The organism is Niabella sp. CPT15-335-S11 (assembly GCF_058792415.1).
Window position 1 is genome coordinate 1 of record NZ_JBYTEI010000003.1, and the last position, 57,671, is coordinate 57,671.

At 44.7% G+C, this 57,671-nt stretch carries 37 protein-coding genes and 1 tRNA gene (1 of these 38 running past the window's edge); 15 read left to right on the top strand and 23 right to left on the bottom strand.

Annotated features, from left to right (window positions below):
• From AC3WS5_RS11130 to AC3WS5_RS11140, 3 genes are all read right to left on the bottom strand, one after another.
• Window positions 1-2,887 (bottom strand): DVUA0089 family protein (locus tag AC3WS5_RS11130; RefSeq protein WP_492467454.1); only part of this gene is annotated, 2,887 nt, incomplete at its 3' end.
• 55 nt (window positions 2,888-2,942) lie between these two features.
• Window positions 2,943-3,284 (bottom strand): hypothetical protein, encoded by a 342-nt coding sequence (locus AC3WS5_RS11135; RefSeq protein ID WP_492467455.1) that lies wholly within the window; start codon window positions 3,282-3,284, stop codon window positions 2,943-2,945.
• An 86-nt stretch (window positions 3,285-3,370) separates the two neighbouring features.
• Window positions 3,371-6,355: an RHS repeat domain-containing protein gene (locus AC3WS5_RS11140; protein ID WP_492467456.1), complete on the bottom strand. Its 2,985-nt coding sequence runs from the start codon at window positions 6,353-6,355 to the stop codon at window positions 3,371-3,373.
• A gap of 337 nt (window positions 6,356-6,692) precedes the next feature.
• Between AC3WS5_RS11140 and AC3WS5_RS11145 the strand changes: the two genes are divergently transcribed.
• The 6 genes from AC3WS5_RS11145 (at window position 6,693) to AC3WS5_RS11170 (ending at window position 10,905) form a co-directional block, all read left to right on the top strand.
• Window positions 6,693-6,923 (top strand): response regulator transcription factor, encoded by a 231-nt coding sequence (locus tag AC3WS5_RS11145; RefSeq protein ID WP_492467770.1) that lies wholly within the window; start codon window positions 6,693-6,695, stop codon window positions 6,921-6,923.
• Between the two features lie 95 nt (window positions 6,924-7,018).
• On the top strand, window positions 7,019-7,549 hold the full coding sequence (locus AC3WS5_RS11150) for a toxin-antitoxin system YwqK family antitoxin (RefSeq protein ID WP_492467457.1): 531 nt from the start codon (window positions 7,019-7,021) through the stop codon (window positions 7,547-7,549).
• Between the two features lie 8 nt (window positions 7,550-7,557).
• The gene (locus AC3WS5_RS11155; RefSeq protein WP_492467458.1) at window positions 7,558-8,838 is read left to right on the top strand and encodes a hypothetical protein; all 1,281 of its coding nucleotides are present in this window, start codon (window positions 7,558-7,560) and stop codon (window positions 8,836-8,838) included.
• Entirely contained in the window at window positions 8,820-9,221 is a 402-nt protein-coding gene (locus AC3WS5_RS11160; protein ID WP_492467459.1) for a hypothetical protein, read from the top strand. Before AC3WS5_RS11155 ends, AC3WS5_RS11160 begins: the two co-directional genes overlap by 19 nt.
• Complete coding sequence (locus AC3WS5_RS11165; protein WP_492467460.1) at window positions 9,218-9,733, top strand: PulJ/GspJ family protein; 516 nt, start codon at window positions 9,218-9,220, stop codon at window positions 9,731-9,733. The genes AC3WS5_RS11160 and AC3WS5_RS11165 overlap by 4 nt, the downstream gene beginning before the upstream one ends.
• Window positions 9,730-10,905: a type II secretion system F family protein gene (locus AC3WS5_RS11170; protein ID WP_492467461.1), complete on the top strand. Its 1,176-nt coding sequence runs from the start codon at window positions 9,730-9,732 to the stop codon at window positions 10,903-10,905. The genes AC3WS5_RS11165 and AC3WS5_RS11170 overlap by 4 nt, the downstream gene beginning before the upstream one ends.
• Window positions 10,906-10,954: 49 nt before the next feature.
• On the opposite strand, the gene AC3WS5_RS11175 is transcribed toward AC3WS5_RS11170, so the two are convergent.
• The 8 genes from AC3WS5_RS11175 to dcd all read right to left on the bottom strand — a co-directional run bounded on the left by AC3WS5_RS11175 (window position 10,955) and on the right by dcd (window position 27,470).
• Complete coding sequence (locus AC3WS5_RS11175) at window positions 10,955-13,699, bottom strand: glycoside hydrolase family 2 TIM barrel-domain containing protein (RefSeq protein ID WP_492467462.1); 2,745 nt, start codon at window positions 13,697-13,699, stop codon at window positions 10,955-10,957.
• A gap of 336 nt (window positions 13,700-14,035) precedes the next feature.
• Window positions 14,036-15,394 (bottom strand): glucoamylase family protein, encoded by a 1,359-nt coding sequence (locus tag AC3WS5_RS11180; RefSeq protein WP_492467463.1) that lies wholly within the window; start codon window positions 15,392-15,394, stop codon window positions 14,036-14,038.
• Window positions 15,395-15,432: 38 nt separating this feature from the next.
• A complete protein-coding gene (locus tag AC3WS5_RS11185; RefSeq protein ID WP_492467464.1) occupies window positions 15,433-17,316 on the bottom strand; it encodes a RagB/SusD family nutrient uptake outer membrane protein in 1,884 nt (627 codons plus the stop codon).
• Window positions 17,317-17,330: 14 nt separating this feature from the next.
• Entirely contained in the window at window positions 17,331-20,375 is a 3,045-nt protein-coding gene (locus AC3WS5_RS11190; RefSeq protein WP_492467465.1) for a SusC/RagA family TonB-linked outer membrane protein, read from the bottom strand.
• Window positions 20,376-20,502: 127 nt separating this feature from the next.
• Window positions 20,503-22,176, bottom strand: a complete 1,674-nt coding sequence (locus AC3WS5_RS11195) for a BACON domain-containing protein (protein WP_492467466.1) — start codon at window positions 22,174-22,176, stop codon at window positions 20,503-20,505.
• Window positions 22,177-22,568: 392 nt separating this feature from the next.
• On the bottom strand, window positions 22,569-25,400 hold the full coding sequence (locus tag AC3WS5_RS11200; RefSeq protein WP_492467467.1) for a ligand-binding sensor domain-containing protein: 2,832 nt from the start codon (window positions 25,398-25,400) through the stop codon (window positions 22,569-22,571).
• A 79-nt stretch (window positions 25,401-25,479) separates the two neighbouring features.
• Entirely contained in the window at window positions 25,480-26,814 is a 1,335-nt protein-coding gene (locus tag AC3WS5_RS11205; RefSeq protein ID WP_492467468.1) for an alpha-L-fucosidase, read from the bottom strand.
• Window positions 26,815-26,933: 119 nt separating this feature from the next.
• A complete protein-coding gene (gene dcd / locus AC3WS5_RS11210) occupies window positions 26,934-27,470 on the bottom strand; it encodes a dCTP deaminase (protein WP_492467469.1) in 537 nt (178 codons plus the stop codon).
• Between the two features lie 197 nt (window positions 27,471-27,667).
• Here dcd and AC3WS5_RS11215 point away from each other — a divergent pair, with 197 nt between their 5' ends.
• Both AC3WS5_RS11215 and AC3WS5_RS11220 read left to right on the top strand, forming a co-directional pair.
• The gene (locus tag AC3WS5_RS11215; RefSeq protein WP_492467470.1) at window positions 27,668-28,282 is read left to right on the top strand and encodes a 4'-phosphopantetheinyl transferase family protein; all 615 of its coding nucleotides are present in this window, start codon (window positions 27,668-27,670) and stop codon (window positions 28,280-28,282) included.
• A 62-nt stretch (window positions 28,283-28,344) separates the two neighbouring features.
• The gene (locus AC3WS5_RS11220) at window positions 28,345-28,983 is read left to right on the top strand and encodes a hypothetical protein (RefSeq protein WP_492467471.1); all 639 of its coding nucleotides are present in this window, start codon (window positions 28,345-28,347) and stop codon (window positions 28,981-28,983) included.
• Between the two features lie 143 nt (window positions 28,984-29,126).
• On the opposite strand, the gene AC3WS5_RS11225 is transcribed toward AC3WS5_RS11220, so the two are convergent.
• The 3 genes from AC3WS5_RS11225 to AC3WS5_RS11235 form a co-directional block, all read right to left on the bottom strand.
• A complete protein-coding gene (locus tag AC3WS5_RS11225; RefSeq protein ID WP_492467472.1) occupies window positions 29,127-29,546 on the bottom strand; it encodes an SH3 domain-containing protein in 420 nt (139 codons plus the stop codon).
• A 23-nt stretch (window positions 29,547-29,569) separates the two neighbouring features.
• Window positions 29,570-30,043: a BON domain-containing protein gene (locus AC3WS5_RS11230; protein WP_492467473.1), complete on the bottom strand. Its 474-nt coding sequence runs from the start codon at window positions 30,041-30,043 to the stop codon at window positions 29,570-29,572.
• Window positions 30,044-30,217: 174 nt separating this feature from the next.
• Window positions 30,218-32,191 carry an ABC-F family ATP-binding cassette domain-containing protein gene (locus AC3WS5_RS11235; RefSeq protein WP_492467474.1) on the bottom strand — a complete coding sequence of 658 codons (1,974 nt, stop codon included), beginning with the start codon at window positions 32,189-32,191 and terminating at the stop codon, window positions 30,218-30,220.
• An 11-nt stretch (window positions 32,192-32,202) separates the two neighbouring features.
• Here AC3WS5_RS11235 and AC3WS5_RS11240 point away from each other — a divergent pair, with 11 nt between their 5' ends.
• Together AC3WS5_RS11240 and AC3WS5_RS11245 are read left to right on the top strand one after the other, a co-directional pair.
• The gene (locus AC3WS5_RS11240) at window positions 32,203-32,901 is read left to right on the top strand and encodes a DUF3347 domain-containing protein (protein ID WP_492467475.1); all 699 of its coding nucleotides are present in this window, start codon (window positions 32,203-32,205) and stop codon (window positions 32,899-32,901) included.
• An 8-nt stretch (window positions 32,902-32,909) separates the two neighbouring features.
• Window positions 32,910-32,982, top strand: a tRNA-Lys gene (locus tag AC3WS5_RS11245).
• Window positions 32,983-33,149: 167 nt separating this feature from the next.
• On the opposite strand, the gene AC3WS5_RS11250 is transcribed toward AC3WS5_RS11245, so the two are convergent.
• Window positions 33,150-33,734 (bottom strand): sigma-70 family RNA polymerase sigma factor, encoded by a 585-nt coding sequence (locus AC3WS5_RS11250; RefSeq protein ID WP_492467476.1) that lies wholly within the window; start codon window positions 33,732-33,734, stop codon window positions 33,150-33,152.
• Between the two features lie 213 nt (window positions 33,735-33,947).
• Here AC3WS5_RS11250 and AC3WS5_RS11255 point away from each other — a divergent pair, with 213 nt between their 5' ends.
• Both AC3WS5_RS11255 and AC3WS5_RS11260 read left to right on the top strand, forming a co-directional pair.
• Entirely contained in the window at window positions 33,948-37,070 is a 3,123-nt protein-coding gene (locus AC3WS5_RS11255; RefSeq protein WP_492467477.1) for a ligand-binding sensor domain-containing protein, read from the top strand.
• A 12-nt stretch (window positions 37,071-37,082) separates the two neighbouring features.
• Window positions 37,083-37,859, top strand: a complete 777-nt coding sequence (locus AC3WS5_RS11260) for a response regulator transcription factor (RefSeq protein ID WP_492467478.1) — start codon at window positions 37,083-37,085, stop codon at window positions 37,857-37,859.
• Window positions 37,860-37,870: 11 nt separating this feature from the next.
• Here the strand turns inward: AC3WS5_RS11260 and AC3WS5_RS11265 are convergent, their stop codons facing one another.
• Genes AC3WS5_RS11265 through AC3WS5_RS11290 form a run of 6 tightly spaced genes read right to left on the bottom strand, consistent with a single transcriptional unit; the run spans window position 37,871 to window position 49,152 of the window.
• On the bottom strand, window positions 37,871-40,912 hold the full coding sequence (locus tag AC3WS5_RS11265) for a SusC/RagA family TonB-linked outer membrane protein (protein WP_492467479.1): 3,042 nt from the start codon (window positions 40,910-40,912) through the stop codon (window positions 37,871-37,873).
• A gap of 55 nt (window positions 40,913-40,967) precedes the next feature.
• Complete coding sequence (locus AC3WS5_RS11270; protein WP_492467480.1) at window positions 40,968-42,698, bottom strand: RagB/SusD family nutrient uptake outer membrane protein; 1,731 nt, start codon at window positions 42,696-42,698, stop codon at window positions 40,968-40,970.
• 27 nt (window positions 42,699-42,725) lie between these two features.
• A complete protein-coding gene (locus tag AC3WS5_RS11275) occupies window positions 42,726-45,851 on the bottom strand; it encodes a SusC/RagA family TonB-linked outer membrane protein (protein WP_492467481.1) in 3,126 nt (1,041 codons plus the stop codon).
• 10 nt (window positions 45,852-45,861) lie between these two features.
• Window positions 45,862-46,869, bottom strand: a complete 1,008-nt coding sequence (locus AC3WS5_RS11280) for a DUF4961 domain-containing protein (protein ID WP_492467482.1) — start codon at window positions 46,867-46,869, stop codon at window positions 45,862-45,864.
• A gap of 25 nt (window positions 46,870-46,894) precedes the next feature.
• Entirely contained in the window at window positions 46,895-47,338 is a 444-nt protein-coding gene (locus tag AC3WS5_RS11285) for a DUF5004 domain-containing protein (RefSeq protein ID WP_492467483.1), read from the bottom strand.
• 23 nt (window positions 47,339-47,361) lie between these two features.
• Window positions 47,362-49,152, bottom strand: a complete 1,791-nt coding sequence (locus tag AC3WS5_RS11290; RefSeq protein ID WP_492467484.1) for a RagB/SusD family nutrient uptake outer membrane protein — start codon at window positions 49,150-49,152, stop codon at window positions 47,362-47,364.
• A gap of 473 nt (window positions 49,153-49,625) precedes the next feature.
• Here AC3WS5_RS11290 and AC3WS5_RS11295 point away from each other — a divergent pair, with 473 nt between their 5' ends.
• From AC3WS5_RS11295 to AC3WS5_RS11305, 3 genes are all read left to right on the top strand, one after another.
• Window positions 49,626-50,735 carry a beta-1,2-mannosidase gene (locus tag AC3WS5_RS11295; RefSeq protein ID WP_492467485.1) on the top strand — a complete coding sequence of 370 codons (1,110 nt, stop codon included), beginning with the start codon at window positions 49,626-49,628 and terminating at the stop codon, window positions 50,733-50,735.
• 59 nt (window positions 50,736-50,794) lie between these two features.
• A complete protein-coding gene (locus AC3WS5_RS11300; protein ID WP_492467486.1) occupies window positions 50,795-53,086 on the top strand; it encodes a GH92 family glycosyl hydrolase in 2,292 nt (763 codons plus the stop codon).
• Between the two features lie 313 nt (window positions 53,087-53,399).
• A complete protein-coding gene (locus AC3WS5_RS11305) occupies window positions 53,400-54,332 on the top strand; it encodes a prolipoprotein diacylglyceryl transferase (RefSeq protein ID WP_492467487.1) in 933 nt (310 codons plus the stop codon).
• Here AC3WS5_RS11305 and AC3WS5_RS11310 read toward each other — a convergent pair.
• Entirely contained in the window at window positions 54,327-56,639 is a 2,313-nt protein-coding gene (locus tag AC3WS5_RS11310; RefSeq protein ID WP_492467488.1) for a GH92 family glycosyl hydrolase, read from the bottom strand. The genes AC3WS5_RS11305 and AC3WS5_RS11310 overlap by 6 nt on opposite strands.
• 13 nt (window positions 56,640-56,652) lie before the next feature.
• Window positions 56,653-57,671, bottom strand: the 3' portion of a protein-coding gene (locus AC3WS5_RS11315; RefSeq protein WP_492467489.1) for an SGNH/GDSL hydrolase family protein. The gene runs 367 nt beyond the window's last position; 1,019 of the gene's 1,386 nt are visible here — the last part of the coding sequence; its start codon lies beyond the right edge, outside the window; its stop codon occupies window positions 56,653-56,655.

Below are 57,671 nucleotides of genomic sequence, written 5' to 3' on the forward strand. Positions count from 1 at the left end.
TGTTCACCGTTTCAGTAAGTCTGCCTAGCGCATCGTAGGTGTTTTTGGTGATCGTAATAATCGTATAGGCCCCGGCCTGCACTTTGTTTTGTGTGGTCACATGCACCAGTGGCTGCCCGATCCAGCTATACTGCGTAGTGGAGATATCAAGCCCGCCTGTGTGGTTGTAGCTTTTTAACTGTACCGGGCGGCCTTTATCGTCATAAAGCGTAAGCGTGTATATATAATCCGCGGTACCCAGTTTCTTTATTCTCGTACCCGTTACCATTCCTTTGATCCTGTCATCTTTGGCAGGTTGCTGCGCATAGGGGTAAGTGGTGTTGGATGCGGGTAGCAGGTGAATGTTGTGCAGCGGATCAAAGTTTGCATGTAGGCCTGAAGGTACGCTCCACCGTACATCGGTAACCCAACTGTAATCATCATACCAGGTTGTTGTCAGTTCTTCTGTGGTACCTACTAAATTATCCGTATATGTTGTACTTGCACTGGCTGCGGTGCGGATATTGTCAAAGCTGTATGTATTTACATCCGGTACCTGCCACTTACCAGTAACGATGGGGCGATTAAGCTCATCATAGCGCGTGTATAACCAACCGCCCTGGCCGCGCTGGTTACCATCCTGGGTGAGCACCAACCGGTCTCTTTTATCGTATACCATATATACTTCTGACGCTCCGGGTACTTGTTTTTTGATCATACGCCGCCGGCTATCATACTCGTAGCGAAAGCATTGCTCTGCAAGTATCGCTGGTGTAAGCTGCCAGATGCTACTCTGGTTCATGGCTTTTACGCCTTCAGGCTGTATCACACACCTGAGATTACCCAGTTCATCATAAATATAGTAGGTGCACATCCAGCCTGTATGGCCGCTGCCATTGATGCTGTCTTCCAATGGTGCGGTGAGCTGCACTTTCTTTAACACGACTTTCCCTTCCTTGTCTTTAAACTCGATGACCTGCTTGTTATGTTCATCCTGCGTTACGTTCTTGTACAGTTCCCCGGCAGGGTAGGTTCTTGTGGTGGCATAGCTGCCCCATTGCCCGGAAGTGGGATTATCGGTCGCCTCCCAGATCCTCACGTTGTCGCCCGTACCGTTGATGCGGTATTTGGTTTTGATGCCGTGGCGGCCGTCTTCGGTTGTGGAGATCGCTGTTTCCGCCCAGTTTTTTCCAGGTGCATAGCTCTCCAGCACCCTGTTAAGCGGGGAAGCTTCAAAAACGGTCAAACTGTAAAACTTGCTCTCGCCCTGTCCTGACAGGTGCGGGGCTGTGCTGTAATAATTTCCCTGTTGGGTTATGGCGTCGGGCTTATACTGGCCGATCACTTCGGCGCTGACGTAGGGAAGATACTTTTTTGCCTCCCGGCCAAACTCATCATATTCCACGGGTGTTACCAGGTCTTTGAACGCCTGTGTTTCTGTGTTCAGGGAACCCTGCCTTACAACGGTTTGTTCCAGCCTGCCCAGGCCGTCAAAGTACTGCGCTACATGGCTGACGTCCTGTGCCGATTTACCAAGCAGTTCATAGGGGATGGCAGTGGGGTATTTAGCTTTCCATACCTTGATGAAGTTTTTGTTTTCAACAACGCCTGGCGGCGGCGTCGGTGTCTGGGTTTTTACCACCGTGGTCACTGATAGTACCAGGTCGCCGCTATTGGTATAATATCCCTCTGTTACAATATAATAAGTGCCCGCAGCCACTTTTGTCTTGATAGAAGATGTAACGCCTGTGCATAACGGGCCGCTGTCATCATTGCTCTGTATAATAGAGCCGCTGCTATTGAGCAGGTGCAGGTAGGTATCAAAAGAAGACCCGCACAGCGAGATGTCAAGATCGGCGCTGTCCTGTACCGTCAGCCTGTAATAAATATCATCGCTGGGCTGGCCTATATCGTTCTGGTAACCGTTGGTGATACTATTATTTTTGGTATCATTGTATGTATATGTTCCGCTGCTGTAGTTGCCGATGACGATCGCGTTGCTCATGTTTACACCTTCTGTAGCCTGGGTGATGGTGACTGTACCCGATACACTTAAATTATAAGTGCCGCTGCTTGTCCCGTATCCCTCCACAACTATATAATAGGTGCCCGCCTGAAGGTTATTGGCTTGCAGGGAAGCATTGTTGCTGGGGTTACATGAAGGGCCATTATCGTCATTAGACATAACAAGACCACCATTGGCATCGAGTAGATACAGGTAAGTATCAAAGCCACTGCCACAGGTAGATACCGTGACGCTAGCCGTACTACCAACCGTAAACTTGTAAAACACATCATCGCTTGGTTGGCCGTAATAATTACCATAACCGTTCACTGTGGCATTACTGCGGCTGTCCGTGTAAGTAAAAGGACCTCCGTTATAGGTGCCCATAGCGATCGCGTTGGAAGTATTCACACCCTCACTTGCTGTTCCACTGCCTCCGGACACCGAAAGAGATGCTTCCAGGTTTAAATACCCCGTGTTGTATCCTAATCCTTCAATAACAATGTAATACGTGCCTGCACTTATTAAGGAGTAGATTGTACTGGAAGTGCCACCAATATTATCTGAGTTATAATTTATCTGAGAACCATATGAATTCAATAAATAAATAACTCCCCCCGTACTGGCATTTAGTGTTAAATACGCAGTGGTCTCGCCATAAACAGTAAAACGGTAAAAGATATCCTCACTCGGCTCCCCATAGTAATCATTACCGTAACCCATATTGTATTTTCCATCTGAAAAGGTGTAGGTGCCCGCGCTGTATGTCCCCATGTCAATGGGATAGCTCATCGTGGCGCCTGCCATCTGGGTATACCCCGGGGTGGAAAGAATAAATAACAGGAACGATAACAGCAAAAACTGCGGCCGCGGTTTGTGGCGAATGGATATATCAATTTGCATATCCGGAAATTATTTTGATTGTAAAGGTTGGTTTGTAGTCGCTTGCAGTTTCAATTTATTGTGCCAGTTGTCTTTTCTTTAACCGGTATTCTTTATACTGCTCCTTAGTCAATACCCCCTGGTACAGCTCATCACGCGTGCGCTCCAGTCTTCCGTAAGCGAGCCGTTGGCCCACACTGTCTTTGAACTGCTGCGGCACCCTGGCGCGTTCCTGCTCCAGCTTCCTGTCTATATGGTAGAGTTTAGCCGTCTTACTCCGCTCTAGGCCAAACATCTTGCCCACCCGGTCGGAATGGACCAAGGCTTTGTCGGCACTGCTGGTAAAGGGTGCTGAGCCTTGCTGGCTAAAACCACGCTGGGCAATCATTAACAATAGAAAGATTATTATATAACGCATGGAATGAGGTTTTTGAGTTTGAACTTTTAAAAGGTCTGCAGTTTTTTTAATTACATTGCGATTTTTGCGCTGATTGACTTTATCTATTACAGGCAGTCCACCTGTTGGCCCTGGTAGTTATAACATATCTTCGTTAACACCTTGCCCTGGTCGTCCTTTACCAGCTTTAATCGCCCAAACCCGTCGTACTCGTAATAAATCGTCCTGCCTGAAGCATCGGTCTCGGAAGTCATGCCGATGAGGGGCTTATAAGTGTAGGCGAAAACCTGCACTGACGGGTTATTGGAAAACCAGGTTCGAAGGTTACCGGTCAGCGCCCGCAATTGCGCATCCACCTGTTCGCCTGTCAGAGTAGTAGAGTTGGTGATATTACCGATTTGTGTTGTATCAATATGCTGCAACACCGTGGCTAAATCACTGCCTACCACCTTAACAACAGGATACTGACCCATATATCCCCATAAATACACTTCCTTCACATCGTCGAATTTCTGTTGTTCTAATATGTTACCCCGAGTGTCATAATGGTTGAAAAGAAAAGTAGTTGATAGACCGGACTCCCCTTTGTTTTGCTCCTGCAAATTTTGTGGGACATAGATCCCTGGTTGTGGGTTAAAATAGTTGGTCTTAAAAAGTTTGACAAAACTCCCGTCGATACTATCCGCCTTTTCGAGAATCACTCCCGTCATATTCTTTTCTGTAACCATATTATTAAATGGTCCGGTATAAAAATCATTCGAATACTTCAGCCTTTGAATTGACACCTTGCCATCGCTCCTGTTTGTTATCATTTTATAAGGCAGTGCGTTCCCCGTATTATATTCCGAATAGGCCGTTGTTGAAGTGACCTGTTTTCCGTCACTCGTAAACTGAGTTATAGACTCATCGTTCTTTACATAAATTGCAGACTCTATAGGGCGGTCAACAAACTCCCATACTCCCTCAATACCACGATAATCAATATCTCTAAGATATTCCTCCTCGTGAAACGTCCCAGTTCCATCTAATACCAGCGTATAGCCTGAGGGAGTCCAATTCTTATAGAACCATATCGTTTTGTACCTCCTCAACGGAACCTGAGGAATAACTCTATAATTCAGTGTCTTATAAGATGTACTCTTCCGTTGCTGCAAAACAAAGGAGCCTGAATTATAACCGAAAACGTTTTGTTCCAATAACTTGCTTTTTGTCCAGTCTTTAATAACTCCGTATCTGCCCGATGCAAAATTGGAACCATAGGTATAACCCGGGTCCATATACTTGAAGATTGTCTTACCATTGGGAACTCCGCTGCTATCAACCTGATACTCAGCAACTTCCCGATAGAATACGGGTAAACTATACATTTCACTCATATAGTCGACCGGAAATGGACTATAGGTCTTTACAATGTAATCAACATTTCCATCAACTTCTGACCGGGCCTGATAAAGCTGCTGTCTGCTGTAGTCTTCAGGGAAGGGAACAAACGACAGGGTTCCTACGCCGTCCTCTCCTATTCCGTATTTTATAATTTTTGTTATTTTATTTCCAGCCAAATCTGTTGACGATATTTCTTTGATCCTCAAGCCGGGGCCAAATTCATTTGTCAGTGAAATACCGTTGTAAAACTTGTTATTTTCGTAAATAAACTCGGTAGATCCACCGGCGGGATACCTTATCTTCTTGAGCATACCATTGAGTTTGACAAGTTCATTCGCATCCTTGCAACCGTTACAACCGGAGTAAAAATTAGGATCAGTTGAAATTGCCGGCGGCCTACTTCCGCCGCTATTGCTGTAACCCCACCAATCGCTGTTATTTGTAAACTCAAGATCGTGATTGAGAGTCGTGAAAGGAAGTGGATTCTCATAATATTCAAAATTATACACCTCAGCGATTTGCCCTCCTGAGTCGTAAAATTTGACAGAAGTTAAAGAAATACCATTGTTATTGGAAAGATCCGTTCCACCAATCGTATTCGCGTAAGAGAATTCGATCCTTTTAACTAAGACCTGACTCGAGTTAAATACGCTGATCGAGTTAATTTTTCTGGTCAAATTGTCGTAAGTGAACGACACTCTACCCTCTGGGAATTGAATACTCGTAAGAAGACACACATGATAATTTCTTGACGTTGTAATAAAATCACTTTGCACGGCACCGCCACCATCCTGAATCGGAAACCCAGGAGGAGTCCACCCCCCAATACCAATTCTCATCTTAGCTTCATAGACAGTAAATCCGACCGTATTTGGTTTAATTGCAGAACCACTATGCGTATAAACCCGCTCGTAACTGTACTTAATGGTGTCAAACGATGCAGTAACAATTTCTTTTAAATACAATGCGGTCCAAAACCGATCAACAGACGAAATATCTGAAACCTTCATATCTGCTTCTTCAACAGCGTTTAAATCGTCACCAAAAGTATATTTGTTGCCTTTATCATCCAAAACATCATATATTGCTGACCCGGACCCAGCCGCTGCCGGAAACCGAAGTGTTGTATAAGTCAGTGGGACAACTTTCTCATCTCTGTCTTTAATAAACTTTCCCGATTCTCCGTGAATACTATAAGTGAAAATGTCATTTTCACCATCCCAATATGTACCCGGATTTATGTATCTTGACATTCGATCTGTTATAGCTGGATCCGCTGCGATTATCTTTGAATATAAATCGCGAAACTGGTTATTATATTCGGTGCTGCTTCGATTGACATTTAACAGGTCAAATTTGCTCATCTCAAATCTCTTAGGCCCACACAATTCGTCGGGCCATCCCCTTATCTGTCTTGAAATGTAACTTAAGTTTGAAAATGCCCATCCAACACCAAGAGGCGAGAAATCCAACTTAGCCATCCGGCCCCGTGCGTTAAAACTCATTGACCAAGGGATAGTAAAGTCTTTCATCTTAATCTCAAACAACGGAATTGAAATATTTGCAGTCCCTGTCGAATAGTCGAGTGGGAAGTCGATAAACTTATTCAATGTACTGGTCACCGGCGAACTAGGCACAATGGTATTATATTGCCCATTTAAAATCGAGAAACTTAATAAACTGGCAGTCACAATCAACATTTTTCGCATGATCAAATAATTTAATCTCTAAAAATTAGGTCTCCGCAACATCAAAGTCAGTCCACAAAAACACCTATTCATTATCACTATTGACTTTATCAGGCTCGCAGGCTTTAACATCTCTCACACTTCTGCCCGCAGCAATCACAGGATTCGCACTATTTTTTTTTCATAATTACCAACTTTCTCACAGCCGCAAAAAAACTACGTCACATAAAACTACAATGCTACTCAATCCCATCACACAAAATATCACCATATTTTTAAAAAATTATACTTTAGTATAAAAAATACCGTTGCAGGAAATGTCAGATTTATTAGCAGGGAGCCGAACAGGCGTTTTAAGCTGGATCTTAAAACTGATGGTTGGGTTGAATCAAAGAGAGTCGCTCTCAATCAGCGAGAAAAAGAAATTTTGGCACACTCTGCCCAGGAGTTAACGATGGGAAAGATTGCTTCGAAAATGTTCATTTCTCCTGATACGATCAAGTTTCACAAGAAGAACCTATTTGCCGAATTGCACGTGAAAAGTATTTCGGAGGCAATCATGAAATCGATGGAGCTTTCATTGCTCTGAAAGTTTAGTTTGTTGAGACGGACTCCTGCCTCATGGGAGTCCTTTTATGCATATTCAGTGCATTTATTTCCTACCTTTAGCTTATAATTGTCTGTATGTATAGCCCTCGTATTTTGTGCCTGCTCATAATTTTCTTCGTCTTTAATAGCGTATCAGCCCAGTTCAACAGTGATCGCAGGCGTATTGATTCTGCAGAACGGTCTTATGTTTTTCAAGTTACAGACAAAAGCACCTGGACCCATACGAAGTCCTTTTATTATTGGTTCAAGTCGGGTCGCATTCACAGAACGCAGGGTAGTTACTATGGTGACCTGTTACACGGCAATTATAAAGTAGTAAGTCCCAATAGGCATTTGCTGGAAGAAGGGCAATTTCGCAAAGGTGTTAAGACGGGCAGATGGCGGACGTGGCATGAAAATGGATACTTAAAAACAGTTATAAAACCCAAATTAATTCTCCCCGGTAAATCATACAGAGAGTACGACGATGAGGGGAACATCATCAAATCCGGAAGCATGCGTAAAGATTTGTTTACTGGTTATGTCTGTGAGAGGAAAGGTGATAGCGTTCAGACGGTCAGGTATAACAAGGGGAAACCTATCGCAGAATTATCTAAAGAAAAATAAAGCTTGCAGTGCGCATACTTTTTTTCAAGCTTAAGGCTAGTTCGCTTGTTACCACATTAATACTTTCACTGGTATTACTGATCACAGCATCTTTGCTTTTGCTTTCCGTTTACTATTTCAAGTATTTTAAAACAAAGGAAGACATTGGCGTGAGGCTTCAGGACGACATTTTCTCCGCACAGGAATTTATTTTAAGTGATACGCTGATCAGCAAGGAGGTATTTGCAGATAGTATCAACCTTTTTAAGGGTCAGCCGGACTCCCTTTATTACACGCAGGAGCTTTGGGGCTGCATTCCCCTGGCTGGAATGAAAATGGTATATAAAGGGCGATCGAAAAGTGTTGCAATGTTTTACGGGGCGTCAGCTCATCCTTACCGTGACGCCTGCCTGTATGTCACAGATTATAACAGGCCGCTTTCAGTATCCGGGGATACGTATATTGAAGGCAAAGCCTATCTTCCCAAATCGGGGTTGCGCAGCGGCTTTTTTGGGCAGCAGGGCTTTTCACGTAAAAACCTAATTGAAGGCGAAATAGCCACAAGCGGTAAAACCCTACCACCGTTAAATCCTGCACTATTAGAAAAAGTAAAATATTTTGAAAGCCTTATTACAGACACGTTGCAAAAGTTTGAACGTCTGCCTGAGGATTCTTTATACAATCCCTTTTCTTTACCCACGCGTTTTATAAGGCTAAACAAACTGGGGCTGATCGGCGATAGAAAGATCGCAGGCAAATTTATTTTGGTAAGCGATTCTGTTATAGAAGTAAGCCCTGGCGCCCGAATTGCAGATGTGGTTTTGGTGGCCCCTTATATCCGAATCAGACGGGGCTTCAAAGGGGCTGTTCAGGCTTTTGCCCTGGATAGTGTTACTATCGAAGCACAGTGCCATTTATATTACCCTTCGGTTATTGCCGGAATTGGCAGGAACAGCGTGTCGGGAAGTGTGGGCGCCAGCATCAACCTGAAAGAAAATGCCGTGTTGGAAGGACTCGTATTGGGGATGATGCCTGAACAGACCTCCAATATAAAGCCGGTGGTGAAGGTTGGAAAAAATGCTGTGGTAAAAGGCATGGTGTATAATACTGGGTTCACCTACCTGAGTGGGAAGGTGGAAGGGTCGGTGTTCACAGATTTCTTTTTTGAGCAACGCGGGCCTATGAGTATGGAAAATATTTTGATAGACGCCACAATTGTGCAAAGCAAATGGTTTACGATGGGCAACCATTTTTCTATCTTCACGCAAGCCGATCGGCCTAAAGTAATAAAATGGCTCTCTCAAAACTAAAATATAAAATGCCGGCCTTCTCTTTGGTAGAAGCGATCGTGGCGATGGTGATATTGCTTACGATATTTTTTATTGGCATTTATTTTTTTGCTGCGGTAAATCAGCATGGCTTTAACGTGCAGGAAATGACCGTAAGCAACACGCTGGATGAATATGTGACTGCAAGTAAACTGGAAAACAATTTTTCAACCGAACGTAAGGAGCTGAACGGATGGCAGGTAAGCCGCACCAGCGAACCTTACGAAGATGTTGACAGTATGCTGCAGATACATTTTGTGATCTATAAAAAAGACAGCACGGCTTTACCTTATAAACAGAGGACTTTACTGGTACGGGTGCAGTCCCAAAGTATTACAACAACAATCACTACTGTTCCTCAATGAAAAAACGCTTTGCATACAAGACTAAAACTGTTGCCGCCTTCACGTTGCCTGAAGTAGTGGTGAGTATGTTTTTGATGGCGATTCTCTTTACGGTTGGTACTTTTATTTATATGATCATATCCCAACAGTTCCGCGTATCAGCTGAAAAAAATAGATTTTATTCTGACTACTATGTTACACAAAAAGTAATGCGCAGCGATATGGAAAAGGCTTTCACGGCAACCATTACTGATGACAACACAGTTGTCACCTTACAAATGAGGCGTGATGCCGCTGCTGCGGAAACTATTTTATATAAAATGGACAGCGCCTATATTTTGCGTGTACAGGGAGAAAGGGCAGATACCCTGTTGCCGGGTGGCATTATTGCAGCTTATAAAACTTTAAACGATAGTATACCTTTAGTAAATTATGTGAAAATTGAACACCGGTACGGGCAAAAACCATTTTTTACTTATCTTGAAAAAAAATACGCGGCCGAGCAGATACTTACCTATAACCTCCAACCATGAATGGGCCTATTGACATAAAATCATTGCATAGATTATCTATACCTTCAAAAGATGAAACGGTGGCCGAACAGCCGGAACCGGCTTCCTTTATAAAGCAGGTGGAGAACATTATGTCAAAAGACATTACGCTTTTTGGAAGGCCGTTTTCTGATAAAATAAAAGAGTCTTTTTACCTGGAGTTAGGCAGCCTGATGGAAGCGGGGCTTGATATACGCAGTTCGCTGGAACTCATACGCGATGAACAAAACAAGAAAACGCCCAAGGCCATTTTAACTGAAATCGTGGAAAAGATAATTAACGGCAGCAGTCTTTCGGCCGCCATGAAGCAAAATAAAAACTTTACGCCTTACGAATATTTTACCATTGAAATTGGTGAAGAAACGGGCAAGCTGGTTACGGTATTAAAAAAACTTTCAGAATATTATAAAAGCAAGATAAAACAGCGCCGGCAAATTATTGGTGCGCTAACTTACCCGCTCATTGTACTCTCTGTGGCATTCCTCTCCGTGTCTTTTATGATGAATTATGTGGTACCGATGTTTGCGGATGTGTTTAAGCGCTTTGGCGGGGAACTACCTTTTTTAACACGGCAGATACTATTCGTATCAGAATTTATGCAGGTATGGGCAGGAAGGCTTTTATTACTGATAGCAGCGCTGGCAATTTTTCTTTACGTGAACCGGCACAAGTATTGGTATAAGAAATACCGCGACCTTTCACTTTTGAAAACGCCTTTGGTGAAAAACATTGTTTCTAAAATCTATTTATCCCGCTTTTCCTCTACCATGCAGTTGTTATTGGGTGCTAAAGTGCCGCTGGTACAGGCATTGGAGCTGAGCAAACAGGTGATGGGCTTTTACCCGTTGGAGCAGGCATTGCTGCAAATGGAAGAAGATATTTTACGCGGTGTGCCGCTGCACCAAAGCATGGCGGGTAAAAAAATATTTCCCTCTAAAATGGTGGCGCTGGTGAAGGTGGGCGAAGAGGTGAACCAACTCGAACTATTTTTTAAAACCCTTTACGAACGTTACAGCGAGGAACTGGACTACCAAACCACGCAATTAAGTAAGTTTGTGGAGCCGCTTATCATCATTATACTTGGCCTGGTAGTGGGTGTTGTACTGGTGGCGATGTACCTGCCTATGTTTAATATGGGCAATACGATACAGTAACGGCATTAAACATCGAAGTATACATTTGTTGCCCAATGCGCAAAGTATCCTACCTGATCTGCTGCAGCCTTATACCACTTAAGATGGTCTTGCCAACAACCGGTTTGAAGACTACTTCAATACCACCGCCATTTGCAGACTTTGCGACGGTCTCAAACTCAACCGCCCGCAAATTCCCGTAATCACGGGCCAGGTTTAGCTGATCTATCACCGGAATATTATTTACACTTACGCTGAACTGACGGGCACCCGTTGCCGCCGATGCCGAATCTTTTCCGGACAAATCGTAAATCCGGTCTTCGCCAGATGTCGCAGGGTTTCCTTCAACAAAACACAAGGTAATTCGATAAACCCCGTCTTTTACATCAAAGCGATACTTTTCAATGCCCTCTACAAAAGTCTGGTAGAGCGCGTTTGAATTCGTTCCGAGTATATTTTGTGAAATCCCAACCTTGAACTGACGGTCATTCTTTTCCCTAATCGCACCGCCAATCCGCCCCCAGCTTCCGGGGGCATATACACGGTCGGGAAGCCAGACCACCCGCGTATCCGGTGAAATGAACGACTGATAAGATCCTACATTAACGGCCAGATCAACCCTGTCCAAAGTTTTCAGGTTGGAAGGAACAACACGGAAATCAATGCTGACCAGATCCCTACTACCCCTGTCGTCTGTGGCTTCAAGCAAATTGACGCCATTGGTAAAGGGTACCTTGAAACTGACCATATTCACTTCTGGCTCTTTCACGCCAAGACTCCGGCCATTCAGTTTAAGCTCTACCCGCCTGCCGTTGGAAAATACGTTGATCAGGTTCTCGGACACACCGCCGGATGTTTCATAGCCTTCACGCTTTGTGTAATTATGGGCTGCAATGGACAAAACGGGGGTGGTCAGCAAATGAGCTTTGAAAAGCGATGCTGCATCTTTTTCTCGTCGGTCATATCCAACGATCCCTTTTTTATTAATGAATGGTGTAGATTCCGTGCGGTTTTTTGCCCCGAAATCAGCAAAATTCCATATAGCATAACCGGCCAGAAATTTCAATGCATCCATTTGCCTGAGCGAAGAATGATAAAATTTAACCTGGTACTCCTGCGAGAAATCCCAGGAGCGGGGAATGGTCGTATGATTGTGAAAGTCTGCATCAGCGCCGATCTCCGAAACGATAATAGGCCGATCCGGGAACCGCTGGTGCTCACTTTTCAGAAAACGGGTCAGATCCTCCAGCTCCTCATAATACCATCCGAAATAAAGATTGTAACCGAGCACGTCTGCGATTGTGGAGACCTTGTACTTGTTATAACCTTCATCATAATGAATCGCCATGACCGTATTCCGGTATGGCGCCTCCCGCTTGGTAAGCGCTTCCAGTTTCAACGCCAGATTCCGGGTATCTTCCGCTATCCGGCTTCGCTCCTCTTCACTCAGGCGACTGTTCGATAGCATCCGGATCAGGATCTCATTCATATATCCATATAATATCACCGATGGGTGATTATAAGTCTGCCGGATCTGCTCCCGCATCATCTGCAGGCAATTATTGGTGAACGCTTCGGAGGGCGTGACTTCATTGACCACCGGAATTTCCGACCACACTAGAAGACCCAGCTCATCACAGGTGCGATAAACCTCCGGCGCTTGTGGGTAATGGGCCAGACGGACAAAATTGAACCCCATCGATTTGATCATCGTATAATCATTCCGGTGGTAATCGTCCGTTAACGCGTTGCCCATGCCTTTGAAGTCCTGATGCCGGTTGGCGCCTTTTAACGGATATTTTTTCCCATTGAGATAAAAGCCATCACCGCTAAAACGGAACCATCGCATACCAACGGGAATTGCGGTCTCATCCAGTACAGAAGCGTTTTTCCCGGCTTCAGTAACAGAGACCTCCACACGATATAGGTAAGGCGTTTCGGGCGACCACAACTGCGGCCGGTCGATAGCCGCCTGAAGATTGAACCCGGTTTTGGAAGCACTACCCAACCTGAGCGACTGTCGTTTTTCTATCACCAGCTTTCCTGTCTTGTCCAGGACACGCGCATTGACCCATACTGTTTTCACGCTGTTCCCTTGATTCACCACATCGCCGCGAACTACCAGGTTGGCAACTTGCTCGCTCACCCGGGGCGTTTCGACAAATACCCCTTCCGAAGCGCAGTTCTGAACGTCGAAGTGAACCAAATCCAACGCCAATAGCTTTACATTGCGATAGATTCCGCCATAAAAAGTAAAATCAGCATTCAGAGGCGGAATATCTTTATTATGACTATTATCTAATTTGACCTTGATGATATTGCCTTCATCAAATATCAAGAATTTAGTAATATTAAAATTAAATGCAGTATATCCACCGGTGTGCGTCCCCACAAGATTATTATTCACATAAACTTCGGCATACTGATTGGCTCCTTCAAAATGCAGGATAATATCCCTGCCTTTCCAGCTTTGATTAGGACGCAACGGGTAGGCGTACCAGCCAACACCCCGGTAATAGCCCGGCGACTCATCAAACGCATCTAAACGATTCCAGGTGTGGGGCAAATTGATCCGGGTCCACTCGGTTGAGTTGAAGTTTTCATTTTGAAGGGCCAGGTCCCCCTTACAAAAATACCATCCACTGTTAATAACGAGCTCCGCACGCGGAGACGCGTGAACGTTCCCGATACAAAGGACGAAGATCGCAGCGATGATAACACATCTCATCCCTGTACTCATGTTTATATCATTCACCGGTCTTTTGAGGAAGCGGCAAATATATTTACCTGTCAAATAAGTTATATTCAATTGCATTTTATCAAAGGGTATTTTTTGACACTGACCTTAAGCAACGCCCCGTCTCTTAGTCAGAACATCGCGGATTTATTGAAATATTTTGTAACCTGCCCCGGAGAATACTCGTTGTACCTTTATTGGTTCAAAAAAAGCCAGCATATTTCATGCCTGTATGATCCCCCGGGAACCACCTTCTTTTCAATGACCAATAAAAGTCATATTAAAGGTACAAAGCATCAGGGTTCAAAAAACGTTCAATACGTCGATTATTTCGATGGTGTTACATTTCCTTAATATATCCGAACCTTCACTGAGACAGTGAGTCAGCCGAATACAAAATTCTTAGGCGACTAATCACTTATCCGGTGTGAATCTCAGTTTATTGAGCCCGGTTTTAATTTCAGGCGCGCTCATGAAAAGATTCCAGATAAGACCGGTGCGGTAATTCTCGATCATGGGTACCACGGCGCACTGGTTGTTGCCGAGGTAGTTGCGAATGACGCGATCTTCATTGGTCACGTAAGCATCATAAAATCCATAAGGGCCCCATAACCTGTCGCCTAATTCATAATAAAAGTATTTAAGCGCCGGCATCACCGCTTCAGGTGCAAAGGGCATCGCAGCCAATGTGCCTGAAGGTGTAATAACGCCCAGATCATTCTTTGTATTGTGTGCTTTATACCCGGTCACGGAATACCCCGCAGAAAATCCCCAGCAGTTGGCCCCATATTTACTAAAACCTTTAGGGTTGGCGATGCAATAGGCTTGCTGGATCTTTGCATGAGCTGCATTTACTTTAAAATAATTGATACCGAGCTCATCTTTGAGTCCCCGCGGATTAAACCCTACATAGGAGAAGGCTGTCCAGAAGATGGGACCCACAAAAGGCTTCCCGGTATTGTGAACAACGACCGGCGAAATTCCGTAAAGCGTTGTATCGCTTTTCATTTCACCGTTGCGTGCCCATCCTTCGTAATAAGCTTCCCTGGGAACCGGGAATGTGGAAGAGGAAGCGCCCAGCAGATAGACCGCGAGGCATTCGTTGTATCCTTTCAGCGGGAAATTCTTTTCCCATCCGAAATCGGGAGACCAATGCCAGTAGACTACATTTTCTTTATTCTTTTGATACCAGCTCCATTCCATGCCTTTCCATAATAAATCAAACTTCGCGGCCAGTTTTCTTTCCTGCTTATTTCCTTTTAGCAAATATTGGCGCGCACTCAGAATGCCCTGTGCCAGGAAAGAGCTCTCTACCACATCACCGCCATTATCTTTACTGGTCGGATTGGCGAAGGGAATGGCCTTGGCTGTCCGGTCATCGATCCAATGCGACCAGATCCCATGGAAACGGTCGGCACGCTCCAGGAAGGCTGCGATCTTTGCCAACCGGGCCACGCCTTCTTTCCTGGAAATAAAACCACGTTCAATACCCACGATCACACCCGCGATACCAAAACCGGAGCTACCCACTGTAATGGTGTTTTTATCCTTTTCCGGATCATCATCCAGCATTCTCACACGTGACAGGCCGGAATTTGGAAGCGCCGCATCCCAGATATATTTAAAATACTGTTTTTGAACATATGTTAAAAATTCATCATCATTAGCAAACGATAATTTTCGGTTCTTACCCACACTGTCCATTGTTACCGATGCCATACAGGAGCCAACCAGCAAAACACCGAGAACAAACATTGCACTTTTCTTAAACATAATTTTATTTTTTACATTTTACACAAACTCCGATAGCGTTAATTGCCGTCCAGCGGAGCCACATTCTTTTCGTATCCGATGTATCCAAAGTTTTGATTCAGTTGCGCCTTCGTGTTGTCATTGATAGCGCTTTCCGGAACCGGCCAGAAAACATGAAACGGGCTCATTTCATACACCAGCACATTGGTACCACCATCGCCATAGGCAAAATGCCGGGGCTGACCAGAAGCGACATTAAAAAAAATATTATTCGTCCTGGACATTCTGTCGTAATACCAGTTCTTTTGTGACAGGGTAGCCAACGAATATCCTTCCTGTTGCAGTTTTGCTTTTGTAAAGGCCACACGGACCAATTCATTGCGGCGGAATTCTTCGAGGAATAGTTCCCTGGCGCGTTCGTCAAATACATCATCCAGGGTTGCAGCGCCGCTCATCGGCCGGGCGCCGGCTCTGGTGCGGATCACATTAACATCAACCGCAGCTTCGGCTCCTCTACCGAGCCATACCAGGGCTTCTGCCCGCATCAGGTAAGCTTCAGCCAGCCTGAAAATATACCAGTCCTGAAAGCCTCCCAGCATGTTATAATCACCAGGTGCACGCTTTTCAGTGTCCACCACTATTTTATTATACGGGATATCATCCCAGCAACGGATTGTATCGCTGCAATTGGCCTTAATGAGTTTCTTTCCATAAAGCGAAGAACTTTTTACGTTATAGACCAACGAGTCCATGGGATACCAATTTGGAGCGCTGTGACGCATATCGTTGACAAAATCGCTACCTGCCCAAAGCCCGTTGGTAAAATACCAGGTCTTTTTCTGTGCACCGATACCCCTGCCCGTCCAAAGAATCTGGAGGTTCTGTTTAACATCGGAAGAAATCGTGTAGGGTCCCGGGCCGCCGGTAGCTCCGTCGATGGTTGATCTGGTACCGATTCCGTTTAGACGCAAACCCGACTGAACAGTCTGGGGCCTGTCATACTGACCGTTATACCATTCCACCAAAAACTCACGCATCCGTTCTCCACCACCGCCACCACCTGGCGTTGTAGATCCGCCACCGGCATAGGGATCGTCCAGCACGACCAGGATCTGTTCCGTATTTGCGGGATTGGATGGATTATATTTATAAAACAGATCGGTCATGATGTTGGGATTGGGAATCTTCGGATTTGTGGTGCCCACCAACGCACCAAAACGCGATCTCATCAAAGAGAGGCCGGGCGAGTTTATGACAGCCGTGGACGTTTCCAGCGCCTTATCGAATTGCCCGTCCATCAGGTAGAACTTTGTCAGGACCATATAACCGGCTGCCCGGTTCACTTCGCCGGGAGGAGCGCTTACCGGCAGGTACTGTACGGCATCACTCAATAAGCTGATCATTTTTGTGATGATCCGTTGTTTTGTGGACGTCTGGAAGTCGAGCTTCGGATAAGCAACTTCTTCCGTTACTAAAGGTACATCACCGTAAGTAGTGATCAGGCGATAATACCAATATCCCAGAAAAAACTCACCATAGGCCCGGATCTGATCCTGCTGTTCCTTTGTGCCTTTCAGTTGGGCAGACCGCGTATTCAACATCGCCGCCCGCGAAATCTCTTTGTACGCGTTGTCCCAGAAATCTTTGACCTTACTTCCGATAGAAGGAACCAGTTGTGTGTTCCAGTTACGGGGAGAGCCATTCACTAACACGGCAAGGTCTGATCCTTCAAAGGCCCACTTCATGTTCGAGTTCCGCCCCATAACTTCGGGACGCAGATTCTTACACATTTGTGCGACCAGTGCCTTACTCCCCTGAAAGGTGCTATAGGCATTGTCTGGCGTCAGGTCTGATGGATTTTCAGGCTTCAGCCAGCTTTTAGTGCAGGATGCTGAAAGCAGCACGAAAAACAGAACCGATATATATAAATATGTCTTTTTCATAAATATAAAAAATTTTACAAGGTTACGTTGATACCAAAAGTAAATGTAGTAGGCGTTGGTGCTTTTGTTTCCACATCCCAATACAACCAGTTGTCCACGCTATAGACATTGTCAATGTTGAAGAAAACCCGTGGCGCCTCGGTCATCGGCAGCGAGCTGATCCAATTCTTCGGCAGTGTATAAGCCAATGAAACGTTTTCCAGGCGGGCAAATGAAGCTTTCTTATAAAGCGTACCTGTTTTCTTAGCGCCCAGCTTTCCCCATTCATTGGATTGATTTTCAGGCGTCCAGTAAGGAAGGTTCATTTGAGATACCCTGTCAGCATAACTACCTACCGCCAGTTCGTTGGCATCTTTGATTTGCCCCAGTTCCGAACGGATCATGAACTGCAACTGAAGGCTTTTCAAAATATTCATGGTATTGTTTAACCCGATCCGGTAGCGCGGCTTGAGATATCCGATCCACAGGTAATCTGATTTGGAATAACTGTTGTTTCCAGGCACTTTGTATGTTTTATAGTCACCGGGCGTGAATCCCAAAGCCGCAGCATTTTCAGCCTCGCTTTTTTGCCATACGCCGGTAATCTTATAGTCAAACACCTGGTCTATGGCATGCCCGATGTACCAGCCATTCGTAGGATCATCCAGTTCTTTGCTTCCGATTGCTTTACCGGTTGAATCATAAACCGTAACCATATTACCATACAGTGATTTTATTTCGTTACGATTTAATGAGAACGTAAGATCGGATGACCATTTAAAATTTTCATTGTTGACATTCAGGGTATTCATCGTGATTTCCATTCCTTTGTTATCCACGCGGCCCAGGTTGGCTTTTACCTTCGTGTAACCTGTAAGAGACGGCAGGGTACGATCAATCAGCATATTGGATGTTTGCATTTTATAAAGCTCCACGGTAAAATTTACGCGGTTATCAAACAATCCTACATCAAGGCCCAGGTTAGAAGCCAGGGTCTCTTCCCATTGCAGGTTATTGTTACCCATGGAAGTTGGATAGATGGTCACGATATTTTGCTTTTTACTATCCAGGTAGTAATCGGATCCCAGACCCGCCAGTGCGGTATAGCGCCCGATATTGCTGTTCCCATTTTTACCATAAGAGAGTCGGAGTTTCAGGTTAGAAAGCCAGTCGTCCGTACTTTGCATAAAGTTTTCCTTTGAGATCCTCCAGGCCAGGGCTGCTGCGGGGAAGTTTGCCCATGGATTATTCTGGCCAAAGGCCGAATAGCCGTCGCGCCGCATAGTCAGGGTGACGAAATAGCGATCGAGCAGTGCGTAATTCAGACGACCCATATAAGAGGCTTTCGTATCGTATTGATCCTTTGAAGTATTGGCCTGCACCATGCCCATGTTCATCGAATGCCAGCCCAGCTCTTCGGAGGTGATGAATTGACTGGCTGTCGCCGTTGATTGATATTGCGTCCACTTTGCGGAGCTTTGCAACAGTGTCAGATCAAATCGGTGGATCCTGTTGAAAGTCTTATTCCAGAAAAGCAGGTTTTCCAGCGACCAGTCGTACTGGCGTACATTATCCCTCGTGGCTAGTCCGTAAGATGCCGCGCCCTCTATCGTATAAGACGGGCGGTACTGGTTCTGTTCTCTGAACTGCACGTGGTTGTTGAATGAGCTTTCGAACCGGAACCCATAAGGTAATTTGATCTTTGCAAAAACAGAACCCGTGAGGACGGTAGCCCGGCTGAACCTGTCAAACTGGGTCTGCCCAAGCGGGTTGCGGGCCATATTATCACCGTTTGGATACCATGTGTAGGTTCCGTCTGGATTGTACATGGTTCCGAGCGGACTATTGTCATAGGCTTTCGCCCATTCTGCCGGCTGACCATCAGACTTGGTTGTTGCCACGTTTGACCGGAACCCGACTTCTAAAAAGTTGGTGATCTTGTTGGATAGGTTGATGCGCGCGCGGATATTTCTGTAGTTATCGTTAACGACAACTCCTTTATTATTCAGGTAGCCGGCCGACCAATAATAGGTCCAGGCTTTGGATTTTCCGGAAACACTGGCATTATAATCTTGTAGTGTGCCTGTGCGGAATACCTGATCCAGCCAGTTAATATGATCGTAATTAAAATAGTTCATCTTTTCATTCTGCGCCAGGTTCAGTCGGCTTAACCAAACCTCCGTCGGATCGGAGTTTGACGGGGCGCCGGAATACCCCAGCCAGGTGCCGAGCGATACATTTTTTAATTCGTAGGGATTCGAATAATATCCAGGCATGAGGTCGTTGATATTTCCGTTTCCAATGAGTTTATCCCCTCTCATTTTCAGGTATCCGGGTACGTCATATACTCCTGGTTTATCCCGAAGCGTAGCAATACTGGTCTTAGCGTCAAACCGGATCACAGGCTTGTCGCCTTTCCCTTGTTTGGTGGTGATGTTGATTACACCGCTTGCAGCGCTTGCGCCATAGACCGCCGCTGATGAGGCATCTTTAAGTACGGATACCGATTCCACATCATTGGGGTTAATGTCATTGATGCTGCCGTTGTAGATCATTCCATCTACAATGATCAGGGGCGCCGAGCTGGCGCTGAGGGAAGTCTGGCCGCGAATCTCCATTTTTGTCTGACCGCTTGTTGAAGCGCTACGTTGTATGTTCAGACCGGCGATAGATCCGCGTAAATAATCACCGAGTGAAACAGATTGTTGTGTTTCTACCTTGTCCATGCTGACCTGCGCCACAGCGCCGGTTAAATCACTTTTCTTTTGAGTGCCGTAGCCCACAACAATCACCTGGTCCAGGCTGGAAGCAGCCACAACCAGGCTGAGGTCGATCTGACTCCGCCGGTTCACCAACACGGTCTGGGGGGCGTAGCCCACCATACTGAATTCCAGCTCCGCGTTATCTGAAACAGACAGGGAATAGTGGCCTTGGTTATCCGTTGCCGTTGCTTTATTTTCTTTTTTGTAAGTAACAGTAGCACCCACGAGTGGCTGCCCGTCTGCACCTGTAACGGTTCCTTTAACAAGGATCACCGTTCCGGTTTTGTCCTGCGCCCTGGACTGAGTGAAAGATATCATCAGGCACATTAATAGCAGGACCATGGAAATTAAACCTGTATGGTTATAAGTTTGCCGCATCGTATTTTTAATTTTTATATAGATTGATCTGTTTTTTTTCTATTGAGGAACTAGCTTTCTTCCTTGTTTAATTACCGATCGCGTTAGCCGCTGAACCCGGAACACCCAGTACGGAGCCTCCATAAGTGCAGGTGATTAAGGACGATGCTTTATCACTGCCAATCATTCCACCGAAGAATTTTGCCGGAACGCCGGCGTTCAACCAGTTGATACTGCCGGAATTTGAGCAGCTTGTTAACGTGGCTGCTTTCGTTGTGAGACCGATAATACCTCCTCCATTCTGCGCTGATGTAATCGTTCCCGTGGCATCGTTCACGCAGTTGGAAAGCGAGACTGTTCCTGAAACATATCCGGCAATACCACCCACTGCAACCGTAGCATAGTCTGCCTGGCTGGTCACACTTGCGGTGTTGCGGCAATTCACAAAAGGAACAGAAGCCGAAATACCTCCGGATATGCCACCGGCTCCACAACTTGTTCCGGGGGCGGTTGTTGAAGCAATCAACAGGATCTTACCGTTATTGACGCAGGCAGCACCTGCTGCGCCCATGGAAGAGGACCCCTGGCTATTTCCTGCAATGCCACCGATAACTGTGTTTCCATTCGCTGTAGCCGTCAGATTCCCATAATTCGTACATCCGATAACAGTCTGCCCGTTCAACTGACCGATGATTCCTCCAACCTGGGCAGCGCTGCAATCCACGTTAATGTCTCCATAGTTTTTGCAATTTTTAATTGTGAAGGCACCCCCTCCTGCTCCATTTATTCCTGCGACACGGTTAGAGGTGGAGCTGATATTTGCGTAGTTGCTACAATCTGAAAAATTGCATCTGCCATAAGCCACAATTCCGCCCGCTCTTGGGTTAGTTGCTGTGCCGGTACGTTTAATGGTACCTTTAGTAATGCAATGCTCGATACCTCCTGATGTAGCTGTGAGTGAGAATCCGACCAGGGCGGCAACGTGTGGCTGAACATCCGTGCTGCTGTAATCATTCGTTGCTTCCACATCCACAGTAAGATTTCTGATAAGACCTCCGGGCGCCAGGCGGGTAAAGAGCGCCACGATTGGCTTTCCGGCGCCATCCAGCGTACCCTTGATCGTATGTCCGTTTCCATCAAATATGCCTGAGAACGCAGCATTCGCGCCAACCGTATCTGTGCTGTTTGTGCTTTGTCCACCTATACAGGGAATCAGATCGCTCCCTGCACTAATATTTTTCTTCAGATTGATGACCCCTCGGCTATCCTGCCATTTGGCGTAATCCTGGTTTCCCGCGACCGCAGCGGCGAAATCCGTCAGATCTTTCAGAGAATATATTCCCGGATCCCTCGCACCCACTTTGGGACCAAATTGTGTGATGGTAATAAACTTCCTGACAACGGCGTCTGTAGCTAAATCGCCACACCGGATCGTAAGTTGGGTCGTGCGTTTCCCATTTTCCACGTCATAGGGCGGGACGGTAACCTGTACTTTATATCCGTTTGCAGTAGGCGTGGTGTCTTTGGGGGCATAACTGACCCAATTATTGCCTGAATTAAGATAAATGGCCAATGGAGCATTAGCGTTCACTTCAAAACTTGCTACGCCGCCTGCTTCACTGAAAGAAAGCGAATCGACGTCTGTATTGACGGAATACCGGTCTTTTACCACCTGGTCATTTTTGCTGCATGATATTTGCAGGGTTACGAAAAGTAGCTGCAACGCAAGCAGTGAGTAAAACCTGGGTTTAATTTTCAACATAGCTGACAAATATTATTTTTATAATGATGGAGCCGCAATCGAGCAATCGGGAATAATTTCAAGTAATACCTTTCAGTATGAGCAGTTGTTTAACCCTGAAAAAAGCAGTATCGCTTTGAATTCATTCTCATTTCACCAGTCCGACAGCGTTCCAATCAAAGGAACTCCTTAATAAGGTGAACTACAAAATTTCGGACCCCGATTTTACCCTATCATAGGCGCGAAAAAGGAGCCATCGGCCCCATCATTTACTTATCATTAACAAAACACAAGTTATATAATTCACTGACGGCCAAATTATTATGATTTTTTGACGGTAGCTGTCAGAAAATTCATTGGGAAGAGGGCTATCAGCGCAGAAAAGCGGGTCTAAACGCCGCCGAGGGGAAAAATCAATACCTCATAATCACATCAGCCAGATTCTGATCAGGGGAAAGGTTCATTTTTTTACGCAGGCGGTGACGTTTTAGTTCTACACTTTTAATCGTTATGTTGAGCAATGGCGCTATCTCCTTTGAGGTTAGGTTCATTTTGAGGTAGGCTGCAAATTTCAGATCGTTTGAAGTCAGGCCAGGGTAATCTTCCAAAAGTCGCTTATAGAATTGTTCATGAACCTGATTAAAATTAGATTCAAACAACATCCATTCCTCATGCTCATCTTTTATATTCTTATCGATAAGCTTGATAAGTCTGTCCGATTGAAATGCAGTCAGGTTTTTATCAGTATTTTCTTTATTTCTGACCAGATCTTTTTTTAACCGCTGAAGGAATTCATTTTTTTTGATCAGGGCCATCGCAGAATCGGCTGCTTCGCGGGCCTTGGCATCTAAATGCATTTCGAGTTGTTCTTGCTTCAGCCTTTCCTGTTCCCTTTCGATAGCTTCCTGTTGCCTGTTTATCTGATCCGTCATCTTTTCTATCGCCTGCTGGTGTCTGATTTTCAGCCTGCGCGCATACCAGCGAAACAAAAAGTAACCCACAACGACGAAAAGAATGGCATAGATGACCTTTGCCCCAACTGACCAATACCAGGGTGGCAACACGATAATCCGAATAGATATCGTACCAGGTACGAGGTCTGTTTGAACGGTAAAACGATAAGAACCCGGAGACATATTCAAAAACTCCCGCTCCCCCGCAGATCCCCACTCAGACCAGTCTCCTGAAGTATTGTTACCTTCAAGCTTGTACCTGTAGTATACTTTTTTGTCAAAAACGGGAAAAGTGTACCGGAGTATAAAATAATTATACCGGTTCGCCACAGTAATCGTTGAATCGCTTTCTATCCGGCTATCGATCCACTTGTTCTTATCCCTTAACCTTACCTGGGAAAAATAAGGCTTGTAGGCCAGATAATTTTCTTTGAACGGGTTCGCCATGGAAAACAGCGCCAGTGTATTCCCTCCTAAAAAAAGATAGTGATCTTCATCTAATAATCTTATTTTTTCATAGTCGTAATTCAAATGAAAATTGTGGATGAAAAAGCTAAGCCTGTTCTTAATCGCCCCGCCTTCCCCTTTTACCAGGTAATCAAATCGATCCTCTCTGTTCCTCATCAAAACCCAATAGCTATTATTGTTGTATTGAATTATTTTCCGGCTATTTGAACTTTCACCCAGTACTTTTTCCACTTCAGGCGCTGGTTTTATCCTGGTTTCCGCGTCTTCCCAGGCCAAAATCCCATGGTCTGAGGTGATATAGACCTTTCCGTTATATTCAAATAAAGAGTTTTTGGGCGTGATGCTATAGACAGATAAATTTTGCGGTGTTTCCAGCCTCTCAACTTCGAGCGACGATGATAACCTGCACCGGTAAAGCCCTTCATAGGCTTGTTTGAAGTAGATATTTCCTTTGCTATCCTGCACCAATTCTTTGATGGGATGAATATCGCTCAGCAGTTGTTTGAAAAAACTCCATTTGCCCTGAGCGTCTTTCTTGAATAAACTCAGCCCTGTAAAATTTCCCTGTATCAGATAATTACTATCCGCCTTCAGGCGCTTCATGGTCCAGCCTCCCGCCATTGCAGATATCCGCCTGACTTTCCCATTTGCCTCCACCAGAAATGTCCCGGAAGCAGCCCCTACTATCAACTGATCATCAAAGACAGAAGTATGCCAGATAAATTCTTTAAGTTCGGGGAGCGATGAATAGGTTAATTTCCGTCCCCATTTCCAATCAGAAAAATTCTGAATCAATAATCCCTGGTTGGTAGCAAAATATATATTGCCGTTCCATACCACGGCATCCATAAACTTGGTGTGTGTAGTGTACAAGCGGAATGGTGAATTCAATACGACAAGGTCAATGCCCTTCTCGCCCACCAACCAGACGTTGCCATCGCGGTCTTCCATACCTTCCAGCACCGTATTGGATTGCAAACCGGTTGTGTTATCAATCTGCGTCAGTATTTCACCTGTGTCGTTTATGATGATTACTCCGCCATCAAACGACCCGAATAAGTAATTCCCATTTTTTAATTGCAGGCCAAACGAAACAGCGTGTGTAGCAAGCCAGACTCCGCCATTTCCTCCAAGTCTTTCCAGGTTCTTCAACCCGCTAAGGATCCAGGCGCCTTGTTTTTCAGCCGCTAATAAAATACCGTTTCCCCTGTAAGGCAACATGCATCGGATTCTGAGCGAAGATATTTCAGGCATACTTGCAACTGTTACCAGTTGTCCGTTTCGTATCTCATACAACCCGCTTCCCGGAACGGGAATAAAAATCCGGTTATAGAGCTGTTGCGCGAAAATAAAATGCTTTGGCGGGGTTATTCGCAGTACTTTCTTATCCGGGTAAAGCAGAAAAACATTGTTGAATGTTTGAAATAATACAAACTCCTGGGTCGGTATTATTTTCCAGATTTCCTCCTTGGGTACACCTTTTTTGAAAATCAGCGAGTCGAGGCTTATGTAAGGAGTTGTTGCGTCTCCCCCGGAAAAATCCCAATATCCTGCCTTTCCATAAGCGCCTGCATATACCTTTCCGTCAGCCGCTGCCGCTACAGAACGCACAATGGGGCTACCAGGTATTTGCCGTAAATCCCAGCGTGAACCGTTATAGAAAAGAACGCCACTGGAATTGGCGACCGCCACAGTTCCTAAAGTAGCCAGTTGCGTAACAGACCAGTTTTGCGTACTGGCTTCATACGTATCTGAAGTAAAGTTTATAACATTCGGTTGTCCCGGAACGGCCTGGTCAAATTGTCCGTATAGCGCAATTTGCATCGCTGACAAAGACAATAATAGAAACCCTCTTATTATTTTTCTATATTGATTCAAATCGATCTGGAAAATTCAACCTCTCCTACTTCATCTGCAATTCGATGATCTGGTCTATTTCATTGATACCCGATGGCTCCGGATAGACGGTGAGTAGGTTATTCTTCTGATTAAATTTTATTGGTTTTTTGGATTGATAATTTGTCGCCTTAAGAATTTTGACATCTGCGTTCTCTATTTTCAACTGGCCATCCGAGGGCGCATTGAGTACATGCAGAAAGATACGCTTATCTTTCTTAGTAGCCACTCCCCATTTTTGCGGGGACATAAAGCCTCCTCTGGTTCCGTAAATTGTCTCACCATTTGCCTGAAGCCACTGACCTACCGTCCGCAACGTATCAACAAACTCCTCCTGGATATTTCCATCAGGCATCGGGCCTATATTCAATAAAAGGTTAGCGTTTCGGCCGGCAGCGTTCACCAGGTAGTGAATAACTTCTTTGGGGCCTTTGTAATTGATATCGGTAATATTAAAACCCCAGGATCCGTTTAGCGTCTCGCAGGTTTCCAGCGGAACGGAAGAAGAGGCGGTCTGAAAGCTTAGTCCCGACTTATTTTCTCCCGGCAGATCCCTTTCAAACATCTGAAAATCTTCGCCCGGGAAGGGGGTCATGTGGTGATTATTGCCAATCATACATCCCGGCTGAAGTTTGTGAATCAGACCGTAAATCTCATCATACTTCCAATCGATCCTGGAAGCCCTGTCGCTGCTGCCTTCGGGGTTGGTCTGATCCCAGTGCCCATCAAACCAAATACCGGAAATTTCACCGTATTGGGTAAGAAGTTCTGTCAATTGTGCTTTCATGAATTTCAGGTAGCTGGCGTAATCTCCCTTACCCTCGCGTCCTGAAGACTGTCCTGTCCGCCCCGTTTCATGGGGATAATCATTCCTGAACCAATCCAGCAATGAATAATAAAGGAACAACTTCACGCCCTGCGCGTGACATTCATCGGCAAGCATCTTCAAAGCATCCTTGCCATACGGGGTTTTGGTGATCTTCCAATCACTCTGTTTCGTATCCCAGTTGCTGAATCCATCGTGGTGCCGGGTAATGAAAGTGATATATTTCATTCCTGAAGCCTTGGCCAATCCCACCCATTTCTTTGCATCAAAATCCTGAGGATTAAAAAAATTAATCAGCCGCTCATATTCCTTCACCCGGATCTTTCGCTGGTTCATCACCCATTCCCCGGCGCCCAGTACGCTGGATGCGCCCCAATGAATGAACATACCGTATTTCATGTCCTGAAAATTTTGGCGGGCAGCGGTCATTTCTGATGAAAGCTGTGTTGCCGGCGCTTGCGCGTGAATGAATGCTGCTGAACACAGCAGGCTGATAAGAATAATTGAGGATTTCATGTTGTTTGGTTATCGTTAATATATAACCTATAAAGATAATCATTTTTTAGCATTCTCCGAGCGATGCTATGCTCGCGGCTGACCACTTTAATTTTCGCGTACCAGGTACCTCGCGGCTGTCAGAACTGATTCTTCCACATCATGCTTTCTACTGGCCGCTCTGGCTGGTTGTTGTATTTAGCCTGCCCTTTCTGATGGTAAGCGGTTTCAATCTCTCCTTCTACCGGGAAATAGATGAGTTGACCAACCGGCATACCCCTATACACCTTGACCGGCTGTTTCACGGAGATTTCCAGCGTCCAGTGACCGCGAAAACCCACATCCCCTTTTCCTGCAGTGGCGTGGATGTCGATACCCAGGCGCCCTGTGGATGACTTGCCTTCCAGGAAGGGTACATGCGCGTGGGTTTCCGTGTATTCCTGCGTAGCACCCAGATAAAAGACATGCGGCTGCAGGATGATCCCTTCGTCAGGGATCTCAAAATATTCGATTTTATTATGTCGCTTCGCGTCCAGCACCGCGTCCACGTAGGTTGCCAGCCATCTGCCGAGGCGGACATCGTAAGAATTGCTACCCAGGCTGTTCCGGTCAAATGGCGTAATGACAATCGTACCCTTTTCAATTTCTTCGAGTATTCTTTTATCAGACAGGATCATCGTAAAATTTCTTTTTTTAAAATAGGGAGGTAAGGTAATGGATTTCAGGACAATTGCACAGCATTTTCTGAAACATTTAATAAGCGGTGGCTTCTGGTTTGGCATAAACATCCGATTTCCTGAAGTTGAAGTACGCCCGTATTGATCTCACAGCCAAAAAAGCTTATCTTGCGCGGGATAAAACTATCCCGCCATTCATGCCAGTATTTTTTGAGAAGGATCTTACGCCTGCCACCCGACTAGGTATCTGGAAGATCACTGAGGATGAGCCGTTCTTTAAAAGTAAAGTTCCCTTGCACCGTGATGTAACCCACCCCCACAAACGGCTTCAGCACCTGGCCGGGCGCTTCCTGCTGAAATATCTTTTCGAAGATTTCCCTTCACACCTGATCCGGATCGCTGATACCCGCAAACCTTTTTTGCCCGATGAGGCTTTTCACTTTTCTATTTCGCATTGCGGGGATTATGCCGCCGCCATCGTAAGCCGGGACCATAGAGTAGGCATTGATATTGAGATCCCGGATGAAAAGGTGAGGCGGATCAGTCATAAATTTGTAAACGATAGTGAAAGACAGGAACTGAAGCCCAGGACCATTCTCGATTTTACACAGATCTGGTCGGCAAAAGAAGCTGTGTTTAAGTGGTATGGAGATGGCAATGTGGATTTTAAACAACATATTCAGCTGACGCAGTGTGCTGACAGCAACAAAATAATGAATTGCTTTTTTGCCAAAAAAGACATTTATCTTCAGGTCCATACGGAACAATTTCCAGGTATCTGCTTAAGTTATGTTTTCACCAAGCTTTTATGAGAAACCCCACTGAATGTGCCTTTTGTGAAATCTTTTATTAATCAAACTATATCAAATTGAAAATGAGAAATCAATTTTTATTATTGGTTACTGTGGTAACCTTAGTATCCTGTGGGCCTACAATTTATAAGTCTGGCAAGATGAATGCTGCAATTGCCAGTCACAAAACGGTTGCCATTTTACCAGCTTCCGTAACGATGCAGCTACGTCCCAATGAAATGAAAAAAATGACTGCTGATCAGATGGATGACCTGACATCGAAGACTGGCTATGACGTTCAGGAACAAATGCATTCCTGGTTTTTGAACAGGTCGGTCAAGAAGAATTATACAGTGGGCTTTCAGGATATTTTGAAAACGAATGCCCTACTTAAAGAACAAGGAATTACCTACCGCGATCTGGCATCGACCGATGCGGTGAACCTTGCAAGATTATTGGGCGTTGACGCTGTGATCACCACCAGAATGACGATGGATAAACCAATGTCTACCGGCGCTGCTGTAGCGGTTGCCGTACTGGTTGGTTTCTATGGCACAACAAACAACGTAGTCACCAATCTGGCGATAAGAGACGGGCAGGACGGAGAAGTCTTGTGGAAATACGACTACAATGCTGCGGGATCTGTTGGATCATCCACTTCCAACCTCGTTAAAGCATTGATGCGGAACGCATCGAAGAAATTTCCCTATACGGTGAATTAATTGATTAAAAAATCGCGGGCGAAAGTCTGTATCAGGAAAACTTTAATAGTCGGTGTTCCTGAGCAAACAATTGCCCGCGGTTTTATCATTCAAAACAGTCTTCCCGTGACTGATAGTGACGGGAGGAACCTGTTCACGAATTTTTATCCAGCCGGTTCAAGATATTGAGAATATGCATAACCTTCTACCCCACCCTGGGTCCGAACAGATGACCAAAGGTCATTGGGTTGCCCCAGCAGGGTCAGCATTTCTCCCTTAGCGGCTTTTCCAACGACAGGCTGGTCAGTACCCGGACCTTTCCGGATATTCAGATTGGTTTCTTCGGTGTTGACCTTAACCTGTGAACCGGTTTCAGCGTGGGCATTAACGTTGAGAACTAAATCACCACCTGTAAACTGCGGATCAATTTGCGCATACACGTTCCAAAGCTGGTCCTTCACTGCGCCGCTTGGCGCATCGCCATCAATATATAATACGCCATCCTGTTCTCTTACAGCCAGATTGCCTACACCTGATGATTTTGCTGCATCAATCAATGCCTGATATTTTTCCTGAAGTGCCATATTTTTTCCTCCTTTTACTTTGATTAATTAACAGTCAATTTATTTTCTACTTTCTTGGGATGAGTCGCCATGACCTTTTGCAATAGTTTGGCAAGCTCAGCCTTCTTAATATTACCGCTGAGGGTAACTACGCCCTCCGCCACGGACGCTGTAACGGTTGGATTGTCTTTGACCGCATCTTTTACTGCGGTCGTCAACGGATCATCCGGCGTAATAACGGCCGGTGGGGGCAGCGTCGTGTGGTTCTCGACAGACTTTACACCTTTGACAGCCTTAACGGCCGTTTCGAGCGCCGCTTTGGTAGCATCATCTTTCACGTCTCCGGAAAGCGTAACAGCACCTTCAGCTATGGCAGCCTGTACCTGCGAAAAGTCCGGATTTGCCGTCAGGGCCGCATCTACCGCGGTTTTAAGGCTGGCGTCATCAACCTTGCCTTTACAGGCGGGCAGTACAAACGCGAATACTGCGATGGCAAAAATTGCAAGGAGTCTCTTCATGTGATTTGGATTTAAGTGTGCAAATAATGTTAACCCAACGAATTTATCACTTATCGTTGTCACTTTTGCCTGGCGCCATATTTTAAATTTGTTAATAAATTTCAAATTTCTGTGTGCCGGCTGCTGACCGGGCCGGAAATTCAAAGGTTTAGTAAGAATCAGTCATACTGATCCTTATTTTCCGGAATTCTCCTCAAGTTCCAGCAGAGCCAGGAATGCTTCGTCATATTCGCTCTGCAACCGGTTGTTCAGTGCCAGGAGTTTCTTGTAAGTTCCCTCAATTTCCAGGAACCTGGACTTATCGGCATAAATTTCGGGGTTAGCAAGTTCTGATTCAACGGTTTCTATTTCTTGCTGATTTTGTGCGAGTGCGGTCTCCAGCTTCTCGAAAAGCTTTTGCTTTTTCTGTATCTCTTTTTTCAGCTCCTTATTGATACCCTGTTTTTTCTCTGCCGGGACTGCGGTTTCGCTGGCGGGCGTCGCCACAACAACCTGAGCCGCTGGAGCGTTTTCACGGGCTCGCGATGATTCCTCCGCCGCCTGTCTCTCCTTCCAGGCTACCCATTCAGTATAACCTCCTTTGAACTCTTTTATCTGATGACCGGAGATCTCCCAGATCTTGTTGGCCGTTTTTGAAATGAAATACCGGTCGTGGCTCACCAGGATATAGCTTCCCTGGTACTTGTTCAGCGCTTCTATCAGGAGATCGCAGCTATGCATATCCAGGTGGTTGGTAGGCTCATCCAGCATCAGGAAATTAGCTTTACTGATCATAGTTTTTGCCAGGGCCACCCGCGCTTTTTCTCCCCCGCTGAGGATCCGGATCTTTTTGTCGGCGTCATCACCGCTAAACAAAAAACATCCCAACAGGCTCCTGAGTTCCAGTTCAGTCATCTGACTGCCACAGGACATCACTTCGTCCAGGATGGTATTGTTCAGATGCAGCGCTTCAAGCTGATGCTGTGCGTAAAAGCTTTCTTCTACCTGGTGTCCCCATTTCCGGTTACCTGTAAACGATTCTTTTCCTGCGATGATCCGCAGCAGGGTGGATTTGCCTTTTCCATTCGCACCCACCAGCGCGATCTTGTCGCCCCGGGTGATCTCTGCTTGTGTATTCTCTAAAATCTTGTTTTCGCCAAAAGCTTTTGACAGATGCTCCAGTTCTACGAGTACTTTTCCCGGAGATTTATCAACCCGGAAATTGATCCGTATATTAGGCCTTTCGGCGTGGGCTTCTTCAATACGTTCCAGTTTCTCCAAACGCTTTAAGGCGCTTTGAGCCTGTGCGGCTTTGGTCGCTTTCGCACGGAAACGCTCCACAAACCGCTCCTGCTGCCTGATGTACTCCTGCTGATTTTCAAAAGCTTTTTGCTGCAGATCCATCCGGATGGCTTTTTCGCGCTCGTAGAAATCGTAGTTGCCATTATAGATGTGCAACTCCTTCTGATATACTTCCACGATCTTGGTCACCATCCGGTTCAGGAAATATTTATCGTGGCTGACAATAACCACGGCGCCCTGGTAATGTTGCAGGTATTTTTCAAGCCATTCAATGGAGGGCAGATCCAGATGGTTGGTGGGCTCATCCAATAATAGCAAATCGGGTCGGGAAAGGATCATTTTCGCAAGTAGTACCCGCATGCGCCAACCACCGCTGAATTCCGAATAGGGGCGTTTCAAATCATTGTTTGAAAATCCAAGTCCCTGCAGGACTTCCTCCGTTTTGTGGTGGATGCTATATCCTCCCAGGGTTTCAAGCTCATGGAGTTTTTCGGAATAGGCATGCATTTTTTTGTCAGTCTCAGATCCGTCGTTCGCGGATTCCAGCTCCTTACCCAAATCCTCTAATTCCTTTTCAAGCCGCAGAATTTTGTCAAAAGCCCCCATCGCTACGTCCAGGATTGAATCACTTGTATTGAAACTCAGCAGATCCTGATGCAGGTAACCGATGCTGGTTTCGCGGCTTTTTTCAACCGATCCGGATGAAGGTGCGTACTCCCCCGTGATCAGCTTCAACAGGGTTGATTTTCCCGTTCCGTTAAAACCGATCAGCCCTATTCTTTCGTTGGGTTGTATATGCCAGGTAGCATCTTTAATGATGACCCTGGCGCCGAATTCAAATGTAACATTTTGCAGACCTGCCAGCATATTGACCTATTATGATTAAATTTGGCGGATTAAAACCGGCAAATTTAATTAATAATAGCCAGTTTGGCTGCAACCTGAATGATATGAAGAAATTTATTGTATTAGTGCTTGTCCTGGTGGCTGGCTTTTTTATTTATAAATACGCTTTTAGGAAAAAGGACAGTCACCATGTAAAGCCTGTACCCTTATCTGTGAGCAAGCATAGTGATGCATTCAATGAGTCAGTCGCAAAGATGCTGTCGGCTTATTATGGCATGACCGATGGTTTTGTTGAACATGATTCAGCAGACGTGCGGAAACATGCGCTGGCACTGCAGGGAGCGCTCGGTGGGTTCCGGGCTGATGAATTAAAAAAGGACAGCGGTATTTACCAGACCGTCTTGTTCCCCTGGGAAAATTCGAAGCAAAATGTTGAAACTATCTTATCTTCGCGCGACTGGAACGGGAAAAAACGGGCGTTACAGGATCTTTCGGACAATTTGAGGATGATATTACTGACCGTTAAATATGACCGGCAGGTCGTTTACTGGCAGGAATGTCCGATGGCTTTTGGAGAAGATCAGCGTGGCAACTGGCTGAGCAGCGATACGGCGGTGGTCAATCCATATTTCGGCAAAAAAGATCCTGAACAGGGTGATAAAATGCTCCGGTGCGGCGAGACTAAATTCACTATTGATTTTACGGGCGCCGATTCTGCCTCCAAATCCTGATTTCTAAAGTCTCTGTAGCTCAGTTGGTAGAGCAGCTGACTCTTAATCAGCGGGCCTAGGGTTCGAGTCCCTACAGGGACACTTGAAGTTAAAGCACCTGCGAGTGGGCAGGTGCTTTTTTATACACCTTTGTCTCTAAATCCAGTATCACCCGATTAAACGTTTCAGGAATAATATTTTTATCCCTGAACCTGCCTGTTTCCGAACCCTACGATATAGCTAAGTTAATGTGAATCCGAAAATGAATGCTACAGCACGGTGCTCAAATTGTATCTCAGGGACCTCAACGCCTTGCAAATATGTTTCTCAACAGTGCTGATTGAAATACCGAGTTGCTGCGAAATATCTTTATGCGAGAAGTCGCCTTCCCGGCTCAACAAGAATGCTTCCCTGCATTTATTGGGCAACAGGTTTATTGAAGCAGTTATTTGCCCCATAACCTCTTTTGATTCATACGTACAATTAAAATCGCGGCGCTGATTATTCAGGGAAGAGTGATAAACCGTTTTTTGATAAGAGTGCCTGACTTTCTCAGATCGCGCCTCATTCATGATCTTGTACTTAAGCGCCTGATGAAAATAAGCACTGAGCGAAGTTGAAATCTGAACTTCGTACCGGCGGTTGTAAAAGCTTACAAAAATCTCCTGCACAATATCTTCCGACTTCTGGCGGCAGCGTAATTGCTTTTGGGCCGTACATATTAAAACTTCCCGATACCTGCAGTAAATTTCATCGAAAGCTTTGGTATCGTCTTTACCTGATAAATCAATCAGTTGTCTGTCAGACAATTGTCTGTAAATATGATTACTAAACATGGCAATTATTACCTTCATATGGAAGGACTGGCAGCAAAAGAAGCGAGAAAAACCCAGCAAGACGGTAATTTTCGTTTCAGATTTGTATCCTTTTGTCTCAAAATCAGGAAAGGGGTGGAATTGAGACCGGCTACCGAATAAATTTGAATTTCAGATGAATTTTCCTCAAATTCGTTGTCAGTCAGGGCGCTGTTTAAAAATGGAACTTTCAGCCTTTTGGTTATTCATTCAATGAGAAAACCTTATATTCTTTTATATATTATTTTGTTACTGACGACGGTTGTGGCAAAAGGTCAACCTTTCTACTTTTCACATTACCAGGTAGAAAACGGCTTATCTAATAATGCCGTATTATGTATAATGCAGGACCACCTGGGTTTTATGTGGTTTGGGACCCGGGACGGTTTGAATCGTTTTGACGGTATTTCATATAAGGTTTTCAGAAATAATCCGGGTGACAAACATAGTATTGGCAGTAATGCCATTATGAGTTTATCAGAGGATAATGACAAGAATATATGGATTGGTACCGAGCGCGGACTGTTTATATTTGATGAGAACACGGAGAAGTTCGTGCAGTTTAAACATGCGGGGAATGTTTCCATTTTGTCAGTTAAAGCGATCGGAGATGATGTCTACTACATAGCTTTATACACCTTGTATTGCTATAACAGGAAGAGTAAGACCCTCAAACAGTTTCTGATAAATAAGGAAGTAACTGCGTATACAGTGACTAGAGATCGCAAACTCTGGATCTGTACTTCATCAGGAACGGTCCTCAAATTCAACAAGATCGAGAATAGATTTGATGAAACATTCGATGTATTTGAAAAATCAAGGAAGCCTGTTTCTAAATGGATACAATCTATTTTTGAGATCCGGTATGGGCTATTTCTGATCGGAACATCCAACCAGGGGCTCAAATTACTTGACACCAAACGGGGAACCTACAAAGACATTCTGGACCTTAATAAAGACAAAACAGATATTATCGTCAGGGATATCCTGGAAGTCACCCCCGGAAATTACTGGGTAGCAACAGAGTCCGGTATTTATATCCTCGATTTAACCACTGGTGGATTCACCAAACTTGAAAGAAATTACAATGACCCCTTTTCGTTGTCGGACAACATTGTACACGCGCTCTTTAAGGACAGACAAGGTGGAATCTGGGCGGGTACTTATTTTGGCGGGGTAAACTATCTGCCAAAGCAGGAAATTGTGTTCAAGAAGTATTTTCACCAGACAAACGCCAACTCAATCAGCGGAAATGCCATCAGTGTAATCCGGCGGGACAGATACGGAATGTTATGGATCGGGACAGAAGATGCCGGATTAAATAAATTCGATGAAAACACGAATCAGTTTACTTGCTTTAACCCCACACTGAGCAACCAGAGCGTGTCCTACTCAAATATTCATAGCCTACTGATCAGCGGCGATACTATTTGGGTAGGGACATACCTGCATGGCCTTGATTTGATAGCACGAAACGGAAAAAGACTTTACAACTACAATACCGAAAACTCATCTATTGGCAATAATCTTATATACACCATTCTAAAAACAAAAAAGGGGGAGATATTTGTTGGAACTGGTCAGGGTATTTTCAAATATTTTAAGAACCAGAATAATTTTCTTCCTGTTGACATATTGCCAAAAGTATTTTTCCGATCATTGGAAGAAGATCCACATGGAAATATCTGGGCGGGAACATACGGGGATGGCATATATGTTTTTAACCCGGGCAACAACTTCCTCAAACACTTCCTGTTGGCAGCGGACAAGAGACAGCGAATTGCGGGTAATATTATTAACTATATCTTTTGCGCAGGAAATTCAACTTCATGGATCGCAACCGATGGTGGGTTATACAGCATCAATTTAAACACGGATGGAATACGTTCCCTAACATCTGATGATGGCTTGCCATCCGATATAATATGTGCGATCCTGGAAGACAATAAAGATAATTTGTGGTTGAGCACGTCCAGAGGCCTCACAAAATTCAATCCGCTGACCAGGGAAATAAAAGTCTACAATAAATCTTATGGCTTGCTTACCGACCAGTTTAACTACCGGTCTGCATATAAAGATAACAAGGGAAATATGTATTTTGGCAGCGTCAAAGGTATGATCAGCTTCAATCCCGATTCAATTACGCCAAGATCATTTAATCCCCCAGTATATATTACCGGTTTTCAGGTTAATAATATAGAACTCGCCATTGCGACTAAGAACTCACCGTTAACACAGTCAATTACCCTATCCAGAAAGATTAGTCTTCCTTATAATAAATCCTCGTTCAGCATTGACTTTGCCGCGCTGGACTACAGCTCTCCTTCGAGCATCTCTTATGCCTACAAACTTGATGGATTGGATAAGGACTGGACATATTTACCAACTAATCGAAAAGTTTATTTCACAGAGTTGCCTCCCGGCGATTATTCTTTTTCCGTGAGATCTATCGAACCTCATCAGCGTGGAAATCTGACGACCCTGGCAATTCGCATACAACCGCCCTACTGGCGAACCTGGTGGGCCTATCTCAGTTACGTTTTCCTATTAACAACGGTCATATTTCTAACGATCAGGTTTTTTATTGAACGGTCTAAAATAAAAAACAGATACCAGCTCGAAAAGCTGGCGCATGAAAAAGATAAAGAAAACTACGAGGATAAGATAAACTTTTACATGAATGTTGCTCATGAGATCAAAACGCCGCTAACCCTGATAAATGGTCCCATGGAAAACATTATAGACAAAATCGAAGAATTCCCTGGAATAAAAAACAGTATCAATTTAATGAGCAGAAATTCGGACCGCCTTATGCAGTTGGCAAATCAACTCCTTGATTTCAGAAAATTTGAAATGAAGAGGTTTGAATTGAATGTGAACTATATAAATGTTTCCACATTGGCCTGCGACATTCATGCCGGTTTTAAAAGTATAGCCGACCAGAAGAATCTGACAGTATTTGATTTCAGCAGCCCGGAAACAATCTGGGCGAATGCTGATGAGGAAGCCCTGACTAAAATTTTCAGCAATCTTACTGACAATGCTATAAAATACTCCGACCACACAGTACAGGTATCTCTGTTCTATTCCCCGGACAAAAAGCATTACAGGGCTGTTTTTACTAACGACGGCTTCATTATACCTGAAGAGACCAGAGATGATATTTTCAAAAGTTTCTACCGGCTGAAAGAAACCTCCAATCAGGCGGGAACGGGTATCGGGTTAGCCTTAAGCCGATCTTTGGCAGAAATTCATGGCGGCGAACTGAAGCTGGAACTATCCCAGGATAATATAAACACTTTCGTTTTGACGATGCCAGTCAGTCCGGAATTTTAAAAAACCTAAGTAATGAAACTGAAACCTGTGGTACTTCTTGTTGAGGACAATGTAGAAATCCTTGAATTTATCGAAGACAACCTTAATCCCGAATATGAGATACGTAAGGCTCTTAATGGAAAAGCTGCGTTACAGATACTCCGTACAGATGTAGTAAATTTAATAGTGAGCGATGTGATGATGCCCTTAATGGACGGATTCAAATTATGTGAGACCATTAAATCAGATGTTGAACTCAGTCACTTGCCTGTAATCCTGTTAACTGCCAAGAATACGCTTCAGTCAAAACTGCAAGGCTTGGAATTGGGTGCCGATGTTTACATAGAGAAACCCTTTTCACCTAAGCATTTAAAAATGCAGATTGCCAGCCTGCTCGCAAACCGAAACAAAATAAAACAATTTTTCTATAACTCGCCACTCGCCCACTTAAAAACGGTGGCTTATACAAAATCCGATGAGATGTTTCTTGAGCGTGTGAACCTAATTATTTTGGAACACCTGTTGGACGAAGACTTTGATGTAGACCGTCTGGCGAAATTCATGAATATGAGCCGCCCTACCTTTTACAGAAAGATAAATGCGGTCTCAGATCTTTCTCCCAACGACCTGATTACCCTTACCAGGCTCAAGAGAGGAGCTGAATTGCTATCTGAAGGTAAAAATATCAATGAGGCTTCGGAAAATGCGGGATATTCGTCTCCCAAGATCTTCAGCAAAAATTTTGAAAAGCAGTTTGGACTGATGCCCTCGGAATACCTGCACAACCATTTGAAAGGCAAATCAACATAAAGCTCCCCGTTTCAAAAACCTATTTGTAAACCTACGTTCACTACTTTCTGATTCATGTATGCATCGCCGGCGGTATTACTGGTGACTTCCGGATCCTGCTGGTACAAATCGTAATTAGTAAATGTAAACAGGTTATAGGCGCTCACATATACACGGGCATTGCTGATTCCGAACGGCAGGGTTTTAATAGGAAGCTGATACCCCAAATCAACTGTCTTTAACCTGATGTAGTTTGCGTCAACCAACCAGAATGAAGAAGGAAAAGCAGACGGACTGTTCACTGACGCCGAGTTTGTCGTCAGCCTCGGGAACCTGGCGTTTGTACTGTTGTCCGGGGTCCATCGCAGCTCATGAATTGGTTGAAACTGACTTTGAAATGGTTCGATTCCCGTACCAGTAACAGCAAAGCTGTAGTTGAAGGATCCCTGAAATAGCACACTCAGGCTAAATCCTTTATAGTTGCCACCAAGTGTAAGTCCGACTGTAGTATTGGGCAGATTGGGCTTCCCGATCGGTCCCATATCATTTTCATCGATAACACCATCACCGTTCAGGTCCTTGTATTTCAGATCACCGGGTCTGACAGGCACCAATGGCTTGGCACTGTTAGCAATGTCCTGCTGATCTTTATAAAATCCAAGAAATGTGTAGCCAAATGGCTGACCAATTGGATGACCAGTACGCAATAACCATGGAAACGCCGGAGTAGCTTCATCCATAAAAACTATCCTGTTTTTTGCGAAGGAGAAGACTCCGGTAACATTATACTGGAAGTCATTGATATTATTCTTGTAGGATATCTGCCCGTCAATACCGGTATTTAATACCTTTCCCATATTAAACCTGGCCGTTCCTACCCCAAGAATCTGAGATATAGAACCCCTTGAAATTAATTGATCAAAACGAAGATCCCTAAAATAATCAACAGTTAGAGATATTTTATCATCAAACATATTCAGATCCAGCCCAACATCAAATTTTTCTGCTTTTTCCCAGGTTACATTATTATTCCCGAGGTCCCCTTCAAAAATAGTGGGATAGGAAACAACACTGGCTTCTCCAAACGGATACGATCCGCCGTTATAATACTGCTGATTGTACAGGTACCGGTTCCCATAAACGATATCGGAGCCAACCACACCATAAGAACCCCGAACTTTCAGCAGGTTGATTTTCTTGATATTGAAGAATTTCTCTCGGTTGATATTCCACCCCAACCCCAGTGCCGGAAATAAGCCGTACCGTCTGCCAGATTTGAATCGATCGGAACCGTTATACCCTATATTAAGATCAAGCAGGTATTTCTGCAGATAATCATATCCGATCTTGAAACTGTAGCCCTGAAACTTATTCGGTACTGAAGCAGCTCTTTGATCGGTATAGTTTTGCCGGTTAAACAGCAACAGCGATGTAAAATGATGTGCTGCAAAGGTCCGGTCGTAATTCAAGAATCCCTGCAGATTGATATTCTTGTTGTACGCGTCTGTTACACCCACCAGTGTGTACCCCGACAATTGGTACTGCCCGCGGGGATCCAGGGTATAAGAACCGTTCGCAGGATTATAATAATACGAAGGCGGCGAATATCCGTTGAACAGATCCCCCCTGAATAACTGTCTGGAAGCAAGTTCAGAACTTGCATAAGCTACGCGTCCCGTGAAGGAAAGTCCTTTTGTAATCATATCCAGTTTTTCTGCCAGACCAAAAAGGACGTTCAGATCATTCCTTTTATCCCGCTGATACCCACTGTTGGCTAATCGTGCATTAAGTGTTGCCAGATTCTGCGGGTTATACCTGTCGTATGCGTAGCTCCCGTTTGGATTCAGAAACGGGGCCGAATACGGCCTTATCCTGTTAAAATTGTAAATTTCTGAGACAATATTCTGGGCATGTGGCTGATTGATATCACCGAACCGGGTCGTCACATCCAATCTTACCGATAAACTTTTTGAAGCTTTTATGTCAAGATTACTTCTGAAATTATACCGCCTGTAATAGTAGTTGGTGTTCACCTCATTTCTAGGATCGGCAAAATTCTTAAGAGCTCCGTTTTGTGAAAATGCCCCACCCGAAACAAAATATTTAACAATATCATTCCCACCCGAAACATCAACATTCGCGTTTGTCTGAAGTGAATAAGGTTTGAAGATAGCCTCATACCAATTTACGTTTGGATGTCCGTACGGGTCATCTCCCGTTCTAAAATGCTCCAGGTCTTCCGCTGAGAACGGTTGATTCAAGCCGTCATTCGCGTATGCCTCATTTTCCAGCACGGCACTGTGATAGGAGTCCAGAAACTTTAGCTTCTTCACCGGGCTTTGCATCCCGCCTTCTCCCCGGAAATTAACTTTAGGACGGCCCAGGAGTCCTCTTCTTGTAGTAACAATCAGTACTCCGTTGGCTCCCTTAATACCATATACGGCTGTTGTAGAAGCGTCTTTCAGAATACTTATATTTTCAATTTCATTTACATTGATCTGAGAGAGCTGCTCATAACTGTATTCAATGTCATCCACAATGATCAATGGCCTGTTACCATCGGGATTCAAGGAACTCACACCCCTGATGAAAAAATCTGACGCATCTTTACCCGGCTGTCCCGATCTCTGTTGTGAGAAAAACCCGGGTAACCTACCCGCCAGGGTATTCTGGACATTTGCAGTTGGTATATTACGGATCTGTGTTGCCACGATACCGCTGGTCGAGCCCGTATTTGTAACCCGCTTTTTGGTGCCATACCCAACGATGATCACTTCATCCATTCCCTGGGTTTTTGCCTGCATCAGCACTTCAAGCTCAGACTTTTCTCCTGCTTTTAACTCCACGGGTAAATAACCCACCAGACTAAAAACTAAAGTGCTTCCAGGATTCGCATTTACGGTAAACCGTCCGTCACTGCTCGTTGCCGTGCCGGCGTTTGATTCCTTGACAACGACTGAAACCCCGTTTAACGGGCCAGTAATATCCTTTACCACGCCTGTTATCCTTTTTTGCTGGGCTAATACACCACTAACAAAAAAAATGGAGAAAATCAATAAATATATGCGACACATAAATAAGCGATTATTCGATTTATTACTTTTTTGTATCATCACTTTAATTAAAATATTACCAACCGGGATTTTGAACCATATTTGAGTTCTTGACAACCTCGTCATAGGGAATCGGATACAGATATTGTCTTGGTTTGAACACTGGATTAAACACCTCATTTACAGTAAACGTCATTCTTCCTGAAGATCCCTTACTAATACTCATACCATGAAGCGGCGTATTAACTACACGCTCGGCAATTTTCCACCTCCTTATATCCCAGAATCTGTGTTCCTCGAAAGCCAGCTCTATCCTTCTTTCATTTTGAACAGCTTTTCTCATTTCCTCTTTCGACATACCTGTTTTCAAGCCGTACATAGCGTCAGATCCGGCGTTGATACCAGCTCTTTTTCTTAAATCCTTCAATACCTGATAAACCTGATCTGAAGGCCCTGAAAATTCATTCTGAGCTTCTGCAAAGTTTAATAGCACTTCAGCATACCTGAACAGTATGTAATCATGATACACATTGGAAAAATTATTAGTCGTTTCAAAGGAGCCCATAAACTTCCGCATATAATATCCTGTTCTCGTTTCAACATTCAAGGTACCCGGGTGGCTTCTCCCTCCTTCAAACGTCTCCAAACTCGTGTTGAGCCATGCATGTCCATTAAAAAATATGGTCATACCTAGTCTGGGGTCCCTGTTGGAATATGGATCGCTGACGTTGTATCCCGAACCGTTTGTGGTTATATCCGATCCGTTTTTCATTGGAAATGCGTCCACCAGTTCCTGGGTGGGACTGGTTCGGCCATTGGCTGTGCCGGGAGAATATCCTACTGGTCCATTGTTGACTTCAATACCGGTACCCTGTCCGTCTTCCCTAACAAAGATTACTTCCCTGTTTGTTTTACTGCCCATCCCATCAACGGTAATAAAAATGTCTGAAAACAAAGCGGGGACCAGGTTATACTCATTTCTGTCAATCAGTTCTTTGGCTGCATCTGCCGCCAATTTCCACCTGTTTGCGTCATTGTCGGTGTAACCGGTAAGCTGATTACCCGGCGCAATATTTCCCCCGTTGAACAACGGGCTTGCTGCATAAAGCAGCACTCTGGATTTCAGCGCCAGGCAAGCGCCTTTCGTAACAGCCTGATAGTCGCCGGTAGCCTTTGTCTGAGCTATCGTCCGCAGGCTGTCTTTGATCTGATCGCACTCATTTACAATATAGTCTATACAATCTTTAAAGGAATTTCGCGGGAGTTGTATGTCATCACCAAGAAGCCCAACCCTATCTCCAACCAGCGGAACCCCGCCGTACCGCTTAACAAGCTCGAAGTACAACAAAGCCCGGATAAACCTGACTTCCGCTTTATAGGCATGTTTTTTCGGGAAGCCTGACGCGACCATTTTTTTCAGCGGTACCATATCAATGTTAGTGATAAATATATTAGCCTTCCGGATCCCGGAATAACAAGTCGCCCAAAAATTCTCACCGAAGGGGAAGTTCGACGAAGTAAAGCCCCCGGTTGCCAATTTATATACATCAGTGCTGCCGGTTGCTGACGATATTGCGTCATCTGTCGCTGCATCCAGTATATCCGAACTCACCCGGTTATATCCCCTTGGCACCGTATTGTAAATTCCGCTCATGAATCGTTCGGCGTTAACACCAAGTGAGTCATCCTTATCAAAAATGTACTCGATCGTATTCAGCTCCAACGGGATCTTTTCAATATTCTTGGTACATGCGGTCAGCATGATAACACACCCAATCGTTATTCTATATAGAAGACTCTTAATCATATTGAAGATATTTAGCTATTCTACACACTAAAATTTTATATTAATACCGATATTGTAGACTCTTTGGTTGGGATAGACACCACCACTACTAACTTCGGGATCAACCTTGTCGTAGGCGGCCCAGGTAAATAAATTCTGCGAATTCGCAAAGGCTGTTATTCCAGCTACCCGGAAGCGACTGGTCCATTGATACGGAAAGGTGTATTGCAGGTTGATATTCTTTATTCTCCAGTAATCGCCCCGGTGAAGCCAGAACGAACTACTGCTCAAAGTGTACCAATCTCCAAAACTGCCGTTAGCCTTTAAACGTGGATACGTCGCTATATCTGCATGCTCGGGCGTCCATCTTGACATCAGTTGGTCATAAACCTGACCATACAATTGGCCATATGCCCTTATGATCTCTGTATTCCAGTTGTCGATATATAAATTCCTGTTCCCAACACCCTGGAACAAAATGCTGAAACCAATTCCTTTGTAGTTAAACCCGGTTGTAATTCCGCAATAGAGCATTGGCTTTGTCTTTCCGATTGGGACCATGTCAAACTGATCGATGATTCCGTCATTGTTGAGATCCTTGAATTTAATATCCCCCGGTTTGATATCAAACCCCGGAATTAAAGCTCCCGATTGTATTTCCGCCATTGATCCAAAAAACCCATCGGCTATATATCCAAATCGCTGCCCAACAGGCAGACCCGTGCGCACATTCCACGGATATTCTCTTTTTTGTTCATCCATAAACAGCACCTTGGTTTTCTCAAGGGACCCGTTTGCTGTAATGAAATAATTAAACGCTCCCACATTATTCCGGTAAGTCAAATTCAGTTCGGCTCCCGTGTACAGGTTTTTGCCGATATTCTCCACAGGATAAGGTTTTCCTAATATCGCAATACTTTTGCCGCGAATCTGCAGCAAATCGGAATATATATCCCTGTAGTAGTCTCCATTAATTCCAAAATGGTCTTTGAACAACGAAATATCAAAACCGGCATTCATTTTATTTCCCTGCTCCCAGGTGATCCCCGTATTGGCCAACCCACTTTCTACTATGGCCATTTGTGCTCTCACGTGTTCAATGCCAGAGATGCCGGTTTCGTCGTTGCTTTGATTGAAAGTCTGACGCCATATGAAATAACCCGAGTTGTCTACCCCATTTCCCGTATGTGCATAGGTTGCCCTTAATTTCAGCAGATTGATCCAACTGTAATTGTCCTTAATAAAACTTTCCTTTGCAATATTCCAACCGGCGCCTGCGGCATAAAAGAGCCCGTATTGCTTGCCAGGCGGATACCTGTCATAACCGCTGTAATTAACAGCAGCTTCCAGCATATACTTTTCAAGATAATTGTACTGTAGTTTGGCTACGTAGTTCGTAGCAGTTCCGGGAAGATCAAAGTTCAGCGTCGACCGGCGCATATCTGCCATCAGATTGCCGGTAAATGTGCTGCCTCTTACTGATTTCGCATACCCAATTTCTCCTTGTGCATACCAATATCTGGCGTTGGATATAGCATAAAAATTATTTGCTTGTGAATTGGCGCTGCCGTATCGCGCGTAGGTTGTATCACTGTTTCCCGGTTGCATTAAAAATACCGGAACCTGCATAGATCTGTCGGTGAGTGTCGCGGATTGTACGGACAAATTTCCCTTGACTCTTGCCCATAGCCCTTTGACCCAACTGTCAAAATTATACTTCATGTCCACGTTTGCCATGATATCCCGGTCGTTATTCATTTTGTAGCCCGATTTATCCAGGGAAGCCTTCAGGTTCGTATTGAATGAATTATTACCACCATATGAACTATCAGGGTTATAGACCGGGTAGGCATTGTTGGGTGTTCGCAAAAGATTGTCCAATATGGTACCGACACCCGCTCCTGGCTGGTTCCCATCCTGAATACGTCCAAATAACTGGACACCGACGTTGAAATGTTTTGTAACGTCTATATCCACTTTGGAATTAATAAGATACCGCTGGAGCTGAAGGGAGGCATCGCTGTTGCCTGTCTTCAGGAGTCCTTCCTGATTCATATAACCAAGTGAAATCGCGTATCTGGCTACATTCCCTCCCCCACCAACGTTAAGGTTGTAACGGTTCATAGGAGCATTCTTTTTGAGAACTAAATCATACCAGTTTACATCGGGATAGGCATACGGATTTGAACCGTTCTTAAACCCTTCCAGATCCTTTACACTATACAAGGGCTTTCTGCCGTCATTTTGTAGTGCTTCATTTACCAGGTATGCATAGTCAAACGCGCTTACCGGTGTGGGAAGTTTGAGCGGCTCCTGCCACCCCGCTTCCGCAGTAAATGACAATCTTGGTGGTCCGATCTTGGGCTTATTAGTTGTAACCAGCAACACACCTCTTGAACTACGCTGACCCAGGTCAATTGACGACAATCCGTCCTTTAAGACAGAAACAGATTCTATGCTTTCCGGATCAAGCGAAAAGATATCGCGTTGAATACCGTCGACGATTACCACCGGGTTCTGGCCTCTCAATTTGATTGAAATTTCATTATTATCGCTGAAAGGCGTCAAACCTGTTCTTGCGAGCGTACCTGCCAGATCAGCTACTGAGTTGGCATCACCCGTACCCGCGAAACTTCTATATCCCCGGATCTGCTCTGTGTATAACCCCGGTAATCTCCCGGTGAGTGAGTACAGATACAACGGAGCGGGTGTTGTAGAAATCTGGGAAGAATTTACTGTCGATATCGATCCCAAAAACAAATCAGCCTTATGCTGGCGGTATATCACGTCAATGGTATCACTTTTTCTCAGATAACTCTCATGGAGGCGGATCAGCACATTATCTTCTTTCCCTTTGGGTTTAAAGGTTTCAATGTCATAATTCTTTAAAGTGAACAGCAAAACGCCGTTAAGTGGTGTAGTGATAGAAAATGCGCCATCATTGTCTGTGTTCACCTGGCTGTTGTTATGGGTGTTATGTACGCTCACATTTTGAAGGGGATGTCCGTAATCATCCACCACCCTGCCACTTATGTTGACGCCATTTTGTGCAGCGATACTTCCGCCTAATAGTATGAGCATAAATATACTCCATATTCGTCCCCGGTAAAATCTTAACTGCAACATATATAACCTGAGTTTATTGTAAGCTTGTAACATTTTATGGTTCAGCATTTCGTTTTTGTTATTGACAGGTAAATGTAAACTTGAATGGGTCTGATGGAGATTGACTTCCCCCATATCCCACTTTTGTTGAGCCCGATTCGTCCATCAAAAAATATTCTATTCTAACCAGCGATTGGTTTTGATTCAGGTTAAAAAATGCCCTGGGCCAAAAATCAAATCTAAACCGGTTAATACCGGGCGTCGGTTTAAAAGCTGTCTTATCGCTTATCTCACATCGCTCTATTATATTCCCATCTGAAGTATAACCTTTGGCGCAGAAGTAAACCTTTTTTGCAGTGCTTAGAGGCGTTGTAATCAAATCGCCGTCGTAATAGACCGTCTGAATATCATTGTCAGTGGCCTTTGCGAGTTCGACCATGGCGATTTGCGGGTTTACAAAATCTATTAAGTCCCCGGTACCCTTCTCAACACTCAGCCGGGCGTATTTACCATCGTGGTATTTATCACCGCCAGGAGGCTCCAATCCGTTGTAAGAATTTCCGACGAAGTATCCAAGATTGACCAACATGTTTTGTGGTCCCGCCTTTGTTACAAGTTTTACCTGGAAAGTGACACTGTTATTGACATCATAGGTTTTCGTAGAGCGGAAGACAACCCACTCCAAGTCATTAACAAGATTCCCCATCAGCGCGTATCGTTTATCCTGCATCAAGGCATCCGGCCAGGATAATTGCGTTTTTGGTTCCTTTTCAGATGCGGGCATCAGGCTCATTTTCTCATTGTTGGCGCTCAGAGCCGTGCAGGTATAATACACGGAAGTGTTCTGAGAGGCGTTCCAGGATTTAGGAACCAGGAAACCCACTACCAGCGTTCTGTTTGAATTTGTTCCTGCCGCATCAATTTTACAGTTAAGCATGGCAGTCAATTCCTGACCTGCATCCACCTTTGAAGGTTGATCAATGCTTACGATATCAGTACTGCACGCAAAAATCAGCGCAATTGCGACAAGAGAAACAAAGAATTTCCAAAAATTCCTATTCCTATAAAAGGAGATCCTTCTCTTCATAATTCAGATTGTAGAAATTAAATGATCATTGGACGGCCACCAGGGCATATTGGTATGTATTTTTTGAACAACCAGGCGATCCCGTCAATATTATCCTTCTCACCCCATTTACTACCGGGTAATTAAATTCGTTAGTAAACACGCCTGATGCCCCACGCTGTGTAAAAGAAATATGCAACGGGTGAGTTGGGTCGTCCAACTGCCAGCTACCGTTCTTCAGCACGACAAATGGAATCAGGTTCGATAATTCATAGCTGCCGTCACCATTGAACTTGATGGTGAACGCACTGAAATCATAGTTGTTGGTGATATCCACACCATTTCGTGTTACGGAAGCTATTTTCCAGGTACCGGCAATATCTTTTACGGCTTCGGGGTAGATTTTAGAACTTTCTTTATTACAGGAAAAGTTCATAAGCAGGACCATCAAAAGCAGCACAACGAGCTTTGCTAATTTGAAATTTCTCATAACAGACTATTTAGATCGATATTCTAATTATTTACCGTGCTCCAATAGGGGTTTTGAAGCAGTTGCTTCGACTTCGCAACTTCGGATTCTGGAATAGGAAATAAATACATCGCATTCCTGAAGTTTCGTTTCCTCACTTCAAATTGCTGAAACGATGGGGGCACGCCATTATCCCTGATTACCTTCATGCCATGCATCATCACGTTTTCCGTATTTCCTGCCACCATCCATCTTCTGATGTCCCAAAACCAGTGTTCTTCAAACGCCAGTTCGACTTTGCGTTCGTTGCGAATAATTACGCGCATCTGATCTTTAGTCATTCCTGCATTCAGTCCATACAAATTATCTGCACCTGCGATTATCCCGGCTCTCTTTCTTATCTCAATCAATGCGCTGTAAACATCCTGTGTCGGACCGGAATACTCGTTTTCTGCCTCAGCGAAATCCAGCAGTATTTCGGCAAATCGGATCAGTGGCCAGCAGCGCTCCGAACCGTGAATACAATTGCCGGCAATATCAGGTTTAAGCATCTTATTCACATAATACCCTGTTGTCGTTCGTTTAAATACGGCGTCAGCCCCTGCATTCACGTACAGTGATAAAGGCACTCCCATAATGGGCTGAATGTAATCGGTATACAAAACGATCAACGAAGAATCATGCATAATTGTACAATCCAGCCTGGGGTCTCTGCCGTCATAGGGCCGGCTGGCATTATATCCGGAAGAATTATCACTGATAAGTTTCCCGTTTTTCATTGGAAATGCATCCACAAGCTCCTGATAGGGATAAGCGCCATAGCCATTCCCGCCCCGGCTTGGAGGCATCCAGCTGGTTTCAAGATCCCTGGTGCCGGTCATCATTCGGGCAAAAATGTACTCATTATTCACCCGGTGAATAAACATATCCTGCAACGGATGATCTGTAACTCCTGCGTTCTGGCTGGTTGCAGTATGTATTGAGTAAACGCCCAGACCAATCACCGCTTTTGCAGCGTCTGATGCAAGTTTCCATCGGTTCAAATCTGCATTCTTATATCCGACTATCGAACGAAGAGGATCAGCGAGACTTGAATTGAAAGCGTTGTTACCGTTAAAAAGCGGACTGGCCGCATAAAGCAGCACTCTTGCTTTCAAAGCCAGGCAGGCACCTGCCCCAGCCCTGCCGTACTCGAGCCCCTGCTGCCGAGGCGGTAATATGGAGGCCGATGCATCACACTCGGATACGATATATTTCACGCAATCTTCAAAACTGTTTCTGCTTGCTGGTATGATATCCTTATCACTGTAAATTGTATCTCCAATCAGAGGAATACCTCCGTAATGCTTCAACAGTGTAAAGTAAAACCATGCCCGTAAAAACCGGGCTTCAGCAACGGTCCGCCTGATCAGGTAAGGTGCAAAAGGCAAAGAAACAGAATGCTTCAGGTACTGGTTCACGGCACGTATCTGGGAATAACAAGTGCTCCAGGCATCACCCGATACCGTGGCTGGTGTTATGGATCCGGTGGCAAATCCGGCAGATGTAGAAGCGACTCCAACCCGTGGAACATCAGCTTCTGACGATGCAGCATCCAGTCCCCCATTATTAAACCTGGTGGGGCTGAAACTAAAGCCAACATTCGCGTAAATATTACTCAAGAAATTCATGGCGTAGGCGCTGTCGTTGAAAACCGTCTGCTCATTGAGGTTGGTGGTTGTCGTCTCCTCCAGAAATTTGCTCTTGGAACAAGCGAAAAGGACGGTGACCAGGAAGGCAATAAAAACAGGAATCCTTAGCTTTATGACCAACATTTCGTCGATTTTTTTCTTCATTTTAATAAATCTTTTAGAAATTTATCCGCTATTAAAGTAACCTTGCCGGAGCAAAACCTCCATGTATTTAAAGTTTTTGTTAAAAAAAAAATTTGATCCATTGAGATTATCTAAATTTTCAGAGGAAAACGGGGGCTTATCTTTGCTGGATTATTAACATCAGACTAACATCCATTAGTTTACATAATTCAGTAGGTAATTTTATTTAGGTTATCTGAGAAAAATCATCTCCCGGAAATAGCTGAAACTGGCTTCTGGCGGGACGTATTAACGGCGGATTTAAAACCGGAAATTTGAAGAGCTTTTCAATTTTAAGCCATGCTGGTCAACTGCACTTCCGCAACTAAGTAGGACGAGATTCGTCGATAGTTTGTAAAAACGGACCTGCGAACACGAGTAACTGGCCCCGCTTTTCAGTTTTCTCAGCACGGCATGATATGAACATTAAGCAGCTTATACATAAAAAGAAAATCATGATAAGAACATTAGTAGCAATCTCTCTAATAATTCTGTCAATTCCTGCCCTCTGCCAGCAAGAACTACCAGCCTGGTGTATCGGGCCGTTCGTTCGCCCGGAAAAGGGTAACCCTGTCCTGTCGCCGGTCCCGGGGAAGTTTTCTGACCCCATGCAAGGAAACGACGTTGCCTGGGAAGAGAGTGATGTATTCAATCCTGCTGCTACTGTCAAAAACGGGCGGATCTGCATTCTTTATCGCGCAGAGGACAACAGCGCCATGGGTATTGGCTCCAGAACATCCCGGATAGGACTTGCCGAAAGCTTTGATGGAATTAATGTTATCAGGCACAGAAGTCCTGTTCTTTTTCCTGCAAACGACGATCAGAAAATACACGAATGGCCCGGAGGATGTGAGGACCCCAGGGTTGCAGTTACCAGGGAAGGTATGTATGTCATGCTCTACACACAATGGAACCGAAAAGTCCCCAGGCTTGCGGTCGCACTTTCCAAAGACCTTATTCATTGGAAAAAATATGGGCCTGTTTTCAAAAAAGCTTACAATGGAAAGTATTATGATATGCCAACAAAATCAGCCTCCATCCTGACCAAAGTTTCGGGCGGCAAACTTGAGATAACAAAAATTGGAGGTAAATATTGGATGTACTGGGGCGAGAGGCACGTCTATGCTGCCACTTCAGATGATCTCATAGAATGGACCCCATTGCAGAACGCTGAAGGCGAACTGAAAATTTTATTTTCACCACGCAGGGGGTACTTTGACAGTGATTTGACCGAATGCGGACCTCCCGCGGTACTGACAAAAAATGGGATCGTTCTTATCTATAACGGCAAAAACGCTTCCGGGGCCAAGGGTGATAAAAACTATACCGCAAATTCATATTGTGCCGGACAGGCATTATTCGACAAAATCAACCCCGAAAAAGTACTGCAAAGGCTCGACTTTCCATTTTTTAAACCAGAGGCTGCCTTTGAGAAAAGCGGGCAATATCCCGCAGGGACCGTATTCACGGAAGGTTTGGTCCTTTTCAAATCCAAATGGTTTCTCTATTATGGTTGCGCAGATTCCAGGGTGGCAGTCGCAATCGCCGATGCTTCCCGATTCTAACCTGTCTAGATCGATTCTAAATGCTTATGCCGAATTCAAAACTTTATAATTTCCGTTACATGATTAAACCGCACAGTAATTTACTGTTTCTGATCCTGATATTCATGGTAACCCATTCTGCTTCGGCTGGGGAGCCCGACCTGGTGCAATATGCTAACACTTTACAAGGAACTCATTCCGATTTTGGTTTAAGTCGTGGAAATACCTACCCCATGACCGCGCTTCCATTTGGCATGCATGGCTGGAGCCCCCAAACCGGTAAAAATGGAGACGGCTGGAAATATAAATTCAGTGACAATACGATCCGGGGATTTCAACAGGTTCATCAATGCAGCCCCTGGGTTGGAGATTATGCCGTGTTCTCTCTTATGCCGGTAAGCGGGGACCTCATCGTAGACGAGAATAAGCGAGCTGCCAGGTTCGAGCATAAAAACGAAACAGGAACGCCGAACTATTACCGCGTGAAATTTAATAATGGAAATATTGCAGAAGTATCACCCACTGAAAGAGGGGGGCATCTCAGGTTCACGTTTTCTCAAAAACGCGATAACTACGTCATTCTGGACGGGTACACCAAAATGAGTATGGTGAAAATTATTCCATCGGAAAGAAAAATAATTGGTTATGTTCATAACGGGGCTTTTGTCCCCAAATCATTGAAAAGTTATTTCATCATTCAATTTGACCAGCCATTCGAAGACTACGGGACATGGGAAAACAAAAGTAACACCATAAATAAGGGAAATCTGACAACTGATGGACCGGGAGTAGGCGCTTATGTAAAATTTGGGAAAGGTGTCAGGGTCTCCGTAAAAACAGCATCATCTTATATCAGCCCCGAACAGGCGGAAATAAATTTTGAAAGAGAAGTTGGCAAAAACAAAACGTTTGAGCAAACAAAAGATCAGGCTGCAAAAGTTTGGAATAAATTGTTTGGAAGGGTGCTGGTAAGCGGAGGAACGCTGGATCAGAAGAAAACATTTTATTCCTGTCTTTTCAGAGCCAATTTGTTCTCCAGAAAATTTTTTGAATACAATAAAGATGGGCTACCTTATTACTACAGCCCCTATGATGAACAAGTGCACAATGGCTATATGTACACGGGTAATGGGTTTTGGGACACATTCCGGACGCAGTTTCCTCTAAACAACATTCTTCACCGGACCCAACAGGGACAATATATGCAGGCTTTACTGGATGCCCAACAACAATGCGGATGGTTACCTGCCTGGTCATTCCCCTCTGAAACTGGTGGTATGCTCGGCAACCACGCGATCTCGCTGCTCACCGATGCATGGATCAAAGGAATCCGCACATTCAACCCTGAAAAAGCTTTAATAGCTTATGCACATGAAGCTATGAATAAAGGCCCCTGGGGCGGAGCCAATGGGCGTGCGGGGTGGAAGGAATACTGGCAGCTAGGATATGTTAGTTTTCCTGAATCGCAGGGTTCTACCGCGCAGACGCTTGAATACGCTTATGATGATTTTTGTGGTTATCAACTGGCCAGGGTGACCGGAAACAAATTCTATGAGAATATTTTTGCCAGACAGATGTACAATTACAAGAATGTATATGATTCGGTTACAGGATTTATGCGTGGAAGAAAGAAAGACGGCTCCTGGGTGGAACCCTTTGATTCCTACGAGTGGGGCGGACCATATACAGAAGGCAATGCCTGGCACTACACATGGTCGGTCTTTCATGATATCCAAGGGTATATTAATCTTCTGGGAAGCGATGAAAGGTTCTTAGCAAAACTGGATTCTGTATTTACCACCAGTTCAAAAGTTGTATACGGATCTTACGGTCAGGAGATACATGAAATGAAAGAAATGGTTTTAGCAAACATGGGGCAGTATGCACAAGGAAACCAACCGATCCAACACATGATTTACCTGTACAATTATGCAGGTCAGCCCTGGAATGCACAATACCATGTAAGACAGGTATTGGATAAACTATACTATTGGAATGAAGATGGTTACCCGGGCGACGAAGACCAGGGAGGGATGTCGTCCTGGTACATATTAAGTGCCCTGGGGTTTCATGCTGTTTGCCCTGGCACCGATGAATATGTAATTGGGAGCCCTCTTTTTCCGAAGGCCGAAATCACTTTGGAAAACGGAAAGAAATTTGTCATTGAAGCAGAAGGCAACAGCCCGGAAAACTGCTATATTCAGTCTGCTTCACTGAACGGCACAACGATCACCCGAAACTTCATCAGATTCAACGAAATTGAAAACGGTGGAGTACTGAGTTTCAAAATGGGAAATACGCCAAACCAATCAAGGGGTACAAAAATCGAAGACAGACCTTTTTCAATGTCAAAACCCACCACCTCTAAATGACTCAAAAGAAAACTCCCGGGGTTCCAACAATACAAGACCCGTATCGCGGATTTTCGGACCCTGCACCTGTATAGCCGCCGGGGTAATACTTTGCGGGAACTGAGGTCCCGCATCGATTACTGGTGTTGAATTTAAAATGTTACGATACCCCGGTTGCAATTAGCCCACCAAGAAGAATTGGATTTCCGCTTTCCCGACAATGCTAAAACCTGATTTAATCTGACTTTTAGCACTGATTGCGTGAAGAAAGACCACAAAATAATCGGCATTTACATTATTTTCACAGTCATTAATAACAAAACCTAGGTCTGAGGTGTACCCAAACTTATACTATATTTTCAAAGACCTTTTTGGCATTGATCTCTTTTTTCTGCGATATATCGGAACATTCGGTTTCTTTGTAGTACTTGCTTTCCTGGCAGGTATTTACTTTCTGCGAAAAGACATTCGGCAAAAGGAAGCTTTGGGATATTATTCTTTAAAAAAGGAAACACTCGTAAACTCTCATAAGCCAGCCCGAAAAAAACCGGGGGATGACATGGCCAATATTATCTCCCTGGCAGTTCTTTTCGGATACGCCGGAGGTAAGTTATTCTACATCTTCGAACACTGGCAATCATTTGTCATTGACCCGTGGAATATTATTTTATCACTATCTGGTGTTAATTTCTATGGATCGGTCATTCTTTCCTCAGTAGTGATCTGGTTTTATTATTCCCGGAATAATATAAAACCAATCTATCTGGCAGACTCCTATGCGCCGGCATTGATGATCGCCTATTCCATCGGCCGGCTGGGTTGCCATTTGTCGGGCGATGGCGACTGGGGCATCACCAACACGGCTGCCAAACCTTTTTCCTGGCTTCCGGGATGGCTATGGTCGTACACTTACCCGCACAATGTGATGCGCGAAGGTGAAATCATGAAGCATTGTGACTGGGGTAATTACTGTTATCAGTTAACGGCACCGGTCTTTCCCACTCCGCTGTATGAAGCAATTATTTGTTTTGTTCTATTCCTGGTATTATGGTCGGTAAGGAACAAAATCACCAAACCCGGGGTCATAGGTGCACTGTTTCTTATTCTGGCAGGTGTCGAACGATTTCTAATTGAGACGATACGGATCAATCCAGTCATTGAATGGCTCAACATCACCCAGGCTCAGTTAATAAGTATAATGTTGATAATGACAGGGACGCTCGTAATCATTTTCAAATACACAGGCGCCAAAAGCCCTGCCTCATAGATTTTTACCCCACTCCTTGTTGGGCTTAACACCCATATATAATACCAGCTCTCCTCCTTTTTTAATTTCCGAATAATCAATAAAGCACCGGTTATACGGTTTACCATTCAGAGTAGCTTTCTGTATGTAAATATTCTTCCTGCTGTTATTGATCGCCTTGATTGTAAATGAACTACCCTGGCTGTATACCTTATCTAAATTAAGAACGACCGACTTAAACGATGGGCTTGTAATTTCATACCGGGTGTCTGCCGGACACACTGGATGCAATCCGGATGCTGCCAAAACGTACCACGCGCTCATCTGACCCACGTCTTCATTGCCCACAATCCCTTCAACTGAATTGTGATAAGCATTGTCAACAATCGTCCTGGTCCATTTCTGCGTAAGCCATGGGGCTCCTAACCTGTTAAACAGGAAAGGAACATGATGTACCGGCTCGTTGGCGTGATTATAATAGTCATTCCACCGGAAATCACGAGGCGTTTTTCGAAAGAGATTTTCCAAATCTCTGACTGCTTTAGCCCTCCCACCCATTAAATTCACCATACCGCCCACATCGTGAGGTACAAACCATCCCTGCTGATATGGATTGCACTCAATGGTTCCGTACCATTGCTTCAGCCGGCCTTCTGATGGCCAGTCTGCCCATTTGCCTTCTTCATTTTTTGGCCTGAACCATCCCTTCTGGGAATCAAATATGTTTTTATAGGCGAAAGATCTCTTCAAATAAATTTTTGAATCCTCTTCTTTTCCCAGGTAATGCGCTAAGCGATATATACACCAATCTGCGTACGCATACTCCAGCGTATTTGAAATACATAAACCGCCGGGGCTAAATCCTTTGCTGCCGTTGCCAAATTTCTCTACAGAATTCCTGGCATACTGGTACGCTTTTTCCACATCAAAATTCCGAATTCCTTTCGCATAGGCCTCTGCCAAAACTGAAACGCCCGGATTTCCGATCATACAGCCTGAATAGGCATTCAGAAGTTCCCATCGTTCGAGGTAATGTTTTCCGGATTCATCGGCAAGCGTAACGAGCGAATTTACCAGGTCATTAACGAGTGACGGATTTATAATGGTCTGCAATGGGATCTGACTTCTAAAAACATCCCAACCACTGAAAATGGTGCGTTTAGTGAAGTTGGGAGCCTTATGCACTTTTTGGTCACCACCTATATATTCTCCGTTTACATCCTGAAATATTCGCGGATCCAACATCGTGTGGTATAACGCCGTATAGAATATAACTTTTTGATCCGGGGTTCCTCCCTGAATGGATATCTTTGAGAGTGCCCGATCCCACAATTTTTCTGCTTTATTTTTCACCGCCTCAAAATTCCAGTCTTTAATTTCGGTTTCCAGGTTTTCTTTTGCATTTTCAACGCTAACGAAAGATATTCCCGATTTCACTAGCACCTGTTCGTTTGCAGAAGTAGGAAATTCCAGGTAAAACCCAATATGTTTTCCTTCAAACTCCTTAACTGATTCTATGATCTTAGCATTTTTGATGGCGTTGATATATTCAGGCTTTTCAATATCCTCTCTTTTCCTCAACCATCCATCAGGGATAGTTGCGCTCCATACACCATATCTCCCGAAAGGCTTGCTGAACGTCATATAAAAATAAACGGTGTAATTCGCTTTCCCGTCGCCATTACCCCAACCCCCACCTTCGGCTGTACACTTTGCCCATCCGCAAATTGTGTTATCATTTATTACTTTAACGTGCTGTAAAACTGAAGTGCCGCCTACTCTTCGTGCCAGATCTACCTGTATCCTGGATCTTTTATTTTCGGGAAAGACGAACCTCAACATACCGCTGTGGGGAGCAGCCGTTACCTCCGTCTTGATATTGTAATCTGTCAGCATCACAGCATAGTACCCGGCGCCGGCCTTTTCTGATCCCTTATCATAATGCGACCTGTACCCCTTTCCTGCGATGTTCTCCCTACCCGACCAGGTTTGCAGATCACCATTTGTGGGCATCACTAAAATATTTCCAAGATCTCCATACCATCCGACGCCGCTCATTTGCGTGAATGCAAACCCTTCGATGGTCTTGTGCTCATAACTGTAGCCAGAACCGTTATCGCCACCGGTAATAGTGTTGGGACTGACCTGCACAAGCCCGTAGGGCGTAGTTGCTCCGGGAAAAGTTTTTCCCAGACCGTGGTAAATTCCTGCGGCATCAGTGCTGGTGGTAGCGCCTATAAACGGATTTACATAACTGTGAAGTTGCGACCGGGCGACTTCAATATTCAGAATCGTCAGGAACAGGATCGGAAAATGCTTCAGTCGCATCTATCGTAGGTTTTCATTTTAATGCCTTCAATTCAATTCTTCGTGCTACAGGGCGGTTGATCGAATAGATCTTATCAATCAGGACCTGCATTTCCTTTTCCCAGGCATCCCTGACGGCAGAAAAACGCGCTTTAAGATAGACGTCCTTATTTCCTCCGATCGCCCAGTCAGTCTGCGCATATTTCATCACGGTGTCCAATGCCTGCCTGTTATCTGCGTTATACAATCCTTTTTTTGCCAACAGATTAAACTCAACATATGCTTTCTGACGGAATCTTCTTTCGATTTCCCACCTTTCTTCATTCAGTTCCCTGATGGCAACGGCTTGCTGGTATTGAGGAGTTTTTGTTTGCTCTGCGAGGTTTATACCAGCCGCAAGATCCTTTGCACTCCAGATCCCAATCTCGTTACCGTCGATCGAAAGCTTATAATTCCCTGGCTTGAGATCAGTAACAGTCAGCATCTCCCGATTAAAGTTCTCAGTGAACGGATATACTTTCAGCGCATCAGATTGCTTACTTTTTTCCATCCACCCTCTCGGGATTGTATCAACAGGATAAGGCAGCGCATTTGCGAAATAGGTGAAAGCGATGCCGTTTGGATTCTTCACGACCTTGCTTATAACACAATTTTCGGTCTTTCCAACCTTCAAATTAACTGCATTTACTTCCACGATAGATACTGGTCTCCCGGAAAACCCCTGTGCTTCCAAAAACAATGACGCCATAATCAGATGACCGGCGTTGCCAGGATGAATGCGATCTGTCCCGCAGACAGTGAATGTGCTATCCGTTTGCTGGCCATCCAGGTTGATCTTTGTCATGGGCCGACTTAAATCCACAAACCCCCAGTGATTTTTTCTGGCAGTGGCTTCCTGGAAATCAGCCACCACCAACATTGCCTTGCTTTTTCCAGGAAATATATTCTTGTTATTGAACTTTGAAGTTTCATCATATGGGGAGGATGACATCATAATTTTCCGGATACCCGGGTGCCGTTTTAGCTTCTCCTCAATTTTTCCAAATGCGAGCT

Bases quoted from the DNA above. Each gene is read 5' to 3' on its own strand.
- AC3WS5_RS11220 (WP_492467471.1), top strand. From the start codon at position 28,345: ATGAGAAATCAATTTTTATTATTGGTTACTGTGGTAACCTTAGTATCC.
- AC3WS5_RS11200 (WP_492467467.1), bottom strand. From the start codon at position 25,400: ATGCAAATTGCGCTATACGGACAATTTGACCAGGCCGTTCCGGGACAA.
- AC3WS5_RS11215 (WP_492467470.1), top strand. From the start codon at position 27,668: ATGCCAGTATTTTTTGAGAAGGATCTTACGCCTGCCACCCGACTAGGT.
- AC3WS5_RS11230 (WP_492467473.1), bottom strand. From the start codon at position 30,043: ATGAAGAGACTCCTTGCAATTTTTGCCATCGCAGTATTCGCGTTTGTA.
- AC3WS5_RS11135 (WP_492467455.1), bottom strand. From the start codon at position 3,284: ATGCGTTATATAATAATCTTTCTATTGTTAATGATTGCCCAGCGTGGT.
- AC3WS5_RS11140 (WP_492467456.1), bottom strand. From the start codon at position 6,355: ATGCGAAAAATGTTGATTGTGACTGCCAGTTTATTAAGTTTCTCGATT.
- AC3WS5_RS11225 (WP_492467472.1), bottom strand. From the start codon at position 29,546: ATGGCACTTCAGGAAAAATATCAGGCATTGATTGATGCAGCAAAATCA.
- AC3WS5_RS11235 (WP_492467474.1), bottom strand. From the start codon at position 32,191: ATGCTGGCAGGTCTGCAAAATGTTACATTTGAATTCGGCGCCAGGGTC.
- AC3WS5_RS11150 (WP_492467457.1), top strand. From the start codon at position 7,019: ATGTATAGCCCTCGTATTTTGTGCCTGCTCATAATTTTCTTCGTCTTT.
- AC3WS5_RS11265 (WP_492467479.1), bottom strand. From the start codon at position 40,912: ATGTGTCGCATATATTTATTGATTTTCTCCATTTTTTTTGTTAGTGGT.
- dcd (WP_492467469.1), bottom strand. From the start codon at position 27,470: ATGATCCTGTCTGATAAAAGAATACTCGAAGAAATTGAAAAGGGTACG.
- AC3WS5_RS11290 (WP_492467484.1), bottom strand. From the start codon at position 49,152: ATGAAGAAAAAAATCGACGAAATGTTGGTCATAAAGCTAAGGATTCCT.
- AC3WS5_RS11295 (WP_492467485.1), top strand. From the start codon at position 49,626: ATGATAAGAACATTAGTAGCAATCTCTCTAATAATTCTGTCAATTCCT.
- AC3WS5_RS11160 (WP_492467459.1), top strand. From the start codon at position 8,820: ATGGCTCTCTCAAAACTAAAATATAAAATGCCGGCCTTCTCTTTGGTA.
- AC3WS5_RS11255 (WP_492467477.1), top strand. From the start codon at position 33,948: ATGAGAAAACCTTATATTCTTTTATATATTATTTTGTTACTGACGACG.
- AC3WS5_RS11250 (WP_492467476.1), bottom strand. From the start codon at position 33,734: ATGAAGGTAATAATTGCCATGTTTAGTAATCATATTTACAGACAATTG.
- AC3WS5_RS11240 (WP_492467475.1), top strand. From the start codon at position 32,203: ATGATTAAATTTGGCGGATTAAAACCGGCAAATTTAATTAATAATAGC.
- AC3WS5_RS11170 (WP_492467461.1), top strand. From the start codon at position 9,730: ATGAATGGGCCTATTGACATAAAATCATTGCATAGATTATCTATACCT.
- AC3WS5_RS11300 (WP_492467486.1), top strand. From the start codon at position 50,795: ATGATTAAACCGCACAGTAATTTACTGTTTCTGATCCTGATATTCATG.
- AC3WS5_RS11270 (WP_492467480.1), bottom strand. From the start codon at position 42,698: ATGATTAAGAGTCTTCTATATAGAATAACGATTGGGTGTGTTATCATG.
- AC3WS5_RS11310 (WP_492467488.1), bottom strand. From the start codon at position 56,639: ATGCGACTGAAGCATTTTCCGATCCTGTTCCTGACGATTCTGAATATT.
- AC3WS5_RS11185 (WP_492467464.1), bottom strand. From the start codon at position 17,316: ATGAAAAAGACATATTTATATATATCGGTTCTGTTTTTCGTGCTGCTT.
- AC3WS5_RS11195 (WP_492467466.1), bottom strand. From the start codon at position 22,176: ATGTTGAAAATTAAACCCAGGTTTTACTCACTGCTTGCGTTGCAGCTA.
- AC3WS5_RS11180 (WP_492467463.1), bottom strand. From the start codon at position 15,394: ATGTTTAAGAAAAGTGCAATGTTTGTTCTCGGTGTTTTGCTGGTTGGC.
- AC3WS5_RS11285 (WP_492467483.1), bottom strand. From the start codon at position 47,338: ATGAGAAATTTCAAATTAGCAAAGCTCGTTGTGCTGCTTTTGATGGTC.
- AC3WS5_RS11280 (WP_492467482.1), bottom strand. From the start codon at position 46,869: ATGAAGAGAAGGATCTCCTTTTATAGGAATAGGAATTTTTGGAAATTC.
- AC3WS5_RS11175 (WP_492467462.1), bottom strand. From the start codon at position 13,699: ATGCAATTGAATATAACTTATTTGACAGGTAAATATATTTGCCGCTTC.
- AC3WS5_RS11275 (WP_492467481.1), bottom strand. From the start codon at position 45,851: ATGCTGAACCATAAAATGTTACAAGCTTACAATAAACTCAGGTTATAT.
- AC3WS5_RS11205 (WP_492467468.1), bottom strand. From the start codon at position 26,814: ATGAAATCCTCAATTATTCTTATCAGCCTGCTGTGTTCAGCAGCATTC.
- AC3WS5_RS11260 (WP_492467478.1), top strand. From the start codon at position 37,083: ATGAAACTGAAACCTGTGGTACTTCTTGTTGAGGACAATGTAGAAATC.
- AC3WS5_RS11165 (WP_492467460.1), top strand. From the start codon at position 9,218: ATGAAAAAACGCTTTGCATACAAGACTAAAACTGTTGCCGCCTTCACG.
- AC3WS5_RS11190 (WP_492467465.1), bottom strand. From the start codon at position 20,375: ATGATATCTTTCACTCAGTCCAGGGCGCAGGACAAAACCGGAACGGTG.